Consider the following 55,042-nt stretch of genomic DNA (forward strand, 5'->3'; position numbering starts at 1 on the left):
CAGAGGTCGTGCAGCGCATTGCTGCTGGCGAAAGGCATCACGGTCATTAGCGACATGTTGGATTAGCCAAGCTGTCAGCGGAACAAGGATTGCTAAAATGAGAGAGGCATAACTGGGGCGGCGAAAAAGGCGGACTTGCAGCCATATTCCGATAGCGAGCAGGATCGCTTGCAGTCCATGCGCTGTCAGGGTGAAGCCGTCTCGATATTCGCAGGGAACCAAGCCTAGCGAGGGAGCATACTCAAGAGCGAGCTTCCCCATGACATACAAAATCAGCAGCGCGCCCAGCAGGCCAATCATGCGAATGGCGATTCCATGCCAACCCTGTTGTTGGCCTTCGCCTATCTTCATTGCGGTCCCACCATGCCTAGATTTCGTCGTCACAACATTGCGTAACCGACAAGCCACACGAAGGTATAGCGCCAACGAACTTTAGTGCTGCACAACAATCAGGTATTTTCCGTCAGCGTCAGCTTCCGAGCATCACGTATTCCCGGATAAATGACCAGCATTGGTCGTTACCTGCCCGATAGCCTACATCTGAGCGCTGCACTGCACTCCCATTCTTTGACCTTACTCCCAAAAGGAAAGGGTCGGGAACCGCTGTTCCCGACCCTCAATCCTGTCAGTTCTGTCGCCCGCATTCATCGGGCGATCCGGCGGGTCAGGCGCGGGCCATCAGACCTTCGACCAGTCCTTCGAACAGCCGGCGGCCGTCGGTCGCGCCATGGGCCGCTTCGATCACGCGTTCGGGATGCGGCATCATGCCCAGCACATTGCCAGCCTCATTGAGGATGCCCGCAATGTTTCGTGCCGAACCGTTGACGCTTTCCGCATAGCGCAGCGCCACCCGGCCTTCGCCTTCCAGCCGGTCTAGCGTTTCGGCGTCGGCGAAATAATTGCCGTCATGATGCGCCACGGGGAAGCTGATCGGCTCACCCGCATCATAGCGGCTGGTGAAGGCGCTCTGCGCGTTTTCGACCGTCAGCGCGACGTCGCGGCAGACGAAATGTCCGCCAGCATTGCGCAGCAGCGCGCCGGGCAGCAGGCCGCTTTCGGTCAGGACCTGGAAACCGTTGCAGATGCCGAGCACATAAGCGCCCCTGTCGGCTGCCTTCGCGACGGCCTGCATCACCGGCGAACGGGCGGCCATCGCGCCGGAACGCAGATAGTCGCCATAGGAAAAGCCGCCGGGGACGCCGATCAGGTCGATATCGTCGGGCAGTTCCGTGTCGCGGTGCCAGATCATGGCGGGCTTCGCGCCGGTCGCCGCCTCGAACGCCACGGCGAGGTCGCGGTCGCAATTGCTGCCGGGGAAGACGATGACGGCGCTCTTCATGGCTCAGGCGACCTTTTCGATGCGATAGTTTTCGATCACCGTGTTCGCCAGCAGCTTGCGGCACATGGCGTCAATATCCTCATCGCTGGTGCTGTCGGCCAGGTCCAGCTCAATGAGCTTGCCCGCGCGCACGTCGTTGACGCCGCCGAAGCCAAGGCCGTCGAGCGCGTGATGGATCGCCTTGCCCTGCGGGTCGAGGACACCACCCTTGAGGGTGACGAAGATGCGGGCTTTCATGGGGCAGGAAACTCCGTAAACTTGCCTTTGGCGCACCCCCTAGTCCCGTGCGCGCGCTCAGGCAAGGCATTATGCTTTTACCCGGCGCTGATCGCTCCCATCGCCGACCGGCAAAATTGCTCCCCTTTGCGTGACCCATGCTTTAGGCGGGCGTTATGAACCCTGAATATCTCTATTATTCCTGCGCCATTCTGGCCGTCATCCTGTCCGGTCTGGCCAAGGGAGGCTTTGCCGGCGTGGGCGCGCTCGCCATGCCGATCATGGCGCTGGGCGTTGATCCGGTGCGCGGCGCGGCGATCATGCTGCCGATCCTGATCCTGCAGGATGTGGTGAGCGTGTGGGCATTTCGGCATAGCTGGGACCGGCACGTCCTGACCGTGATGCTGCCGGGCATGGCGATGGGCGTCGCCATCGGTTATTTCTTCGCCGCTCAGGTGCCGGAAATCGCGGTGCTGGGCGTGCTTGGGCTGATTTCGGCGGTCTTTGGACTGCAACGCCTTTGGGTTGAGCGCGGTGGGCAGATCGTACTGCCGGCCAGTTCGCCCAATTGGGTTGGCGTGTTGTTCGGCGTGGCAAGCGGCTTCACCAGCCAGATCGCCCATGCGGGATCGCCGCCATTCCAGATGTGGGTGCTGCCCAAGCGTTTGCCGCGCGACGTTCTGGTGGGGACGACGGCGATTGCCTTTGCCGTGATGAACTGGATGAAAGTGCCGGCCTATGCCGCGTTGGGGCAGTTCACGCGCGCAAACCTGGTCGCGACGGCGATGCTGGTGCCGGTGGCGGTGGTCGCGACCTTTGCGGGGGTCGCGCTGGTGCGCCGGGTGGATGCAGCGCGTTTCTACACGCTGATCTATGTTCTGATGGTGTTGTTGGGGATTAAGCTGATGGCGGGTGCGCTGCTCGGTTGAGCAGCGCATCCCTTATATCAGTCCTTGCCGCGCTTCTTGCGGTGGGTGTCAAGGTCGAGGACGGTCGTGTCCGCGCCTTCGGGCAGCAGGCCCAGACGCCGCGCCACTTCCTGATAGGCTTCGACTTCGCCGCCCAGATCGCGGCGGAAGCGGTCCTTGTCCAGCTTTTCGCCGGTGGCCATGTCCCACAGACGGCAGCCGTCCGGGCTGATTTCGTCAGCCAGGATGATGCGGCTGTAATCGCCGTCCCACAGGCGGCCGAACTCCAGCTTGAAGTCGATCAGGCGGATGCCGATGCCCGCGAACAGGCCGCACATGAAGTCGTTGATGCGGATCGCCATGTCGGCGATGTCGTGCATCTCTTCCTGGCTGGCCCAGCCGAAGCAGGCGATATGCTCTTCGGACACCAGCGGGTCGCCCAGCGCGTCGTCCTTGTAGCAATATTCGATCAGCGTGCGGGGAAGCTGCGTGCCTTCCTCGATCCCCAGCATCTTGCTGAGCGAACCGGCGGCGACGTTGCGCACCACGACCTCGATCGGCACGATTTCGACCTGGCGGACCAGCTGCTCGCGCATGTTGAGGCGGCGGATGAAGTGCGTGGGAACGCCAATCTGGCCGAGCAGGGTGAAGATATGCTCGGAAATCCGGTTGTTCAGGACGCCCTTGCCCGAGATGGTGCCCTTTTTCTGGGCGTTGAAGGCGGTCGCGTCATCCTTGAAATATTGGATGATCGTGCCCGGTTCCGGGCCTTCGTAAAGGATCTTTGCCTTGCCTTCGTAGATCTGGCGGCGACGGGCCATGCGCGGTTCCTGTCTTCCCAATAATGAATGTGCCCCGGCAAACGCGAATCGGGAAGGATCAGCGGGTGCCGGGGCTGCTTGGGCTGGCCCTTAGACCAAAAGGCGCGGGGGTGCAAATGGATGGGTTTCGGGAAGCGACCCGTCAGGCGGTTTCGATTTGCGTTTTCTTTTCCCCGTTGCGTTCGATGGCCATCAGCCGGGCGGTGAAGCTTTGCCGCCACCAGCTGATATCCTGCGTCTCCACGCTGTCCATCATTGCGCGCCAGCGGCGCTTGCGTTCGTCGAGCGGCATGGACAGGGCGCGGTTGATGGCGTCGGACATTTCTTCCGGACTATAGGGGTTGATGAGCAGCGCGTCCTTGAGCTGCATCGCCGCGCCCGCGAAACGCGACAGGATGAGGACGCCGGGATTTTCCGGGTCCTGCGCGGCGACATATTCCTTCGCGACCAGGTTCATGCCATCGCGCAGCGGCGTCACCAGCCCGATCCGCGCGGCGCGGTAGATGCCCGCCAGCTTGTCGCGCGGATAGCCCTGGTTGACATAGCGGATCGGGGTCCAGTCGACATCGCTATATTCGCCGTTGATCCGTCCGGCGATGGCATCCAGCGTGGCGCGGATCTGCTGATAGCTTTCCACCTCCCCGCGGGAGGGCGGGGCGATCTGGGTCAGCACGACATTGCGATGCTGTCCGGGATGGTCCTTCAGGAAGCGGGCATAGCCGTTGAACCTCTCCTCCAGCCCCTTGCTGTAATCGAGCCGGTCGACGCCCACGATCATCGCGCGGTCCTGCAAGGATCGGCGGACCTTTTCGGTCATGTCCCTGGCGGGTTCGCTGACGGCGGCCTGGGCAAATTCCTGCGCGTTGATGCCGATCGGGCAAGCAATCGCCTGAATGGTCCGGTTGCCGAGCGTCACATAATCGCCGTTCACCGACCCGTTCATTTCGCGTTCGACATAATGGCGGAAGGATTCCAGCCATTCTTCGGTATGAAAACCGACCACGTCATAGGCGAACATCGTCTGCACCAGCTTGCTATGATGGGGCAGGGACACCAACAGGCGCGTGGGCGGCCAGGGAATGTGCAGGAAGAAGCCCATGCGGTTGTCATGTCCCCGGTCGCGCAGCATCTGGCCCAGCGGGATCATGTGATAATCCTGTACCCAGATCACGTCTTCCGGCTCGATCAGGGGGCTGGTGGTGTCCGCGAAACGCTGATTGACGCGATTGTAGCCGCCTTCGAAATCGCGCTCATATTCCGCCAGGTCGATGCGGAAGTGGAACAGCGGCCAGAGCGTCTTGTTGGCATAGCCGTTATAATATTCGTCGACATCCTGTTCTTCGAGGTCGATGGTCGCGGTCTTGACGCCTTCATCCTCCGCAAAACCGATCTGCCCGGTAAAATTCTCGGTGATTTCCCCCGACCAGCCGACCCAGATGCCACGGCTTTCGCGCAGGGCCTGGGACAGGGCAACCGCGAGGCCGCCCTGATTGCCGTTCTTGCCGGGGCGACTGACCCGGTTGGAAATGACGATCAGCCGGCTCATCGCATCACGCTCCACGGTTTGCTCAAGAGCACGGCGCAGTTGATGATGCCGACCAATGAGTAGGTTTGGGGATAATTCCCCCATAATTCCCCGCTGACGGGATCGATATCCTCCGACAGCAGGCCGGCCGCGGTGCGGCGGGAAAGCATCTCCTCGAACAGGGTGCGGGCTTCGTCGGTGCGGCCGGTGCGGTGCAGCGCCTCGACCAGCCAGAAAGTGCAGACGTTGAAGGCCGTGACCGGCTCTCCGAAATCATCGGGCGTGCTGTAGCGAAGCATGTCGTTGCCGCGCCGCAAATCCTTTTCCAGCGCCTTCAGCGTGCCGACGAACATGGGATTGTCGGCGGTCAGGAAGCGGAGGTCGAGCAATTGGAGCAGCGAGGCGTCGCGGGCATCATCCTCGAAAGTGGCGGAGATGGCGTTGCTGCCGGAACGCCAGGCGGATTGCAGGATGCGGGCCTTCATGACCTCCGCCCGCTCGCGCCAATGGGTTTCGCGTTCGGTGAGGCCCAGCGCGACGGCGGCATGGGAAAGGCGATCGCACGCCGCCCAGCACATGACCGCGCTATAGCTGTGCACATGGGCGCGGGTGCGCAGTTCCCAAAGGCCCGCGTCGGGCTGGTCATAGACTTGCCAGGCGCGTTCGCCGACGGCCTCCAGCGCTTCGAAATCGGACATGCCGGCCATGCGCAGCAGCCGCTGATCGATGAAGCCCTGAACGGAGGACAGCACGATCTGGCCATAGGCGTCATGCTGGATCTGCGAATAGGCGGCATTGCCCACGCGCACCGGCCCCATGCCGCGATAGCCCGGAAGGCAGGCGGCTTCGCGTTCCTCCAGCGTGGCATTGCCGCGCACGTCGTAGAGCGGCTGGATATGCCCGCCACGCGCGCTGTCCACGATGTTGCGCAGATAGACGAGATAGCTTTCCAGGACATCGAGCGCGCCGAGCCGGTTCAGCGCCTCGACCGTATAATAGGCGTCCCTGATCCAGCAGTAGCGATAGTCCCAGTTGCGTCCGCTGTCCGCATGTTCGGGAATGCTGGTGGTCAGCGCGGCGACGATCGCGCCGGTTTCCTCATGCTGGCAGAGCTTGAGCGTGATGGCGGAGCGGATGACCGCCTCCTGCCATTCGGCCGGGATGGCAAGGCCGCGCACCCACATCCGCCATTCCAGGATCGTGTCGTCCAGCATCCGCTCGACGGCGGGACGCAAGGCGTCGGAAAAGCTTTCATCCGGTCCCATGAAGAAATGCATGTCATGCTCCAGACGGAACCAGCTTTCCTGGGAAATCAGGCCGATGGGCGCATTGGTCGAGACGCGCATCGCCATATAGGACAGCACCAGCCGGATATGGTTGGAGCCATAGCTGATCGGCACTTTTTCCGAATGCCAACTGGTCGTCGGGCGCAGTCTTACGCGGATGCGCGGGCTGCCCGCCATGGGGCGCACGACGCGCGCGAAGGCGACGGGGCGGTACATGCGACCCTGATGCTTGTGGCGCGGGCAGAAATCATACAGTTCGATCGCATTGCCCTGCGCATCGATCTGGCGGGTGACAAGGATCGGCGTATTGCGGATATAATGCTGTTCGATCTTTACGCAGTTTTCCAGTTCGATCGCCCAGAAGCCGCGCGCCTCCGCCGTGTCCCATGCCTTGTCGTCCAGCAGGGCCGAAAAGACCGGATCTCCGTCCACGCGGGGCACGCAGGCCCATATCATCCGGCCGGCGCGGTCGATCAGCGCGGATGCCTGGCAATTGCCGATGGGCCAGAGGTCGAGCGTGCGCTCCGCCTTGCCTGAATTGTCGTTTTTTCGAGTGGCTATCGAACCGACCCCCTTGTTCATGCATGACAGGGGCGCCGGATCATCGGATCAGTCGATGCCAGCGAACCCTTGGGAAAGATAATGCCTGACGGCCGCAACCTGTTCCAAGGAGAATGCGGCGAGCGTCGGCCTGGGCGCGCCGACGAGAATGCCCGCCCCGCCCAGTTCGCGCGCCGCGGCAAAGCCTTCCTCGTCTGTCACATCGTCTCCGATGAAAAGCGGTTTTCCGCCCGCCATGGGGGGCTTTTGCATCAGGGTGCGAAGGGCGCTGCCCTTGTCGGCGCCGCCGGGCCGCAGTTCGTAGAGCATCTTGCCGGGCTGCAGGGCGAGGCCGAGACGATCCGCCAGCTGTTCAGCGAGAATGCCCGCATCCCGACCCCATTGCGGAGCGCCCCGGAAATGCAGCCCGACGCTGATCGTCTTGCGTTCGACCAGCAGGCCGGGCTTGCCGGACGCAAAGCTGTGGAATGCGGCCTCCGCCTCGTTGATGGCGGGCAGGCGGCGGGGGGCGTCGACCATGCCTCCGGGGGTGGCGAACTCCAGCCCATGGGTGCCGGCCAGCAGGAAGTCGCCGAAGCCGAAATCATGCAGGGTCGCCACCGAACGTCCGCTGACGATGGCGAGGCGGCCGTGCAGCCGATCCCGCAGGCGGGCAAGTAGGGTCAGCAGCGCATCATCGACCTCAACGCCATCGGGCGTATCGGCAATCGGGGCGAGCGTGCCGTCGAAGTCGAGGAATAATGCAGCCCCGTTCAGCAGCGCGGGCGGCGGAACGGGTAAATCGGGAACAGCGGAAAGACAGGACTCGGGCACGCGTGCAAGGTGGAGCCTGACGCGGAATGTGCAAGTCCCGTCGGATGGTCTGCTCGATTTTTGCGGGCTTTCATCGCCCTTTCTCGCTCCATGGCGCCGACCAGGCGATGCGGTGCAGCGTGCAGAAGGGCTGCATGATGGTCGCGAAAAGCTGCGCCAGCAAAGCGTGGTTCTCATGGCCGTGGGGGCACAGCCGGGCGTCGTCCGACAAGCGCATGATGTAATCCTTTTTCCCATGAATGAAATCGCGAAATGCTTTTGTTTCGCTGGACCTTTTATCGCGCATTTCCGTAACGGCCGCCAACAAAAGGGTGGACGGGATATATAAGGCTGACTTGTCAGAAATGGATGAGCCAGCTTCCGCCGCTTTCCGCCGTTCGTGTGTTTGAAGCCGCTGCCCGGCTGGAGAATTTTACCGCCGCCGCGCAGGAATTGGGAATGACCCAGGCGGCGGTCAGCTATCAGGTGAAGTTGCTGGAAGAGCGATTGGGCCTCAGCCTGTTCCAGCGGGCGGGGCGCAAGGTGGCGCTGACCGACAAGGGGCGGGAGATCGCCCCCATCCTCACCCGCGCCTTCGACCAGATGCGACAAGGGTTCGCCGCCCTGACGCAGGATCATTCGACGGTACTGACGATCAGTTGCTCCAACAGTTTCGCGCATCTCTGGCTGGCGCCGCGGATCGGGGCCTTTCAGATGTTGCAACCTGAATTGGCGGTACGGATCGACGCGACGGATCGGGTGGTGGACTTCGCTCGCGACGGCGTGGATGTCGCGATACGCGGAGGGCAGGGTGAATGGCCGGGGGTAGAGGCGAAGCTGCTGACCCATAACCGGCTGGCGCCTCTGTGCAGTCCCGGCTGGCTGGCGAAGAACGGGCCGATTGCCGATGCCTGCGCGCTGCACGCCATGCCGCGCCTCTCGCCGGACGATATGTGGTGGCATGAATGGTTCGCGGCGATGGCGGTGGAGGGCAAGGACGAAGCGCTGCCGCCGGGGATTGCGCTTGATTCCCAGGTGATGGAGGGGCGCGCGGCCATGGCCGGGCAGGGGGTCGCCATCGTCAACCTCTTCATGTGGAAGGCGGAGGTCGAGGCGGGGCTGCTGGTGGAGGCGGTGTCATCCTATGTGCAGGAGCGGGCGAGCTATTGGGTGGTCTATCCGCCCCACGCCCGCAACACGCCCAAGGTGAAGGCTTTTCGCGACTGGATCAGTGCGGAATTTGCCAGGGAGATTGCGGCTGATCCCGAAGCACGGTTTCTGCCGCGCTAAGCCTGCGATTTAGAGAACAAAAGGGAGTGAAACTTCGTTTCCGTTTTATCGCGGCGCTGCTATGCCCGTCTCGATGACCGATTTTCGCGACCCGTTCGACGCTATCAAGGATCACCCGTTCGACGATGCGCTGTCCCAGCGCTATCTCGTCTATGCCCTCTCCACCATTACCGCGCGGTCGCTGCCTGACCTGCGCGACGGATTGAAGCCGGTGCATCGGCGGCTGCTCTGGGCCATGCGGCTGCTCCGGATGGAGCCGGGCGGGGCTTCGCCTGATGTGCTGGTCGCCAATCCGGCGCGGAACACCACCGGCTACAAGAAATGTGCCCGCGTTGTGGGGGACGTCATCGGCAAATATCACCCGCATGGCGATACCTCTGTCTATGACGCGATGGTGCGCCTGGCGCAGGACTTCTCGCTGCGCACGCCGCTGGTCGATGGGCAGGGCAATTTCGGTAATATCGACGGCGATAATGCGGCGGCCATGCGCTATACCGAAGCGCGGCTGACGCAGGCGGCAGCCGACCTGATGGCGGGGCTGGACGAGGGCACTGTCGAGTTTCGCCCGACCTATAATGGCGAAGATCAGGAGCCGGAGGTTTTTCCCGGCCTCTTCCCGAACCTGCTGGCCAATGGCGCCAGCGGCATCGCGGTCGGCATGGCGACCAGCATTCCGCCGCATAATGTTTCCGAACTGATCGATGCGGCCAGCCTGCTGATCGACAATCCCGATGCCGAACATGCGGAACTGATGCAGATCGTGCGCGGGCCGGATTTCCCGACCGGTGGCGTACTGGTGGACAGTGCCTCCATTATTTCAGAGGCTTATGTGACGGGGCGCGGATCGTTTCGAACCCGCGCGCGCTGGCACAAGGAGGATGGCGGGCGTGGCACCTGGGTCGCAGTGGTCACGCAAATCCCCTTCCAGGTTCAGAAGTCCAAGTTGATCGAGCAGATCGCAGTCCTGATCAACGACAAGAAACTGCCGATCCTGGCCGATGTGCGGGACGAGAGCGACGAGCAAATTCGCATCGTCATCGAACCCCGCGCCCGGACCGTGGACCCGGATGTGCTGATGGACAGCCTGTTCCGGCTGACCGATCTGGAGAACCGTTTCCCGCTGAACCTCAACGTACTGGATGCCACGCGCACGCCGCGGGTGCTGGGCCTTAAGCCTGTGCTCATCGAATGGCTGAAGCATCAGATCGACGTGTTGGTGAAGCGCGCGCAGCACCGGCTGGACAAGATCGCTGCGCGGCTGGAACTGCTCGACGGCTATATCATCGCCTATCTCAACCTCGACCGGGTGATCGAGATCATCCGCACCGAGGATGAACCGAAAGAGGTGATGATGGCCGAGTTCGGCCTGACCGACCGGCAGGCCGAGGCGATCCTGAACATGCGGCTGCGCAGCTTGCGCAAGCTGGAGGAAATGGAACTGCGGCGCGAGCATTCGGAACTGCTGAAGGAACGCGACGAACTGACCAAGCTGGTCGAAAGCCCGGCGCGGCAGCGGACACGGCTGAAGAAAGACCTGGCTGACCTGCGCAAGCGCTATTCGCCCGACAGTGACTTCGGTAAGCGGCGCACCCTGGTCGAGGAAGCGGCGCCGGCCCGCGAAATCCCGCTGGAGGCGATGATCGAGAAGGAACCGATCACCGTGATCCTGTCCGAACGTGGCTGGATCAGGGCGATGAGCGGGCATCGCGATCTGGCCTCGGCCGACACGCTGAAGTTCAAGGAAGGCGACGGTCCGATGATCGCCTTCCACGCGCAGACGACCGACAAACTGCTGCTGGCGACCGAGACGGGCCGTATTTTCACGCTCGGCGCCGACAAGTTGCCGGGCGGTCGCGGTTTCGGCGATCCGGTGCGGTCGCTGGTCGATATGGACGGGACCGGCAATATCATCGCCCTGATGCCTGCGCGGACGGGTGGCGAGCTGTTGCTGGCCGCTTCGGATGGGCGTGGTTTCGTGGCGGCGGTGGCCGATGTGATCGCCGAAACGCGCAAGGGCAAGCAGGTGGTGAATGTGCGGACCGGCGCGAAGCTTTCCGTCGTGCATCCGATCGCGTCGGAGGCGGACAGCGTTGCAGTGGTTGGGGAAAACCGCAAATTGCTGGTCTTTTCGCTGACTGAAATGCCGCGCATGGCCCGTGGGCAGGGTGTACAGATGCAGCGCTATCGCGACGGCGGTTTGTCCGATGCGATCGCCTTCCGCCTGTCCGATGGGCTGAGTTGGGCCATGGGTGGCGATAGCGGGCGGACGCGGACGGAAACGGATATGACGCCATGGCGCGTGGCGCGCGGTGCGGCGGGCCGTATGCCGCCCACGGGTTTTCCGCGCGATAACCGTTTCTGATTGACGGTTTTTTCGCTATCATCGTATCGAAATCGGGAAAATTGTTTCCCGAAAATTTACCCATTGGCCCTATCGCCGGGGCTTATGGAATCCATGTCGATGCGCAATCGTTCAGACGATACGGAGAAAATCGGGCTCATTAACGGGGCTGACGATGCGCATCTGTCGCACGGTGTCGCGATACGTGACTGGTTGGTTGCATTGCCGCACGCGGCAGCGGTCTTTTCCTATAAAGACAATGTCTTCTCGATCATTGCTACCAATGCGTCGTTCGGCCGACATTTCGTTTCGAGCATCGAGGAGGGAAAGCAAAGCCCCCATGCGGCGGAATGGCGCAAGCGCATCCTCCATTGCGCGCAATCGGAAAATTTGCCCGAAAGCTTTGAGCTTCGGCGCGAAGGAAAATTGGGGCCGGAATTTTTCTTCTGCACCGTTGGGCGATTGCCCGAAGCGGAAGGGCAGCCCAATCTGTTCCTGTTCACAGCGCTGGACCGGACCAGCGACCGAGCCATCGAAAAGAATCTGCGGCGGGAATTGCTGTCAGACGGCCTGACCGCCTTGCCCAATCGCACCGGTTTTGGCGAGGAAATTGAAGACCGGCTGGCCAATATGCCCTGGCCGGAAAATGCCCAGTTCGGCATCATCGCCATTGATCTCAGCCGGTTCAGCCGGGTCAACGAGTCGCTGGGGCCGATGGCGGGTGATGAACTGCTGATCACTGTGGCCAAGCGGTTGAAGTCCAGCCTGCGTCAGGGCGATGTGCTGGCGCGTATCGGTGGCAATGATTTCGCAATTTTTGCGCGTTTGAACAATGGGTTATCTGATGTTCTTCAGATTGTTCAGCGGATCAAGGATGCGCTCAGCTATCCGATTCGGTTGAGCGATTTGCAGATTCGCGTCGATTGCGCGATCGGCTGTGCGCTGTCGATCAGCCTGTCCGATGACCCCGAGGATGTGGTGCGCAAGGCGCAGGCCGCAGTGAAGATTGCCAAGCGTAGCGGCAAGGTCGAAATCTATCGTAACGGCGTGCTCAAGGAAGCGCAGCGGCGATTTTCGGTGGAAAGCCGGTTACGCGATGCGCTGGCGCAGGGTGGATTGAACCTGGCCTTCCAGCCGCTGATCCACTTGCAGACGGGTGAGATCACCGGTTTCGAAGCACTGGCGCGCTGGGATGACGAGGAACTGGGTCATGTATCGCCCGTTGAGTTCATCGCGGTGGCGGAGGAAAGCGGACTCATCACGCAATTGGGGCGTTGGGCAGCCTATGAGGCGGCGCAGACGCTGAGCCGATGGGATACGAAATTCGGCCAGCCGCTGCCGGTGGGCGTCAACGTGAACCTGTCGCCCATTCAGATGGCGCGCGACGATGTCGCTTCTATGTTCGAGGAGGCGCTGCGTTATTCGGGTATTTCGGGCAACCGGCTGACCGCCGAACTGACGGAGAGCGCGATTGTCGCTGACCCCGAAAAGGCGCGGAAGCTGCTTTTCGCGCTCAAGGACCTGCACATGCCGATCGCCATGGACGATTTCGGTACGGGCTATTCGAATCTTGCCAGCCTGCACAGCCTGCCGATCGACATTTTGAAGATCGACCGCAGTTTCGTCAGTTCCATGCTGGAGGATCGCGACAAGGAAATCATGGTGCGGGCCATATTGTCATTGGCCGAATCGCTGGGCCTGCACGTTACCGCAGAAGGGATCGAGACCCAGCAACTGGCCCATGCGCTCCAGAATCTGGGCTGCTGGCAGGGGCAGGGCTATTATTTCGCCCGGCCCATGACGGAGGCCGAGGCCTTCGACTATTGGCGCGCCCGCTGGAATTTCGAGACGATCTGATCCGCGATCTCGGCGACGCGGGCTTCGTCGGGGAAACCCTCGGCGACCCAGATTTCCTGCACCTGCGCCAGCGCCTTTGCGACATCGGGGCCGGGTTGGAGGCCCTGTGCGATGATCGCACCGCCGCCCAGCGGCAGGCGGGGTGGGGTCCAATCTTCCAGCATGGCGATCCCGTCCAGTGGAGCGTCGGGATCGAGCAGGATGCGGTCGATTCCACCCTCCACGCCGATGGCGAAGGCGAGGGCGTGAGGGGAAATGCCGGTGGTCGGACCTCCGAGTCCGGTCATCAGCCGCTTGCGCGCCTTGTTGGATAGCTTGAGCCGGGCGCCGATCTGGTCGGCGGCGCGCGGGTCGGGTGGCAGCAATGCGGCAAGGCGGCGCAGGGCGGAGGGAGGCGTGGCGGATTCGGCTTCGCGGGAAATCAGCGTGGACAGGCGATCGAGGCCGCTCAGATCGATTTCGGGGATGACCGGCAGCAATATGCCGCCGTCGACCATGAGCCGAAGCGAGGCCAGCGGAGCCGCGACGGCCAGCAATTTCAGCAGTTCGTCAGCTATGCGCTCGCGCGACAGTGCCATCAGGCTGTTGGCGGCGACGCGGCAGGCATCATAGGCTTGCGGGTCCGGCTCATCATGGCCGAAGCGGGCCAGAAAGCGGAAATAGCGCAGGATGCGGAGATGATCTTCCGCGATGCGGGCGCCGGCATCGCCGATGAAGCGGACGCGACGGGCGTTCAGATCGGCCACACCGTCGAAGAAGTCCGTGATCTCATGGGTGATCGGGTCGGCATAGAGGGCGTTGATGGTGAAATCGCGTCGGGACGCGTCCTCCCGCCATTCGCCGGTATAGGCGATGGTGGCGCGGCGGCCGTCGGTGCTGACGTCGCGGCGCAGGGTGGTGATCTCGACCGGCCAGCCATGGATGACCGCCGTGATCGTGCCATGGTCGATGCCGGTGGGGATGGCCTTGATTCCTGCGGCTTTGAGGCGGTCGACAACCGTCTGGGGCGTCAAGTCGGTTGCGATGTCGAGGTCGCTGACGGGCAGGCCGAGCAGGCTGTCCCGCACGGCACCGCCGACGAAGCGGGCATGGCCTTCCGCTGCGCCCAGCGCTTCGAGCAGAGCGTCGAGCCCCGGACGATGGCGCCAGTCGGCGTCAGGCAGAAAAGTGGTCATGGCCCAGCCTTCGCGAAAGATTGGCGAGAATGGCGGCGGTAATGCCCCAGATTCGGCGACCTTCCCACATGATTTCGTAATATTGCCTCTCAATACCTTGAAATTCTATCTTTTTCCTGATTCGGTTGGCGGGGTTCAACGCAAAGGAGAGGGGCAGTTCGAACAACTCCGCCACCTCCGTTTCCTGGGGTACGAGCGGAAGGTCGGGCGGGATCACGCCCAGCACCGGGATCACGTCGAAGCCGGTGAAGGTATGGTAGCGGTCCGATGTGCCGATGATGTCGACCAGATTGGGGGCGAGGCCGATTTCCTCCTGCGCTTCGCGCAGTGCGCCGGCGATTTCGTCGGAGTCATCGTCATCGACGCGGCCGCCGGGGAAGGCGACCTGCCCGGCATGTTGGCGCAATTTCGCCGAGCGCTGGGTAAGGATGAGGCCGGGCTCGGTACGGTCTGTGATCGCGACCAGGACGGCGGCAGGCGCCAGCACGATATCGCTGTCGAGGCGCGGATCGCGGGTGTCGGACAGCTTCAGGCCGATCTCCCGTTCATGGCCTTCCCTCAAGGCGGCGCGCAGCCGTTCCGCCAGCGTCATGCCGACCCGTCCAGCGCGAAGAAGGCGCCGTCGCTCCATAGGCCGACGGCGTCGGCATTTTCGTCCAGCGCAAGGTTCATCAGTTCATAATAGACGCTGCGCGCGATGAGCGCGTCCAGACCGCCACGGACGTGGAGATAGGGGTGGGGACCGTCCGGCGTCTCGCGCAGGATAAGGGGGTTGTCGGGACCGGCGGCGACCAGATCGCCGGTGTTGAGTCGAAAGGCCATGCTGCGTGCCCGGCCTTCACCCTGGGTTTTGAGCTCGACGGCGATGAAGGGGGCATCCTCCACTTCGATGGAAAGCTTTTCGACCGGGGTGACGAGGACGTAGCTGCCATCGGATTCGCGGCGCAATATGGTGGAGAAGAGGCGCACCATGGCTTCGCGGCCTATGGGGGAACCCTGGTGGAACCAGGTGCCGTCGCGGGCAATGCGCATGTCGCTGTCGCCGCAATGGTCGGGATTCCATTGTTCCACCGGCGGTAGGCGCTTCTCGCTGAGCAGGCGCGCAATATCGGGCAGGGACAGGCTGGCGAGATCGGGGGGCGGCTCCATCGGCATGGGGCCGAGATAGGAGCGAGCGCGCGTGAAGGCAAAAGGGAAATTCAGGCCCGGACGGTGATCCGGGGGCTGAGCATTCCTTTGCCGCCGATGTTCCCCCCATCGACGGAGAGAGCCAGCAGTCGGCGCGGCTCGAACGGGCCGGGGCAGTCCCAGCCGCTGGTGCCTGCCGCCGAAAAACCCCAGAACCGGCCATAATATTCGGGATCGCCGATCATCATCAGCGGCGCGCAGCGCTGCGCGCGGGCGGCCGTGACGACAGCATCCATCATCGCGCGGCCATGGCCGGTGCCTTGCGCGGATGGAGCGACGGCAACGGGGCCGACCATGATGAGCGGCGTCTGGCTGCCGTCCTCATGGGTAAGGGCGACGGGCCAGCTTTGCAGCGATCCGATAAGCTGGCCACGCTCATCCTCGATCCCGAAGGACAGTTCCGGAAGCCAGGGCATGCCGTCGCGAATCAGATAGGCGGTACGGCCGTGCCGGTCGGGGCCGAAGGCGGCGTCGAGCAACCGCTCGATCGCATCCTGCGCCATGATGTTGAGGGGCACTATCACAGACACGTCTTGCCGATCCGTTCTCAATGGCGCATGGACGCGCCGAGAGCGGCGGGCTTTAGCGCCTGCTTCGCAAAATAAAAGTCTAAACTGGTCCCCACCTGCAGCAGGCCACGCCCGCAGCAGGAACCGGCCGAATGTGGCGAGCTATGAACAGCGGATTTGACGATTTTCTGACGTTGGAGGTGAATAATCTGGATGTGGATGTCCTGACGGGCATCTATTCGGAGGAGACGCACCTGCCTCAGCCGTTGCGCATCTCGATCCGCGCGAAGTTGAAGATCGCGGATCATTATGAGCCGGATACGCCCTTGTCGCGATCCAAAAACTATATGGACCTGAAGCATGCCGCGACCAGCGCCCTGCCCGAAGGGCAGCATTTCACGCTGATCGAGGCGGTAGCGGATCATATCATCGACACGATCTTCCTTCAGGATGACAAGGTCAGCCATGTCGAGGTGAAGATCGTCAAGCTCGCACTGAGCGAGAAGAGCGAAGAGATCGGTATTACCATGGGACGCGGGCGGAAATAGCAGCCCAGCCCGGCTTGGCCGGGCGTCTTTCGTGCGCTCCCCTATCCCTTGATCAGGCCGATTTCCCGCAACCTTTCCGTCAGATAGTCATGCGCGGTGATCGGTTCTTCGCGGCGAGGATGGTCTGCATCCACGCATTGCGGCAGCGCGTCGATCAGGAAATCAGGGCGCAGATGCAGGAAGAAGGGCATGGAATAGCGTGAATAGCCCCGGCGTTCCGGCGGTGGGTTGACGACGCGGTGGCTGGTTGAGGGGAGACGGTAATTGGTCAGCCGCTGGAGCATGTCGCCCACATTGATGGCGAGGGCGCCGGGCGGCGGGACCACGGGGAGCCAGTTGCCGTCGCGATCCTTGAGTTCCAGGCCGCCTTCCTCCGCGCCCAGCAGCAGGGTGATGAGGTTGATGTCCTCATGCGCGCCGGCACGGATGCCGGGGGCTTGCGCCGAGACTGGCGGGTAATGGAGCAGGCGCAGGATCGAATTGCCGTTTTCGATCGGCTTGTCGAACCAGCGGTCCGGAAGGCCCAGATAGAGTGCGATGGCGGAGAGGAGTTCGGCGCCGAGGCGGTCGAACTCCGCATAGAGGCGAGCGAAGGTTTCGTGAAATTCGGGCAGTTCGTTCGGCCAGACGTTGGGCGGCATGGTTTCCGCCAGAGGATCGCCTTCGGGAAGGTCGCGGCCGACATGCCAGAACTCCTTGAGGTCGTTTTCGCTGGCGCCCTTGGCGATTTCCACGCCGAAGGCGGTGTAGCCGCGCTGGCCGCCATTATATTTGGCGTCATAGCGGCGCTTTGCCTCCTCGGGCAGCGCGAAAAACTGACGGGCGAGTGTCCAGCCCTTGTCGATCAGCGCCTGGTCCATGCCATGGTCCTTCACCATGGCGAAGCCGAAACGCTGGAAGGAACCGCCGAAAGCGGCGGCGAAGTCGGCCTTGGCCATATCGCCCAAGGACAGGACAGGCACTTGGTCCAGCACCGATTGCGACACTTTTATTCTCCGAAATCAATATGATTGGCCTGATGCGCCATGGGGGCGTCGGTCAGCTATGCGCACATCCTTGATCGTCCTTGGCGGCTGATGCAAGGAGTAGCCATGAACTACTGGCTGATGAAATCCGAACCCGATGTCTTTTCCTATGACGATCTGGTCAAAAAGGGAAAGGCCGAATGGGACGGCGTGCGCAACTACGCCGCCCAGAATAATATGAAGGCGATGCGGAAGGGCGATCTGTCGATCTTCTACCACAGCAATATCGGGATCGAAGCGGTAGGGATCATGGAGATCGTCGCGGAAGCGGCGCCCGACAGCACCGATGACACGGGCAAGTGGATGGCCGTGCATGTGGGGCCCAAGGAAAAGTTCGCAAAGCCGGTGACGCTGAAGACCATGAAGGCGGATCCGGCGCTGGCCGACATGGCGATGATCCGCCAGTCGCGCCTGTCCGTTTCTCCGCTGACCGAAGCGGAATTCAAACATATCGTCAGTTTGTCAAAGGCTTGACGGACGGTTGCGGGAAACGCAATCGGTCGGCCTTTTTTTGCGATTGTCCTTTCGGGGGATCGGGCCATATCGGCACCAACAAAATAGAATATTCCAGAGGTGTTTGATCGGCATTCACAAGGAGTTTACCCATGCGAATGCTGTCCAAGTTTGTCCTTTCCGCCCTGTTCGCGGCCGCTGCCGTGAATGCTCCGGCCCATGCCGAAGACGCTGCCAAGCAGCAGTTCACGCACGAAGGTTATACCTATGTGTATGACGTCAAGGACACGAAGACCGGCCAGATGATTTCCGGCCGTCGTTACCCCGACGCCGTCGCCTTCAATCTTTCCGTCAAGAACGGCCATGTGTCGGGCATTTCGGGCGGCCAGCAGGTTTCGTTCAAGGTTGAGGACGCCCGCGGCGCCGCTGCCGAATAAGCTTTTTGAGCTTTGAAAATTAAAAAGGCCGGCTTCCCGATCGGAAGCCGCCCTTTTTTGTGTGCCAGACATGGCGTTGATGTTGGAGGTGAGAGTCCTCTGCGGGCCGGCTGAACGGAACCGCCAGCTAAAGGCAACTGCGTCGCCGCGAGGCGGGGTGGGGAGGAAGCCTTAGGCAAAGCTTGGAGCTGACGAACAGGAATCGGATATAAGGCCGGTGCGGTGGGGTAACTGGGCAATGGACCGGGACGCCCGATATTCAGACAGACACACGCGCAGGTAAATCCGGCAGCGACCGAGCGAAGGAGCAACGCCTTACTCTGGGAGATCTCTCTGCCTCTCTGGACAAACCGGAGTATGGCGGCGGCGACGGCGACAAATGGGCAGGGAGAAGTCAGCAGAGGCCATAGTAGCTCGGGCGACCGGGCGAAGGGCTGAATTCGGTTTTCAAGGAGCACGACTGGGGTCGTTCGATGGGTGTGGAGCGGCAGCAAGGCAGCGGGAAGCAGCAGGACTTCTTCGATGAAGCCCTGAGGGCATCGCTGCGCCACGGCGTAACTGGCAAAGGCGGAACCGGCGCTGGGACGTACGAGGAGCGGCAATCACCTGCGGCACGGTCCGAGAAACTCGCCTTGGCGTATGATGTGATGGAACAGGTGGCCAGTTCGGCTAACCTCAACCAGGCCTATAAACGGGTAAAAGCGAACAAGGGCGCGCCGGGGGTGGACGGGATGACCGTTGACGACCTGCGTGGCTGGATCGCTAACAACCGTGAAAGGCTGATCGTCTCGCTGCTTGACGGCAGCTACCGACCCCAACCGGTGCGCGGGGTGGAAATTCCCAAGCCTGGCGGCAAAGGGATGCGGCAAATCTGCATTCCAACGGTAATGGACCGGCTGGTCCAGCAGGCGATACTGCAAGTCCTGGAGCCCCTGCTTGATCCGACCTTCTCGGCATCGAGCTATGGGTTCCGCCCGGGACGTAGTGCACATGACGCGCTACGTCAGGCCCGGGAATATGTATCGGAGGGATACGGGATTGTCGCCGATCTCGATCTGGAGAAATTCTTCGACCGAGTGAACCACGACATCGCCCTGTCCCGTCTGGCCCGGCACGTCGGCGATAAGCGTCTCCTCGGGATCATCCGTCGCTTCCTACAAGCAGGAATGTTCTCGAACGGCGTGTTCGTCGAACGGCAGGAAGGAGCCGCGCAAGGCGGTCCTCTCTCGCCATTAATCGCGAATCTCATTCTGGATGACCTCGACAAGGAGCTCGAACGCCGGGGCCACCGGTTCTGCCGTTACGCTGACGACTGCAACATTTACGTGCGGTCACAGGTGGCGGGGGAGCGCGTCATGGCTTCGGTGTCTGCCTTTCTGGAAGGCAAGCTCCGCCTCCGCGTCAACCAGGACAAGAGCGCGGTCGCACCGATCCGGAAGCGCAAGTTCCTCGGGCACCGCCTTTTGCCAGGTGGGCGTCTGGGGGTAGCGCCTGAGAGCCTCGCCCGCATGAAGGGACGTCTTCGTCAGCTCACTCGCCGGAACCGAGGGATATCTCTCGCATCGATGGTGGCGCAGGTGAACGCATTCACCACGGGATGGGTTACATATTACCGGCACGCCCAAGCACGGACGCCACTGACCGAGCTCGATAGATGGCTCAGGCGGAAACTCCGCTGCGTAAGGCTCAAGCAGTGCAAACGCGTCATGACGGTCGCCACCTTCCTGCAGAAGGAGGGCGTCCCGGAATGGCGGGCGTGGCTTTTGGCGCGGTCGGGCAAAGGATGGTGGCGTATGGCGGGTAGCCCTCCAGCTGCGGAAGCTATGACCATCGCATGGTTTGAACGGCAGGGCCTCGTCAGTCTCGCTGCCCATCACAGCAGGTTAAACAAGACCGAAAACCGCCGTGGTACGTAGAACGTACGCCCGGTGGTGTGAGAGTTGCGCCTTGCAAGCGCGACAAATTTAGCCGTCTGGGATGGCGGCCGCGGCAAAGCCTAGCAAGCAGCCGTGTACTGAGTCTTGCGTGGTGTCCGGTAACGGCCACTGCGAAGCGTAGACAAGGAGGTTGTAGGCCGGAACATATGTGAACGGATAGATAGCCCCGAAATCGAACGTGATCGGAGTAGCCGACCCTATCTCTCTAAGGGGAAGGCGGAATCTGTAGGCTGCGCTATTGCGAGTGGCTTGAGATGCTCCCGGGGTTCGTACCGCCAGCATGCAACCAAGTGATTTGTCGTGAACAAGGGAGATCCATCCGGTTCAAGCGCGAGCTTGTAGGGTCTGACAAGCTGATGAGGCGAGAAGGATCTGACGGCCGGGTGGAAGTCAGACTGACTGATAGTACTCCGAGGACGGGAGAGCCGGCCACATGGGGAAGCGGTCAGCGGTAGTTGAAGTGTTCTTGGGCAACATGGGCTCCATCCAACGGGAGACAAAGCCTTTCATCCAAAGGAAAGATCAAGCTGGCCATGGAAACGGAACTGGAACGCATAGCAGTGAAAGCTCGGTGTGAGCCGAAGCTCCGCTTTACGTCGCTTGCCCATCACATCACGCGCGACCGGGTGCAGAGGAATCTCTCAAGGATTTCAAACCACTCGGCGGTCGGGGTGGATGGGCAGACGGCGGAGGCGGCGAAGGAAAGCTTTGGAGGGTGGATTGAGCCTATGCTTCAATCCATCCACCGTCAGGGATATCGCGCGCCGGCTGTCCGGCGTGTCTATATCCCCAAGCCCGGGAAGACGGAGAAGCGCCCATTAGGGGTGCCAACTGTCTCCGACCGGGCGCTCCAGCGCAGCACGGCCGAGGTCTTGTCCGCGATCTACGAGCAGGACTTCTTGCCCTGTTCGTTCGGGGGCAGGCCAAAGCTCAGCGCCCATCATGCCCTGTCGACCCTCAACGAGGCCATCGCCGGCGGCCGGACGAGCTGGGTGCTGGAGGCGGATCTGAAGAACTTCTTTGGGAGTTTGTCCCATGCGTGGATGCTCCAGTTTGTTGAACATCGAGTCGGGGATCCGCGCCTGATCAGCTTGATCAGGCGCTGGCTGAAGGCAGGCGTCCTTGAGGACGGGGCTGTTCACCCGAGTGACGAAGGAACTCCACAGGGTGGTTCGATTAGCGTCCTATTGAGCAACGTGTACCTGCACTATGTGCTCGACCTCTGGTTCGAGCGCATAGTGAAGCCCCGGTTAGGGGGCGAAGCTCGGCTGGTACGCTACATCGATGATTTTGTGATCTGCTTCCAGTACCGCTCGGACGCGCTCCAAGTCGAGAATGCCCTACGTCACAGGCTGGGGAAGTTCGGCCTCACTCTGGAGCCGACCAAGACCAAACTGGTCGAATTTGGTCGGTTCGCGCAAGGACACGCTAGCATGCGCGGCCGAAACCGCCCGGAGACGATCTACTTTCTGGGCATGACGCTGTACTGCACGCGGAACCTGAAGGGCAACTTCAAGGTTGGCATGCGCACGGAGAAGTCTCGGCTTCGCCGGAGCATGGTGTCGTTGCAGGAACTGATGCGACAAATACGGCATCACTCAATCAGTGACCAGGTCGGCGCCATAAACGCCGCCCTGCGTGGCCACTACGCCTACTACGGCATCGCCGGAAATTTCCGGTCGCTTATCAAGGTGTATCAGGTGGCGGAACGTTACTGGTACAAGATGCTGTGCAGTCGCAGCCGTAACGGCGGCCGCCTCACCTGGGATGCGTTTTACCAGATCAAAGAACGGACCCCGCTATTGCGACCAAAGCTGCGGCTCCCGCATCGGGCGTTGCAAGCACTCGCAGTGCTGTAAACCAACTGCCGAAGAGCGTAGTGCGGGAAATCCGCACGCTACGTTCTGTGGGAACCGGGGGCGGGTGACCGCCCTCCGGTGACCCGGTGGGGGACCCGAGAGGATCCCTCCTACTCGATTGCCGGTTAGCGGCAGTGACGCTTGCTGTCGATTTCCTTGCCCAGCAATGCACCGCCGGCCGCGCCCAGGATCGTGCCGGTGGCACGGTCGCCACGGGTGTCGATCGCACGACCGACCAGCGCACCGCCAACGCCGCCGACGATCAGCCCCGTCGTGCCGTTGGACTTGCGGCAATACATGCGGCCGTCGCGACCGCGCCATTCGCGATATTCATAGTGACGACGCGCGTTCGCGCCGTCGGTGGGGACGGCCATCGATACGGGAATGGCCAGTGAAACGGCGGCCAGCGCCAGAATAGCTTTACGCATTTTATCTCCTCCAAAAGGCGTGCTTTGCTGTTCAACCCGTGCATATTGATCGAGGTTGCATGAACCTGCGACAACGGCGGATCATGCTGTTTTTACTTGGATAAAATTTGAGATAAAGCGACGAAGGCGCGCGATGAAGCGGCGAAGGACCTTGGCTGATCCCCAGCCGTTCGCCTGAAAAAAATTATCCACAATTATCCACAGCTTTACAGCGAATCCGTCTTCGAAGTGCAAGATTCCGCTTTTAACGACTCGCTTTTGGTGAGACCATCCATCCTATCGGAAAGGACGGGAGACAGAGAAATCTGGATGCCAAAGTCAGTGAGAAATCAGTGACTTGAAGGACTTTTCGAGCGTTGGGAAAGAAGCATGGACCGCAAGGAAAATGCGGAAAAGCCGACGGTTCTCAATGGACGGTGCTGTGCACGCACGAAGGTGAACGTCGGGCATCGAATAAAGAGAACAGGCTGTGGGAGAACGGCCGCCCGGCCGAGCGAACGGAGCCGACACGATAGAGAAGCCTTTGAGGCAGACCTATCGCGCGCCGAGTCCGATGATCGCATCTTGAAAGAGAAGCGGATCGAGTGACGCGACGGAAGTGGGGACCGGCAGAAATGTCGGCCCCCATTTTGCGTTTTGGGTTTGTCGGGTGAAGCGGCCTGAGGCGAAAAATGCCCTTCACGCCAGATTTCGCGCTCGCTCTCTCCAGGCTTCCGCCAGCACCGGCATGTCGGCCAGCAATTGGACGGCATCGGGATCGTTCTTGTGACCGCCTCCGATCAATAAGCGGAACAGCCGCGAAATCGGCCAATCGGGCAAGGGACGCTCCAGCAATGTCATATGCAGGCCCGACTCTGCTTCTCCTTCCCGGATAACCCGGAAATAGATTCCGCAGCGCCCTGTCTTGACGACCGTTGCCATCACGTCCCGAGCCCCGAAACGGTGGTCCAGCTTCCAGCAAGGTTGCCGCCCATGGCTCACCTCGACCACCGCGCTGCCCAGGGAAAAGCGGTCGCCAAGGCAAATCTCCGCCTCCGTCATCCCGCGCGAGGCGATATTCTCGCCAAAGGCGCCCGGCGCATCGAGCAGAGGATGGCCCGGCTTGCGCTCGCGCCACCACTCATAATGGTCCTGCGGATAGAGATGGATCGCCTTGTCCCAGCCGCCATGGTGCACCGTGTCCGCGACGGCATCGCCCTCAAGCCCCAGCCAGCCGATGCGCACCGCGCCCTCGACGGGTTTCTTCGCGATGGCGCTATAGTCTCCGTCGCGAAAGGGCAGGGGCGTGCCCGTCAACAGGGCGTCGATGGTCATGAAAGCGTCGGTCATATCTCAAATTGCCACAGGAACCGGGCGGAGGCCAATGCCGGTCGCCAATGTCGTTTGAAAGCCGCGCAGTCTTCAGGCGGCGGATAATTCCGATCCCAGTTTCAGCACCTCACCGCCGCTGTCGGTTGTCACCAGATAGGCCGGGTTGCGGTTGGACCCGTTGCGGCGAATGACGGTGCCCTCGATCGTCCGTTCCACATGGCTTTCGAACCGCTCGGCGATTCTTCCGCAGCCGACGCCCTGTCCCCAGTTCCACCTGACCCGCTCTCCTTTGCGAAAGCTATCGGTCATTTTCAGCATCTCTCCTAACAGGGGGCAATCGCGCCAGCCGGTCATCATTGCCGCCGTCATGCAAAATTCTTGAGCGGCGTCGGGGTTCCCTTGGGTTTTGCCATCGTCTGGGTTAAGGGCGGCGGATGGATGTTAAGGGGCTTCGCGTCGCGCTTTTCAGCGGCAATTATAATTATGTCCGCGATGGCGCGAACCAGGCGCTCAATCGCTTCGTCGGCTATCTGTTGCGGCAGGGCGCGGCAGTGCGCGTCTATTCCGCCACCACCGATACTCCTGCTTTCGAGCCGACCGGCGATCTGGTCAGCGCGCCTTCCGTCTCGGTTCCTGGGCGTCGGGAATATCGGATTCCCTATCGTATGTCGGGGGCTGTGCGACGCGATCTGAAGGCTTTTCGACCGAATCTGGTCCATGTCTCCAGTCCCGATCCGCTCGGTCATCGTGCCGTCGCATGGGCGCGCAACCATGGGCTGCCGGCGGTTGCCTCCGTCCACACGCGGTTCGAAACCTATCCGCGCTATTACGGCCTCGCTTTTCTGGAGCCGGTCATCGAATCGCTGCTCCGCCGCTTTTACCGCCGTTGCGACGCCATTGTCGCGCCGTCCGAGTCGATGGCCCAACTCCTGCGCGAGCAGCGGATGAGTTATGATGTCGGCATCTGGACGCGGGGCATCGACCGGGAGATTTTCAACCCCGGCCGTCGCGACATGGCCTGGCGCCAGTCGTTCGGCATAGCGGATGACGAACCCGTGATCGGCTTCATTGGCCGGCTGGTGATGGAAAAGGGGCTGGATGTCTTTTCCGACACCATAGACCATCTGACGACCAAGAATGTTCGCCACAAGGTGCTGATCGTCGGGGAAGGCCCGGCGCGTGAATGGTTTGAGAATCGGTTGCCGAACGCGGTCTTCACGGGCTTCCAGAAAGGCGCTGAACTGGGCCGCGCAGTCGCCAGCATGGATATGCTGTTCAACCCCAGCGTCACGGAAACCTTCGGCAATGTGACGCTGGAGGCGATGGCCTGTGGCCTGCCGACCGTCGCTGCCCGCGCTACCGGCAGCGAAAGCCTTGTCACCGAAGGCGTGACTGGCCGGCTGATCCGGCCCGGTGCCATCACCGCCTTTGCCGATGCGCTGACCGCCTACTGCACCGATTCCGGCGCAAGGGTCGCCGCCGGGGCCGCCGCCATGTGTGAGGCGGAGCGTTATGGCTGGGATCAGGTGAACCAGGCGCTGGTCGATACCTATGTCCGCGTCATCCGCCAGCGGGAACATGGTGCGGTCGTTCGTTCCAGCCCCGTACCCTGACCAAACACATTTCCTGAAAGCAAAAGCCTTCCTATATCGAGGGCGATGGCTGACCTTTTCGCTCCCGACGATTTGCCCACCACCACTCCGGCGGATGCCCCGCTGGCGGACAAGCTGCGTCCGCGCACGCTGGCTGATGTGGTGGGACAGGATCATCTGACCGGCCCGGAAGGCGCCATTGGCCGCATGGTCGCCGCCGGGCGCCTTTCCTCGATCATCCTCTGGGGGCCGCCGGGCACGGGCAAGACCACCATCTCTCGTCTGCTGGCCGATGCGGTCGGCATGCGTTTCGAGCCGATCTCCGCCGTGTTCTCCGGTGTGGCCGATCTCAAGAAGGTTTTCGCCGCTGCCAGGGAATATGCCCGGCGTGGCGAAAAGACGCTGCTCTTCGTGGATGAAATCCACCGCTTCAATCGGGCGCAGCAGGACGGCTTTCTTCCTTTCGTGGAGGACGGCACCGTCACGCTTGTGGGCGCGACCACGGAGAATCCGAGCTTTGAGCTCAACGCCGCGCTCCTCTCGCGCGCGCAGGTGCTGATCCTGCGTCGCCTTGACGCGGGCGCCCTCGAACAGCTTCTCGACCGTGCCGAAGCGCTGACGGGCCGTCCCCTGCCGCTGGACCCGGCCGCGCGGGATGCCCTGCTGGCCAGCGCCGATGGTGACGGGCGTTTCCTGCTCAATCAGGTGGAAACCCTCTATTCCATCGATATTCCCGAACCGCTGGATTCCGCCGGGCTTTCGGCTTTGCTGCACCGCCGTGTCGCGGTTTACGACAAGGACCGGGAAGGGCATTACAACCTCATCTCGGCGCTTCACAAAAGCCTGCGCGGCTCCGACCCGCAGGCCGCGCTCTACTATCTCGCGCGCATGCTGACGGCGGGCGAGGAGCCGCTCTATGTCCTGCGCCGCCTTGTCCGCTTCGCCGTGGAGGATATTGGCCTTGCCGACCCGCAGGCCGTGGTCCAGTGCCTGGCCGCCAAGGACACATATGAATTTCTCGGCTCTCCCGAAGGCGAACTCGCCATCGTGCAGGCTTGCCTCTATTGCGCCACCGCGCCCAAATCGAACGCTGCCTACAGCGCCATGAAATCGGCGTGGAAGTCCGCCCGCGAAACCGGTTCGCTGATGCCGCCGCAAAACATTCTGAACGCCCCGACCAAGCTCATGAAGACCATCGGCTATGGCAAGGGTTATCACTATGACCATGACGCGGCGGACGGCTTTTCCGGCGACAATTATTGGCCGGAGGAGATGCAGCCCCAGACCTTCTATGCGCCAACAGAACGCGGTTTTGAGGCGCGCATTGCCGAACGCATCGCCTATTGGAACCGCCTGAGAACCGAACGCCGCGAGCAATGACGCCGCATTTTGCCCGCTATGCCGTGATCGACTGGTCGGGCGCAAAAGGGTCCCGCCACAAGGGCATTGCTGTCGCCCTTTGCGAAGCTGGTGACGGCGTTCCCACGCTCCAGCATCCTGAGGGCGGCGGCTTCTGGTCCCGGCAGGCCGTGGCTAGAGCGGTGAGCGATTAGTTGGACGCATATCCGGCGGCCTTGAAATATTCCCAACATTCTTCGGCAGAATAGAGGTCGCAGATATGTCCGAGAGCCTTCCATAGCTCATCGATGGTCCGCGCCCCGATCCGTCGCAGGTGCGATTTCAATTTAGCGAAGGCCATTTCTATTGGGTTCAAATCGGGTGAATAAGCGGGGAGGAAAAGGATCCACGCACCTCGCTCTTTAAGGCAGGCTTTGACCTTTTCGCTTTTGTGGCTCGACAGATTGTCGGCGATCACAACATCGCCGGGGCTGAGCGTTGGCGCCAACTGGGTTTCGATATAGGTTTCGAACAGGCGCCGGTTCATCGGTTGGTCGATCACCCACGGGGCAACCAAGCAATCGCAGCGCAGCCCCGCGATGAAGGTTTGCGTTTTCCAATGACCGAACGGAGCGCGGGCCTTGAGACGCTCTCCTTTTGGCGCCCGGCCACGAAGCTTGGTCATCTTCGTGGTGGTCGCCGTCTCATCCAGAAAGACGAGGTGATGAGGCTTTGCGCGCATCTGCGGCTGCCGGTCGAGGCGCCATCGCAGTCGCGCATGAGCGACATCATCGCGTCCGCACTCGCTGGCCAGCAGCGTTTTTTTTTACCCGATAGCCAGCCTGGATCAGCACCCGCGAGAGGGATGCCGGATGGGCAACTACGCCCGTCTCCGCTGCAAGCTTGTTGGACAGCTCCGACATGCCGATGTCTGGTTCCCTATCCACCCAGCCCGTCAACCGGGCCATATACGGCGCCAACTTACCAGCGCCGCGTGGCCGCCCTATTCGTGAAGAAGCAGCCGAACCTGTTCGTTCCACTCGCTGCAACAACTTCACTGCGCAACTCGCGCTCACACCGAAATGGCGGGCCGCCGCCCGGCGCGAGTGTCCCGCCCTTACGTGCGCCGATATCCGTTCCCGCAAATCAGCCGAATATGCTCTGCCCATGGTTCACCTCCACAGGCACATGAATCACAAATCCGCGCAAAAAGGAATCGTCCGCGATTCCTACTTTGCGCTCACTGCTCTAATTGGTTGATCCGGGCGGCTCATGAGGCACCAACCCTATTTGGCTTCGATTTCAGTTTTGCGCCGCCCTATGTCGCGCGCCAAAGCTATCTTCCCGGCGATGACGTGCCGATCAACGGTCCGGCTTTCTGGGCCTATGTCGATGGCATCTGTCAGGATGAGGATCTGGGCGCGGCCAGCCTGCTCGAACGCACCCATCGCCGTCATTTCTATTTCGGCAAGGCGGACGGCGCGAAGGCGGACTATATGCACAATCGCCAGTGCGAAGCCCATTATAACGCGCAGGGCGGCGGCAAGCCCTCCACCGTTTATGACGTCATTGGCGCGGCGCAGGTGGCCAAGGCGAGCTTTGCGGGGATGCGCCTGCTCCACCATGTCCATGCTCATGTTCCGGTCTGGCCCTTCGACCCGCCGCGCCCGGTCGGCTCGCTGGTCGTGGAAATCTACACAAGCATTGCTGCCCGCGCTGCCGGGCGTCCTAAAGGGCGGGCCAAGATGCGCGACCTTGCGGCATTGAACGATGCACTGCTTGCCATCGAATCGCAGCCGCATGAAGGGCTGCCCCCGGACGATCATGGGGCCGATGCGATTCTCACCGCAGCCTGGCTCCGCCGTGCAGCGCCGCGCCCAAGCCTGTGGACGCCGCCATTGTTGACGGAAAAAATAGCAGCAACGGAGGGCTGGACGTTCGGCATCATCTGATAGTAAGGCGCGTCCGTCCGAAACGGACGCGCCGGATTAGCACAGCGGTAGTGCAGCGGTTTTGTAAACCGAAGGTCGGGGGTTCGATCCCCTCATCCGGCACCATTCACTTTCACTTGGCGAGTTCGGCCTTGATGGTGGCGATGAGCGCCGCGTCATCGGGCGCGGTCGTGGGGGCAAAGCGGGCGGCGACCGTGCCGTCCTTGGCGATCACGAATTTCTCGAAATTCCAGAGGACTTCCGGTTCCGGATTGGGCGTGAGGCCATAGCCCTGAAGCTTTTCGCGGAAGGCGCCCCCCTCGCCCTGCGCTTCGGGCTGGGCGCTGGTGAGCGCGGCGTAGAGCGGGTGCTTTTCCGGGCCAGAGACGACGATCTTTTCGAACATCGGGAAATCGACGCCGAAATTGGTGGTGCAGAAGGTCGCGATCTCGTCATTGCCGCCCGGTTCCTGGCCCGCGAAATCATTGGCGGGGAAGCCGGCGACGACCAGACCCTGATCCCTATAGTCGCTGTAGAGCTTTTCGAGGCCCTCATATTGCGGGGTCAGGCCGCATTTGGAGGCGACATTGACTGCCAGAACGACCTTGCCCGCATAGTCGGCAAGGCTGGCGTCGGCGCCCTTGATGGTCTTGAGGGGGATTTGCTGAATATCGGTCATGTAGCTCTCCTTGGAAATTGAAACTGCCCTGTCATCATATGGCGGCGCCGAACAGCCTTCCTGCGCCAGCGGTTATGGCCATCGCCAGCACGCCCCAGAAAGTGACCCGCGCCACGGATCGCACCCAATGGCCGCCGCCCAGCCACGCGCCGATAAGCCCAAGCAGGGCCAGGCAGAGAAGCGAAGTGACGACGACGGTGGCGATGGCGGTGGAGCCGGGTCCAATGACCGCGGCAAGCACCGGGAAGATGGCGCCGGCGGCGAAAGTTGCGGCGGAAGTGAGCGCAGCCTGGATGGGGCGCGCGGTGCTGACTTCGGAAATGCCCAGTTCATCGCGGGCATGGGCTGCCAGCGCGTCGGCCTCCATCAACTGGGTCGCCACCTGCCCGGCAAGATCGGGCTTGAGGCCGCGCGCGATATAGATGTCGCGCAGTTCTTCCCATTCCACATGGGGTTGCTGGGCTAGAGCTTTCTTTTCCTTGGCCAGATCGGCGCGTTCCGTATCGGACTGGGCGCTGACGGAGACATATTCGCCCGCCGCCATGGACATCGCCCCGGCGAAGAGCGCGGCTATGCCTGACAGGAGGATCGCGTCGCGCGATGCGCCCGATGCCGCGATGCCCGTCAGCAGGCTGGCGGTCGAGACGATGCCGTCATTGGCGCCCAGCACGGCGGCGCGCAGCCAGCCGACGCGATTGACATAATGGACGGCATGATGGCCATCGATCATGTCCCTATCCTGTATCGCGGTGGTCTGTTCCATGCGCCTGTCCCTTGATCGTGCCTATGGCTATCAAATGACGGGATCGACGCAAGGGCTTCTAGGCGGTTAACCCTTCGGCCTTTTCCGCCAGTTCCAGCCAGCGCTCCTCGGCGGCGTCCTTTTCGGCGCGGGCCTTTTCGATGGCCTTGGTGAGAACATCGAATTTTCCTGGGTCGCGGCTGTAGAGATTGGGGTCCGCCAGAGCCTCCTCATCACGGGCAATGGCGGCCTCGATCTCCTCGATGCGCTTGGGGAGCAGGTCGAAGTCGCGCTGGTCCTTATAGCTGAGCTTGGTCGCCGCAGTCTTGGGCGGCGGGGGAGGGGCGGTCTTCTTCTCGGCTCTGGGCGCGTTCTTCGGCTGACGCTTGGCGACCCAGTCGGCATAGCCGCCCACGATCACGTCAATCGTGCCCGAGCCGTCGAGGCCCAGCGTCACCGTCACCGTGCGGTCGAGAAAGTCGCGGTCGTGGCTGACGATCAGCACCGTGCCGTCATAGTCGGCAATGACTTCCTGAAGCAGATCGAGCGTTTCGAGGTCAAGGTCGTTGGTCGGTTCGTCAAGGACCAGCAGGTTCGATTCGCGGGCGAATTCGCGGGCGAAGAGGAGGCGGGATCGTTCGCCGCCGGACAGGGTGCCGACGCGCGCTTCGGCCAGCGATGGGTCGAAGAGAAACTCCTTGAGATAACCATGGACATGCTTGCGCACCCCGCGCACGTCGATCCAGTCGCCGCCTTCCGCCAGCACGTCGCGGACACGCTTGTCCGGCTGCATCAGGCTGCGCTGTTGGTCGATGAAGATCATGTCGAGCGACTTGGCCTGTTTGACCTGCCCCGAGTCGGGCGCGAGTTCGCCGGTCAGCAGCTTCAGCAGCGTGGTCTTGCCCGCGCCATTGCCGCCGACGATGCCGATGCGGTCGCCGCGCTGGATGCGAAGGGAGAAATCCTTGATGACCGTCCTGTCGCCGAAATTCTTGGTGACATGCTCGGCGGTGATGACGCTCTTCGTCTTGCTGTCGTCGGCGGCGACGGCGATCTTCGCGACGCCCTGCGGCCCGACCATGGCGGCGCGCTGGGCGCGCATTTCCCAGAGTTTCGCGAGGCGCCCCTGATTGCGCTTGCGGCGGGCGGTGACGCCGCGTTCCAGCCAATGGGCTTCGATCTTGAGCTTGGCGTCGAGTTTCTCGGCGGCGCGGGCTTCCTCGGCATAGACGGCTTCCATCCATTCCTCGAAGCCGCCGAAGCCGATTTCGTTGCGGCGGATGCCGCCCCGGTCCAGCCACAGCGTCTGGCGCGTCAGACGGGTCAGGAAAGCGCGGTCGTGGCTGATGACGACAAAGGCGCCATTATAGCGGCTGAGCCAGCCCTCCAGACAGTCGATCGCGTCGATGTCGAGATGGTTGGTCGGCTCGTCCAGCAGCAGCAGGTCGGGTTCGCTCGCCAGCGCGCGGGCGATGGCGGCGCGTCGGCGTTCGCCCCCGGAGGCGGTGGAGGCGTCGCGGTTGAGGTCGGTGCCGAGTTGGCTGGCAATGGCCTCAACCTCATGGGCGGGCGGGGCGAACTGGCCGGCCAGTGCGAAGTCGCGCAGTGTCGCATAGCCGCTGACGTCGGGGTCCTGCTCCAGCATGATGACGCGGGCGCCGGGCCGGGCCGAACGAGTGCCTTCGTCCGGCTCGATCTGGCCGGCGATGAGCTTCAGCAGAGTCGTCTTGCCCGCGCCATTGCGGCCGATCAGCGCCAGCCGGTCGCGTTCCCCGACAAAAATGTCGAGGTTGCGGAAAAGCCAATGGGTGCCTTGTGAAAGGCCAAGATTTTCGAAGGAGAGAATGGGAGCCGCCATGGGCGTGCAGCTAGAGCATTTTCAAGCCAGGTGGAACCACCTGACGGCCCGGAAACGAAGTTCATCGAAGATAAAATGCGGAAAACAGAAAGTCGCGTTGCGGGCTTCGGGGCAAGAGGGGGAACCGGAAGCTTTCTGACGGCTTTCAACGCATGTCAGCGTCCGTTCATCGCAATCGTTACAAATGACATGCATCGCTTTTTGAGGAGAAAGCCCTGTGAAATCAACATTCGCCCTGATAGCCCTTGGCGCCGCGCTGCCTACCGCAGCCATCGCGCAAACCAGTGTCACCATCGCTGAAACCGCGCCGGTCGTGACGCTGAACGTTACGGAAAACGTCGAAGCCGCGCCCGACATGGCCACGGTCGGCACCGGCGTTCAGACCCGTGCGCAGACCGCCGCGCAGGCGATGCGCGACAATGCCGTGCAGATGGACAAGCTGATCGCCGCGCTGGTGAAGGCGGGCATCCCGAAGAAGGATATCCAGACCAGCGGCATCAACCTGTCGGCGCAATATGATTACAGCAATCGCGATGGCCAGCCGTCCGGGCCGCGCTTCATCGGCTATGAGGCGTCGAACCAGCTTTCGGTGAAACTGCGCGACATCAAGAAAGTCGGCACGCTGCTCGACACCATGGTGGAGGCTGGGGCGACCAATGTGAACGGGCCAAGCTTCTCGATCAGCGATCCTGCCCCGATGCTGGCGCAGGCACGGGCGGCGGCTCTGAAAAGTGCCAAGACGCAGGCCGATTTCTATGCGCAGGCGGCGGGCTATCGTTCCGCGCGGCTGGTGTCGATTGCGGAGAGCAACAGCGGCGGCAATCCGCCCATGCCGATGATGGTGTCGGCGCGGTTCAAGGCCGATGCCGCGCCCGCCACGCCGGTCGAGCCGGGGCAGGTCGGGTCGTCGGTGACGCTGACCGTGCAGTACGCGCTGGACAAATGAGCAGGGCTTGACTGCCGGGAGGGGGCGTTTCGGGCTGGAACCTCCCTCCCGGCGGCTCTTGCCATGGACCACTGGCGCTGAGGGGCGGCTCTCCCTATAGCTGGTCCATGGCATCGACCGAAAAGAACAAGAAATCCGCCGCTTCGCGCACCAAGGTGCGGCCTGCCGGTTTCCCCACGCGCGATCAGGTGATGGATTTCATCACCTCCTCCGACCAGCCGGCAGGGAAAAGGGAAATCGCGAAGGCCTTCGGCCTCAAGGGGCAGGAAAAGATCGCGCTCAAGGCGTTGCTCAAGGACATGGCGGATGAGGGGCTGGTTGACATCGGTCCGGCGCGGGCCTTTCACAAGATGGGCGGCGTGCCCAAGGTCACGGTGTTGCGGATCGTCGATGTCGACGACACCACACTGATTGCGACGCCGGAGCGCTGGGAGGCGGAGGGGCAGCCCGCGCCCCGGCTGAGGGTCGTGGAGCGTGGGAAACGCGGTGCGCTGACCATCGGCGACCGGATTTTGGCGCGGACGGAAGAGGCCGGGCGCGGCTGGGTCGCGCATCCGATGAAGAAGCTCGCCAAGGCCAGCGAGGAATTGCTGGGCGTGGTCGAGGAGGGCGAGGGCGGCAAGCTGTGGCTGCGGCCCGTCGACAAGCGGATCAGGCGGGATACGCCGATTTCGGATGTCGGGACCGCGAAGAAGGGCGATCTGGTGCTGGCCGAGCCGGTGGGGCGGCCGCCCCGCATCAGCGCGCGGGTGACGGATATTCTCGGCGATCCCTTTGCGCCGCGCAGTTTCAGTCTGATCGCCATTCACAAACATGGCATTCCGCATGTCTTTTCGGAGCGGGTCGAGGAGGAGGCGGTAACGGCTTCCGGCCTGGCTCTGCATGAGGAGAAGCGGGAAGATCTGCGCCATCTGCCCATCGTCGCTATCGATCCGGTGGACGCGCGGGACCATGACGATGCGGTCTGGGCGGCGCCGGATGACGATCCGGCGAATGAGGGCGGATACAAGGCCATCGTCGCGATTGCGGATGTCAGCTACTATGTGCGGCCGGGGAGCGCGCTGGATCGCGAGGCGAGGAAGCGCGGTAACAGCGTCTATTTCCCCGATCTGGTCGTGCCGATGCTGCCGCATCAGCTTTCCTCTGACATGTGTTCGCTGCGGGCCGGGCAGGATCGGGCGGCCATGGCCTGTCATCTGGTTGTCGATGCTTCGGGCAAGGTGAAGAGCTGGCGCTTTTCCCGCGCGGTGATCCGAGTGGCGGCGGTGCTGGCCTATGAGGATGCGCAGGCGGCCATCAATGGCGAAAAGCCGCTTGATCTGCTGGAGACGGCGCTGAAGCCGCTCTGGGCCTGCTGGGCGCTGCTGCGCAAGGCGCGGGAGAAACGGGAGCCTTTGGCGCTGGACCTGCCGGAGCGGCGGGTGGTGCTGGATGAATATGGCAAGATCGTCAGCGTGGCGGTGCGGGAGCGGCTCGACGCGCATATGCTGATCGAGGATTATATGATCGCCGCCAATGTCGCGGCGGCCAAGGCGCTGGAACAGAAGAAGGCGCCGGTCATGTATCGCGTCCATGAACCGCCGAGCCGCGACAAGCTGGTGGCGCTGAAGGACTATCTGGCGACCTTCGACATCGAATTCGCGCTGGGGCAGGTGGTGAAGCCGGCAACCTTCAACCGGCTGATCGAACGGGTGGGAGAAGCCGAGGAAAAGCCGCAGATCATGGAGCAGATCCTGCGCAGCCAGACCCAGGCCTATTATACGCCGCAAAATGAGGGGCATTTCGGGCTGGCGCTTGGCTCCTATGCCCATTTCACCTCACCGATCCGGCGCTATGCGGACCTGCTGGTGCATCGGGCGCTGGTGGGTGCCTATGGGCTGGAACTGCCCGCGCCCAAGGGGAGCGTCATTCCTGAGCGGTCTTCGCTGAGCGGCGAGGATATGGAGAATATGGGCCGCGTCGGTGAGATGATCAGCGGCCATGAGCGGCGCGCCATGGAGGCGGAGCGCGAGACGATCGATCGCTATGTCGCGGCCTTTCTGGCGGCGCATGTGGGCGATCTGGTCGAGGCGCGGATTACCGGGGTGCAGAGCTTTGGTTTCTTCGCGACGGTCGAGGGTCTGGGCGGCGACGGGCTGGTGCCGGTGTCGACCCTGGGCGACGAGCGCTTCTTCTATGACGAGGCTGGGCGCGCGCTGGAGGGCGTCGAAAGCGGGGACCGCTATACGGTGGGACAGCGTTTGCAGTTGCGGTTGGCGGAGGCCGATCCGATCAACGGGGCGTTGCGCTTCGAATTGCCCGATGCCCTGCCGCAGCGGCCGAGCTTCCGGAAGGACCGGGCGCGGCCGGGGATCAAGCGCGGGCGGCCCGCCAATATCCGCCATATCGGGTCGAAGCGGGGGAAGCATCGGCGGTGACGTGATGGCCCGTCATCCCCGCTTCTGTTGGGGGGCGGGATCAGCTCAACCGGTCGATGGCTTCGGCATCCAGACCACCGGGGATGATCATGATCGGGCAGGGCAGCTTGCCCGCATCGGCGCCCGCGAAATGCGAGACAAGGACGCCCGGAGGGCCGCTGGCGGCGGCGCCCAGCACCAGCGCGGCGACATCGTCCATTTCCTCCAGCGTGCGGCGCACGACCGTCACCGGATCGCCCTGCCGCACGGTGATGCTGGGGCGGATGCCGGATTCGTCGGTGAGCGTGCCGGCGGCGCTTGTCACCAGCGCTTCGGCCCGTTGCAGGGCTTCATCTTCCATGGTCGCCTGCACGCCGCCCCATTGGACGAATTCGGCGGGCGGTATCAGCGCCAGGATACGGACCGTGCCCGCAGTCTTGGCGGCGCGGCGGGCGGCGAAACGGAGCGCTGTCTCCGCCTCGGGCGATTCGTCGACGACAACCAGATATGTCCGCATTGCTTGCCCAATCAGAAGTACAAAAGTCCCATTTGCCGGGACGTTGTCGTGGCTCTCTGAACCCATTTGGTTAATAGCGAACCAGTCTGGTGAAATGTGACCTAATATCGGGCCGGACGCAAGCCATGGCCTTGACCGCCCCGGATAAAGGGCCGAAACGGCTGTCATCGCTATAGGCTCTACTAGATGAGAGGCCCCCAGTTCATGAGCAAAACGATCCAGATGCCCGCACTGTCCCCGACCATGGAAGAAGGGACGCTCGCGAAGTGGCTGGTGAAGGAGGGCGACACGGTTTCGTCCGGTGATCTGTTGGCCGAGATCGAGACCGACAAGGCGACGATGGAGTTCGAAGCGGTCGATGAGGGCGTCGTTGCCAAGATCCTGGTGGCCGAAGGCTCCGAAGGGGTGAAGGTCGGCACCGTCATCGCCATCATCGCCGAGGAGGGGGAGGATGTTTCGGCGGCCGCCGCCGGCGGCGCTTCGGCACCCAAGGCGGAAGCGCCCAAGGTCGATCCGGTTCCGGCCAAGGCGGCGGCTGCCCCCGCGGTTACGGCTGCTTCCACGCCGGCGCCGGTAAAGGCTGCGTCGGATGATCGGGTGAAGGCCAGCCCTCTCGCGCGCCGTCTGGCTGAAGCGAAGGGCATCGATCTGGCTGCCGTGTCGGGGACTGGCCCCAATGGCCGCGTGGTGAAGGCCGATCTGGAAGGCGCCGCGCCCGCGCCCAAGGCTGTGGCTCCGGCCGCTGCCCCGGCCACCGCGCTGGCGGTTGCGCCCGCCGCCGCACAGGATTTCGGCATTCCGCATGAAGCCATCAAGCTCAGCGGCATGCGCAAGACCATCGCGCGCCGCCTGACCGAGTCCAAGCAGCAGGTGCCGCATATTTACCTGACCGTCGATGTGCAGCTCGACAGGCTGCTCAAGCTGCGGACTGAGCTGAATGCGGGTCTGGCGTCGCGCGACGTCAAGCTGTCCGTCAACGACCTGCTGATCAAGGCGCTGGGCGTGGCGCTGGTCCAGGTGCCCGAGTGCAACGTGCAGTTCGCCGGCGACCAGATGCTCCAGTTCAAGCGCGCCGACATCAGCGTCGCGGTGTCGATCCCCGGCGGCCTGATCACGCCCATCGTGACCGGGGTCGACAGCAAGGGCGTCGCCGCGATTTCGACCGAGATGAAGGACCTTGCGTCCCGCGCCAAGGACGGCAAGCTGAAGCCGGAGGAATATCAGGGCGGCACCGCCTCGCTCTCCAACATGGGGATGTTCGGCATCAAGCAGTTCGAAGCCGTCATCAACCCGCCGCAGGCCATGATCATGGCCATTGGCGCAGGTGAGAAGCGTCCGTTCGTCGTCGATGATTCGCTTCAGATCGCGACGGTCATGTCGGCCACGGGCAGCTTCGACCATCGCGCCATCGATGGCGCTGACGGCGCCCGTCTGATGAAGGCCTTCCGCGAACTGGTTGAAAATCCGCTGGGGATGCTGGCCTGATGGCTGGCGTGGAGGAGCAGCCGCCGGAAGATAGCCCGGCCGTGCGGGTCATCGCCATGCCCGCCGACACCAATCCTTATGGGGATATTTTCGGCGGCTGGCTGATGAGCCTTATGGACTCGGCCGCGGGATCGGTCGCAGCGCGGCATAGCCATGGGCGCGCTGTCACCATTGCCGTTGAGGGTATGACTTTTCTGCGGCCCGTCGTCGTGGGCGACGAAGTGTCGGTCTTCGCCAAGCTGGTGTCGGTCGGGCGGACGTCCATGAAGATCGCCGTCGAAGCGTGGCGCCGGACGCGCCTTGACGACCGATCCTATCGGGTGACGAAGGCGACCTTTACCTTCGTCGCGATCGGTGAGGATCGCCAGCCCCGTTCCGTGCCGCCCTTTACCCCTTCGGCGGACTGACCTTCATCTTCCTGTACAGAAGAAAGAGTAGTAATGGCTGAGAATTACGATGTCATCGTTCTGGGTTCCGGCCCCGGCGGCTATGTTGCCGCGATCCGTTCGGCCCAGCTGGGCCTGAAGACCGCCATCGTCGAGCGCGAAAATCTGGGGGGCATCTGCCTCAACTGGGGCTGCATCCCGACCAAGGCGCTGCTGCGTTCGGCGGAAATCTATCATTATATGCAGCATGCCAAGGATTATGGCCTGGCCGCTGAACAGATCAGTGCGGACATTGAAGCCGTCGTGAAGCGCTCGCGCGGGGTTGCAAAGCAGCTCAATCAGGGCGTTACGCACCTGATGAAGAAGAACAAGATCGCCGTCCATATGGGCGACGGCAAGTTGGTCGCGAAAGGCAAGCTCAGCGTCACCAAGGACGGCAAGACCGAGGAACTGACGGCGAAGCACATCATCGTCGCCACCGGCGCCCGCGCGCGTGATCTGCCCTTTGCCCCGGCGGATGGCAAGCGGGTGTGGACCTATCGCCATGCCATGACCCCGCCGGAAATGCCTGGCAAGCTGCTGGTCATCGGTTCGGGCGCCATCGGGATCGAGTTCGCCAGCTTCTATAATGACATGGGCGCGGATGTGACCGTGGTGGAGATGCTGGACCGCGTGGTGCCGGTTGAGGATGCAGATGTCTCCGTATTCCTCGAAAAGGCGCTCAAGAAGCAGGGCATGACCATCATGACCGGCGCGGGCGTCGAGAAGCTGGAAGTCGGGGCCAATGGCGTCAAGGCCGCGATCAAGGGCAAGGACGGCAAGATCGTCAATGGCGAATACAGCCATGTCATCGTCGCCATCGGCATCGTTCCCAATACCGAGAATATCGGCCTGGAAACGCTGGGCGTGAAGACCGAGCGCGGCCATATCGTCACCGACCCGAGCTGCAAGACCAATGTGGACGGCATCTGGGCGATCGGTGACGTGACCGCTCCACCATGGCTGGCGCACAAGGCGAGCCATGAGGGTGTGATCGCGGCCGAGGCGATTGCCGGCAAGCATCCGCACGCCATGGACGTGCGCAATATTCCGGGCTGCACCTATTGCCATCCGCAGATCGCCAGCGTCGGCCTGACCGAAGCCAAGGCGAAGGAAGCCGGATATGAAGTGAAGGTCGGCATGTTCCCCTTCATCGGCAATGGCAGGGCGATCGCTCTGGGCGAGGCGGAAGGCTTCACCAAGACGGTGTTCGACGCCAAGACGGGCGAGTTGCTGGGCGCCCATATGATCGGCGCGGAAGTGACTGAAATGATCCAGGGCTTCACCATCGGCAAGACGCTGGAGACGACCGAGGCGGAACTGATGCACACGGTCTTCCCGCATCCGACCATCTCGGAATCCATGCATGAAAGCGTGCTCGCCGCTTATGGGCGCGCGCTTCATATCTGATCGGCGTCAAATCCGGCCACAACAAGGGCACGTCGCGAAAGGCGCGGGGGCTTTGGCTCTCGCGCTTTTTTGCGTGCTGGCGATAGCGCTGGCCCAGCGGAACGGGCTGTTCGACATGTTGAATGTCGGGGCGATGGAGATGATGGGGCGGATGCGGGACAGCGCCGTGGGCATGTCCGTGACCGGGATCATGCAAATGGCGTCGGCCGTGGGTGGGACGGCAGGACGTTTCGCCTTATTGGTTTTTTGCATCATCGGCCTCTGGCGGCGTGCGCGGGGCCGTGCGTTCTGGCTGCTATGGGTGGTGCTGGGCGGGACGCTGCTCAATCTCGCGCTTAAACAGGGCTTTGCAGCGCCCCGGCCCGATCTGCTGCCGCATCTCGATAATGTGGACAGCTATAGTTTTCCCAGCGGTCATGCGGCGGGGAACATGATCTTTTTCGGGGCGCTGGCGATGCTGGCGGGACAGCGTTCCGCCTATGTCGGGGCGGGGCTGGCGATTGCGCTGATCGGAATCAGCCGGGTCTGGCTGGGCGTGCATTGGCCGAGCGACGTGCTGGCCGGATGGATCGAGGGGCTGGGCTGGCTGGCGCTTTGCGGCGTCTGGCTACCAGCGCGGCGAGGGCTGGGCGATGGCGCGGGCGAGGCTGTGATAGGGGGGCATGCCATCGGCGGTGACGAAGCCATGGACCCAGAAGCTGTCGAACGCGGTCGCGGCGGCGACTGACAGCAGCAGCAAAGCCGACCCGGCGAACAGCGCGCGGGCGCCCCGGATCGGATCGGCGGGCATGAGGGCGAGCAGGGCGAGCGGCAGGATCGGCAGGAAATAGCGGCCCTGCGTCCCCTGAATATAGTCCGCGCCAAGCGCTGTCCCGGTCAGATACATGGCGGTTTCGATCAGCAGACCCGCACCCGCCGCGATGGCGAGCCACCAGAGCCGCTGGCCGAGGGAAAAGCGCATGGTCGATCCGCTGCCAATGGCGGCGCCCAGCATCAACAGCGCCAGCGGATAGGCGAACAGTGGCAGCAGGATCGCGTTCCAGCCGAAGCGGCCGGCGATCTGCAGCGCATAGACGGGCGCGCGCTCCGCGATGCTCGTGGCAAGGATATGGAGATAGGCCAGGGGATCGCGCAGGATCACCGCCATTTGCGCGGCTAGCGGCGCGGTCGTGACGGTTTCGCCGGTTTTGCGCGACACGATATGGTAGAGCGCCTGGCTGCCTCCGGAGAATTTCATCCAGAGGATGAAGGCAAGCGCGCCCAGCGCCATGGCGGCGAGCAGCAGCACCGGGCGAACGTCCCGCCGGTCGTCGGGCCAGCGCAACCCTGCGGCCATCAACGGCAGATAGACTCCCTTGGCCAGGGCAAGAAGCGGCGCGGTGAGGAACAGAGCCACGTTCCTGATCGGGGTAGAGGGGGTAAAACCGATGCGGAGCGCAAGGGCGAGGCCGAGAAAGCCGACGCCGTTGATGACAGCATCGGGTGAGAGCGATCCGTTCTGATAGCAGAAGGTCGGCAACAGCGCCGTGGCGAGCATGGCGTTGCGACCGAAGGGCAGCAGGGCAAGCGCCGCACCGAGCGCGGCCAGCGCAAACAGGGCATTGGCGATCCGTCCGCTGTAAAAGGCGCCGAGCCGGGGCAGGCCGAGACGGTCGCCCGCCGCTAGTCCCACGGCGCCGGGCGCATAGAGGGTAGGGGCGTAGTTGGCGACATTGGGGAAATCGGCGAAACGGCGGTCCTTCGCGCCCGCTTCCTCGGCGGCCCACGCTCTGGACAGCATGCTCTTGTCGAACAGGCGGGCTGTGGTGGAAGCGCCGGTCGGGAAATGGATATCGTGAAGGTCGATGGCGGAGCGCGGCAGTTCGGCGCCGATCATCACGCCGCGCTGCTGTGTCAGGAGATGCCCTTCGGAGAGCAGTAGCGCCTTCATATAATGCTGGTTTTCGTCAGGTGCCTGAAAAGGGGGCGTGACGCAGACGAAAAAGAGGGTGAAGAGGCAGACTAGGGTGAAAAGCCGCTTTTCGAGGGTGCTCCATGGTGCGCTCTCCATCGATACGCGCCTTGCCGCCGCCAATGTCCGTCTTTCCTGTCGCATGATCGCCCATCATCCCGCCAATCGGCGGGGATTTAGCGCCAAGCGGTTAATATTTCCGGGGCGTGGCTCATCTGCATCCATAATAATTGCAGGTTGGATGTAAGCCTTCGGTAATTTTTCGGGAGCATGGCCGAGGTTGGAGAAATGGCATGTATGTGATTGATTTCCGGCATGATCTCAACCTGCTGGACATTCGGTGGAAGGGCATATTCACTGATGAGATCATTGCCGATTATGCGCGGCTGCTGAAACGGCAATTTATCGAGCAAGGTTTTCAGCCGGGCTATTTGCTGCGGATGGACATGACCGATAGCGCTGTCCAGACGCAGGATGCTGTGGGCGCCTTCGGTCGCAATCTCGGGGATTTTCCTAAGGCGCGGCGGATCGCCATTGTGACGCCCAGCGTCATTGCCCGGATGCAGGTGCGGCGGGTCATGACCCAGCCTTATTTGCGGATATTCTCGCTGGCCGAACCCGCACTTGAATGGTTGCTGGCCGAGGCGGTCGAGCCGGCCGGCGGGCGTTGACCCGCCGGCGTTTCCGGATCAGCTGTCTTCCTCGATCTTCCGTGCCGCTGGCGGGTGGAGGCGCAGGCGGCTGACGCGGCGTCCGTCGCTGGCCAATATTTCGAGTTTCCAACCGCTTTCCTGATGTTCGATGATTTCGCCCGGTTCGGGAACGCGACCGGCAATCACGAAGGCAAGCCCGCCCAGCGTATCGACATCCTCCTCGATATCGGCCAGCTTTTCGTCGATTTCCTTGGCGACATCCTCCAGTTCGGCGCGGGCATCGGCTTCCCAGAGCCCGCCTTCCAGCGGGACGAGCATCGCTTCGGGCTCCTCGTCATGCTCGTCTTCGACTTCGCCGACGATTTCCTCGACCAGATCCTCGAAGGTGAGCAGGCCTTCGGTGCCCGAATATTCGTCCAGCACGATGGCGAGATGGGTGCGCTTGGCGCGCATTTCCGCGAGAAGATCGAGTGCTCCCATGCTTTCGGGCACGTAGAGCGGCTGGCGGATCAGCGGTTCCAGCGTGTCGGGAACCGGCGCCTTGCCGGCCAGGATGGCGAAGGCGTCGCGGATGTGGACCATGCCGACAATGGTGTCGAGCGTTTCGCGATAGACCGGAATGCGGCTGTGCCCGGCTTCCGCGAACAGCGCCGCGAGGTCGGCGAAGCTTGCCTTTTCCTCAATGGCGATGATGTCCGCGCGGGGAACGGCGACGTCGTCGACCGTATGTTCGGAAAAATGAAGGAGGTTGCGGACCATCTGGCGCTCGATCGCCGATAGGTCGCCCTTGGCGGCATGGGACGCGTCCTCGTCCTGCCGTTCCTCATCATATTCGTCGAGTGTATCCTCCAGCTCCTGACGGAGGCTGTGGCTTTCTTCCTCTCCGAAGAGCAGCGACTTCAGGCCGCTCCATAAACCGCCTTCGTGGCTACTACTGTCCGGTTCCTTCGAACCGTTGCCGTCCTTAGGACTGCCTTCCGCCATTTTATTTCCTATTTTCCTCTTTTAGCGATCCCCATAGGGATCGGAAATGCCAAGGCTGAGCAACGATTGCGTCTCAAGAGCCTCCATCGCTTCGGCCTCGGCGTCCTCCATATGATCATATCCCAGCAAATGAAAAGTGCCATGAATGATCAGATGGGTTGCATGGTCGATAATGGAGATGCCTTTTTCGGCGGCTTCGGCCGCGCAGACGCCCTCCGCCAGCACGATATCGCCCAGGATGACTTCGCCATCGTCGGTGTTCGCGGTGGCTTCCAGCAGGTCGGACTGCACCATCGGGAAGGACAGGACATTGGTCGGCTTGTCCTTGTCCCGATAGGCGCGGTTAAGCTGATGGACTTCTTCGTCGGTGGTGAGTTTGACCGCGACTTCGTACAGCGCCTCGTCGGCTGCGAAGGCCGCATAGGGGCTGTGCGTGATCGCGGCGACGACGGCACGCTGGGCGAGCAGTTCCCAATCGGTATCGGGCCAGCCCTGATCGTGGAGGACGGCGACTTCAATCATTTTCTGGGAACTCCACGAAAGGGCAATGTTCAGGCATCCGGCCCCTCATAGGCCTGGACGATGCGGCCGACGACCGGGTGACGGACGACGTCGCCAATGCCGAAGGGCACGACCGAAATGCCGTCCACGCCCTCAAGACGGGTCACGGCGTCGGCCAGACCCGAAATGCCCGGCTGCGGCAGGTCGACCTGCCGCGGATCGCCGCAGATCACCATGCGGCTGCCTTCACCGAAGCGGGTGAGGAACATCTTCATCTGGGCGATGGTGGTGTTCTGCGCTTCGTCCAGCACGATGAAGGCGTTGGACAGCGTGCGGCCGCGCATGAAGGCGAGGGGCGCGATCTCGATCTCGCCGGACGCGATGCGGCGTTCGACCTGCTCGGCGGGGAGCGTGTCGTAAAGCGCGTCGTAGATCGGGCGGAGATAGGGGTCGACCTTCTCCTTCATGTCGCCGGGCAGGAAGCCCAGGCGCTCGCCCGCTTCGACGGCGGGGCGGGACAGGATCAGGCGGTCGACGCTGCCGGTGATGAGCTGGCTCACCGCCTGCGCGACGGCGAGATAGGTCTTGCCGGTGCCCGCCGGGCCAAGGGCGAAGATGATGTCGTTGCGGGTGAGCGCTTCCATGTACGTCACCTGCGTCGCGGAGCGCGGGACGATGGTCTTCTTGCGCGTACGGATCATCACCTTGGGCGGTTCGGCCACGTCATGGCGGATGATGCCGTCCAGCGTCGGTTCGGCGGACATGGCGATCACCGCTTCGACCGCGCCGGCGTCGATTTCCTGACCGGCGACGATGCGGTTGTAGAGGCCCGTCATCACGTCACGGGCGCGGGCGGCGGCTTCGGCCTCACCCTCGATCTGGAGCTTGTTGCCGCGCGCCGCGATATAGACGCCGAGGCGGTTCTCGATGGCGACGAGGTTCTGGTCATATTGGCCAAAGAGGGTGCCCAGCAAATGCGGACGGTCGAAAGTCACCTCCAGCCGGGCGCGTTCGGCGACTTCACCGCGATGGTTCTGGTTCGGTTTCTTGGACATTCAGCAGCCTCCCTGTTCACCCGTCACACTCGCATGGGCGAGTATCCATCTCCTTCTGGTTGAGCCTGGCGGACAGGTTTGGAGATGGGTTCCCGTTGCCACGGGAACGACTGGTTTTGGGTTCAAGCGGCCTTCCTCCTGCTGGGTTCGCCGGCCAGACTGTTCGGGCCGGCGCTGATGATATCGACTTCGACCATGTCACCGATGCTGAACTCGGGCGCGGTGACATGGACGGACTGGAGCCACGGGGTCTTGCCGATGAGCTGACCGGGATGGCGGCCCTTGCGCTCCAGCAAAATGTCGGTGGTGCGGCCGACGGTGGCGGCGTTGAATTCGACCTGATGCCGGTTGATCAGGGCCTGGAGGCGGGCGAGGCGTTCATCCATCACCTCGGCCGGAATCTGGCCGTCCATGTCGGCGGCGGGGGTGCCGGGACGCGGGCTATATTTGAAGCTGTAGCATTGGGCGTAGCGGACCTGCTCGACGATCCTGAGCGTGTCCTCGAACTCGGCGTCAGTTTCGCCGGGGAAGCCGACGATGAAGTCGCCGGAAAGGGCTATGTCCGGGCGAGCTTCACGGACGCGCTCGATGATGCGGAGATAGCTGTCGGCGCTGTGGCTGCGGTTCATGGCCTTCAGCACGCGATCATTGCCCGACTGCACCGGGAGATGAAGGAAGGGCATCAGCTTGGGTTCATCCCCATGGGCGGCGATCAGGCCGTCGCTCATGTCATTGGGATGGCTGGTGGTGTAGCGGATGCGCTTCAGGGCATCGATCTTCGCCAGTTCATGGACGAGGCCGTCCATCCCCTGAACACGGCCCTTGTCGTCCTCGCCCGTCCAGGCATTGACGTTCTGGCCAAGCAGGGTGATTTCCCGCACGCCGCCATCGACCAGCGCTTTCGCTTCGTCGAGGATCGCGGACCATGTGCGGCTGATTTCCGCGCCGCGCGTATAGGGCACGACGCAATAGGTGCAGAATTTGTCGCAGCCTTCCATGATCGTCAGGAAGGCCGTGGGGCGCGCCTGTTTGGTACGGGCGGGCAGGGCGCCGAATTTGGACGCCAGCGGCATGTCGGTGTCGACGGCCTGCTCGCCACGTCCCGCCTTGTCGATGAGATCGGGCAGGCGATGATAGGCCTGCGGACCGACGACGATGTCGACATTGCGGGCGCGGCGTTGGATTTCCCCGCCCTCCGCCTGCGCGACGCAACCCGCGACGGCGATCATCGGGCGCGTGCCGTCCTCGCGGGTCATGCGGCCGATGTCGGAATAAACCTTGTCCACCGCCTTTTCACGGATGTGACAGGTGTTGAGGATGACCAGATCCGCCTCTGCGCCCTCGGCTGCGGGGGTCATGCCGCGCTCGCCCAGCATCTCGGCCATGCGCTCGCCATCATAGACGTTCATCTGGCAGCCGAAGGATTTGACGTGGAATGTCGCTGGAGTCTTTTGGGCGTCGTACCGATTCATGCGATCCAGCTATACAGGGGGCGCGTGGCGAGGGGAAGGCGGCAGGTGCTTTGACAGGCTGGCCGCGATCCTTTCCTGCGTTGCCGCTGCCAGTGCCTTGCGATCCGGGCAGATTGCGGGGTCGAACGGTTCCAGGAAGCGCAGGGTGACGTCAAGGCGGCCCTTGCGTTCGAGCAGTTTTTTCGCATTGGCGCCTGCCGGTTCGTTGCTGTGCCAGGCGATTTCGGACGTGGCCGCGCCATAATCGATATGGACCGGCTGGATTCGCACCGACCGGGGCGGCGGGAGAAGGACTGAGAGCAGCGAGGGTTTGAAGGGCAGCAGGCCCGTGCCGTCGCTGGTTGTGCCTTCGGGGAACAGCGCCACCGGCTGATGCCCGGCCAGCGCAGTGCGCAGCGCATCGATCTGTGAGGAAAGCGCGCCACGCCGGTTGCGGGCGACGAACAGCGTGTTGTTCTGCGCCGCGAGCCAGCCGATGACCGGCCAGCCCGCTATGCCGTCATGCGCGACGAACGCGGTGCCGGTCGCGCCGCCCAGCGCCAATATGTCGACCCAGCTCACATGATTGGCGATGATGAAGCTGTCGCCGCGAAAGGGGTGGCCCTCTATCCGCACGCGGGCGCCGACGGAGCGCGCCGCGAGTCCCAAAAAACGCTGCGGCCAGGGTGAACGCCGCCGTGCGGCGCGCCAAAGCAGATGCGGGACCAGGCACAGCAGCAGGCTGCCGGCCAGCGCTCCGGTGCGCCCGATACGTCGAAGTCTGGCCAAGCTGCCTCAGTTCTTGCGGTCGAGTGCGACGCCGTACAGTTCCATGCGATGGTCGACCAGGCGGAAGCCGAGCTTTTCAGCGATCTGCCGCTGGAGTTGTTCCAGTTCCGGATCGACGAATTCGATGACGTTGCCGGTTTCCACATCGATCAGATGGTCATGATGGGATTCGGGCGCCGCTTCGTAGCGGGCGCGGCCGTCGCCGAAATCATGGCGGTCCAGAATGCCGGCCTCTTCGAACAGACGGACGGTGCGATAGACGGTGGCAATGGAAATGCCGGGGTCGATGGCGGAAGAACGCTTGTGCAATTCCTCCACATCGGGATGGTCGGTGGCGTCGCTCAGCACCTGGGCGATGACGCGGCGCTGTTCGGTAATGCGCAGGCCCTTTTCATGGCAAAGGGCTTCAACGTCGATCTTGCGGTTCATGCAGGCTCACTTAAACTGGAATTTGGGTAAATCGGCAGGAGCCTAGCGGCTTTTGCCATAGCGTAAAAGGGGGCGTGCCATCAGCACGCCCCCTTTTTGCATGAGTTTTGCCCGCAGGGGGGCTATATTATTTGGCGGCGCGGGTACGGCGGCGCTTGGTCCCCAGACCGATTTTCTTCGCCAGGCTCCGACGCTGTTCGGCATAGTTGGGCGCGACCATCGGATAGTCGGCCGGCAGGCCCCACTTTGCGCGATAATCTTCCGGCGTCATCTGATAATGCGTCATCAGGTGACGCTTCAGCATCTTCAGCTTTTTGCCGTCTTCCAGGCAGATGATGTAGTCAGGCTTGATCGACGAGCGCACCGACACGGCGGGTTCCGGCTTCACTTCCGGCGCGGCGGTCGGCGTGGCGAGACCCGAAAGCGCGGCGTGAACATTTTGAATCAGCGTAGATACGTCAGAGACAGCAACGCTGTTGTTCGAGACATGAGCCGCCACGATGTCCGAGGTCAAAGTAATGAGCAGTTCGCTCTGTGCGGATTCGTTTTCCATTTATTTTTCCTGCGAAGGCTATTTGATAATGCGACCCGCCCGAGGAAAATCATTTCAGGAGCGGTACAGGCGGGCTATACCCATGGTTTCTTTTTGGCAAGAGGCTATTCTGGTTATCTAAGCATATCGATACGAAAGCTTAGTGCATCGTGAAGTTGTCCGTCGTTACCGCGATAGTAACCGGGGCGACGGTGTACATATTCAAATCCGATTTTTTCATACAGTCTGATGGCTGTATTGGATGCCCTAACTTCCAGATTCATCGACGTAATGCCCCGTCGGCGCGCTATCTTGAGGCTTTCGACCAGCAGCGTTTCGCCAACGCCTCGCCCGCGCCAGAGCGGGCTGACCGCCAGCAACAGCAATTCGCATTCGTCCAGTACGGAACGGACCAGCGCGAAGCCCAGCGGCGCGGCATCGATCCGGGCGATGGTGAGCCACGTTCCGGGCATGGTCATCACACCGGCAAGCTGCGGCAGAGTCCACGCCTCGCCATAGGCCGGGTCGAAGGCGCGGGCCATGATGTCCATGGCGTCGCTCATCGCATTGCGCTCGCCTTCGTCATAGCTGTCGAGGGTGAGGCCGGAGATCATGACGCCGTCCGCTCCGCCATGGGACGCGCATCGGCGTCGCGGCAATAAATGGGGGAGGGCGGCAGGGCAGGTTGGGCCGCGATCAACGGATAGGCGGCAGCATCGGGATAGAGGCTGATCGCCGTGCCATGGCCGCGCGCCGTGACCAGTGCTTCGGCGCCGGTGCCGTAGAGCAGAGGCTGGTCGAGTTGTCCCGCCAGAGTCGCGATCGGCGTGGAGGCGGGAGCGGTGAGTGGGGTCAGCCCGTCCGGAGAGAAGCTTTGCCAGAATAATTCGCCATGGCCGCCGGTGATGGTGACGGCCAGAGGACCATCCTCATGACCAGCCGCTGCCATGGCCGCGATCAGCGATAATGCGCCATAGCCATGGAGGGGGATGCTCCAGGCCAGCGCCAGGGCACGGGCGGCGGCGATGCCGATGCGCACGCCGGTGAAACTGCCCGGTCCCACGTCGATGGCAATGGCGTCCGCCTTGCCCCCGTCAGGCATGGCGGCGATGGCGGGGAGCAGGGCCTCTGCATGGCCGCGCCCCACTATCTCATGAAAATGGCCGATCGTTGCGCCGTCATCGAGCAGCGCCACGGACAGCGCCTGTGTCGCGGTATCGATGACCAAAATGCGCAAAGAAAACCCCTGTAATCCGTTCGTCCGATGGGACGCGTAAATCAGCGGTTAGTCGATCAGGGCCGGTTTGCCAATTGGCGCCTGCTCTCAGACCGCAAGAACCTCGGTCACTTCGGGGACATAATGTTTAAGCAGTTGTTCGATGCCGTTTTTGAGCGTTGCGGTGGAGGAAGGGCAGCCCGAGCAGGCGCCATGCATCCTCAAATAGACTTTGCCCTTGTCGAAGCCGCGATAGACGATGTCACCGCCGTCATTGGCCACGGCCGGGCGGACGCGGGTGTCGATGAGTTCGCGAATCTGTGCGACGATTTCCGCGTCTTCGGGGTCGTCGGCAAATTCCTCCTCTTCCGGCACGAAGATTTCGGCGGCCGAACCTGCCGTGAAAAGCGGCATATTGGCCGAGAAATGATCGAGCAGGACAGAAAGGATATCGGGCTTCACATCGCTCCACTGCGCGCCGGGCGCGATGGTCACGGAAATGAAGTCGCCGCCGAAGAACACGCCGGTCACATCGCCCAGATCGAAGAGCGCCGCCGCCAGGGGCGAAGCTTCCGCCTCCTCCGGCGTAGCGAAATCGCGGGTGCCCATGCCCATGACCACACGGCCGGGGATGAATTTGACGGTGGCCGGATTGGGCGTCGCTTCAGTCTCGATCAACATGCGCGCTATGTGGAGAGAAGAGTGCTCAAGATCAAGCTTTCGTGGTAAATTGCGTGGCGGAACTTCGATGGCCGCCGCCGATTGAGTCTTTGATGAAGATGCGATGGAGGGAGGATATGAGCAACGAGACCGACATCCGCCGCCGTTTCTGGACCGAACTGTCCCAAAGTCCATTTCTGATGGTAGGGCTTCAGGGGTCACATGAGCATAGCATGCCCATGACGGCGCAGCTCGATCCCGGCGCGAGCCATTGTTTCTGGTTTTATACCACCCGGGAAAACCGTCTTGCGGGCGGCGGTCCGGCGATGGCCCAGTTTGTCGGCAAGGGCCATTTCCTGTTCGCCTGCATCGACGGGACGCTGGCGGAAGAGACGGACCCGGCGGTGATCGACCGTTATTGGACGCATGACGTGGCGAGCTGGTATCCGGGCGGGCGGCAGGACCCGCATCTGATGATGCTGCGCTTCAATCTGGGGCGGGCGGAAATCTGGCGTGCCGACATGTCTCTGGGTGGGATGTTCAAGCAGATGTTCGGCGGCGACGTGCGTGACGAGATGCGCGGCAAGCATGTCGAGGTGACGCTCTGATATCGGGTGGCCTCTGACAATGCGCAGGGGCCGCTTGCTTTTTTCTGTCTTTCCTATCATATGCGCTGCAACGCAGCAGTTTGGGCTTTATGGCCCCCTTTAGCGATTGGCAGCGTGATCGCCCCGGCCGGAACAGGCATTGGGGCCGGCCAATGAAAGTCTGCGCCAAGCTTTGAGGCTTCCCATTTCACGCGGGTCGTTTCGTAACCCGCCTTGCGTCCCGGCGATGCCGGATGGCGCCGGGGCTGACTTCGTGAGTTTTTCTATGCAATTTACTGACCTTGGCCTTGCCGAGCCGATCCTGAAAGCGCTCGCCGCCAAGAAATATGGCTCGCCGACGCCGATCCAGAGCCAGGCCATTCCCGTGTTGCTCAAGGGCAAGGATCTGTGCGGCATCGCGCAGACCGGCACGGGCAAGACGGCGGCCTTCGCTCTGCCGAGCCTTGACCATTTTGCCCGCAATCCCAAGCCAACGCCGTTGCAGGGCTGCCGCATGCTGGTGCTGTCGCCCACGCGTGAGCTGGCCGCGCAGATCGCGCAGAGCTTCCGCGACTATGGCCGTTTTCTGAAACTGTCGGTGGAGGTCGTCTTCGGCGGCGTGCCGATCAACCGGCAGATCCGGGCGCTGGGCCGGGGTGTCGACATCGTCGTGGCGACGCCGGGGCGTCTGCTCGACCTGATCGATCAGCGGGCCTTCACCATCAAGGATACCGAGATTTTCGTCCTCGATGAAGCCGACCAGATGATGGACATGGGTTTCATCCATCCGCTCAAGCGGATCGCCAAGCTGCTGCCGAAGGAGCGGCAGAACCTGTTCTTCTCCGCGACCATGCCTTCGGAGATCGAGGCGCTGGCCGCGCAGTTCCTGAACGATCCGGTGAAGGTCAGCGTCGCGCCGCAGTCTACGACGGCGGAGCGGGTGCGCCAGCAGGCGACCTTCGTCAATCAAATGGAGAAGCAGGCGCTGCTCAACCTGACGATCAGGAGCGAGGATATCGACCGCGCGCTGATCTTCACCCGGACCAAGCATGGCGCGGATCGCGTCGTGCGCTTTCTGGAAGGGGCAGGCATTCAGGCGGTCGCGATCCATGGCAATAAGAGCCAGGCGCAGCGGACCACCGCATTGCAGGCTTTCCGTCATGGGCATGTGAAGCTGCTGGTCGCGACCGACATCGCGGCGCGCGGGATCGACGTTTCGGGCGTGTCCCACGTCATCAATTTCGAACTGCCCAATGTGCCTGAGCAATATGTCCACCGCATCGGCCGCACGGCGCGCGCCGGGGCCGAGGGCATTGCGATCAGCTTCGTGGCGGATGATGAGCGGCCTTATCTGAAGGCGATCGAGCGGACGACCAAGATCAAGCTCGATATCGTGCCGCTGCCGGAGAATTTCGTGGAGGCGGTGCGCAATCTTCCCAAGGCCGCGCCGCAGCGCAAGGGCCGCGAGCAGACGTCGGAGCAGAAGGCGAAGCGTGCCGAGGGGCAGCGCCGCTATCAGGACCAGCAGAAGCAGCAGCCGCGTGGTAATGCCGAGCGGGCGCATCGGCCTGAAGGCGATGCCAAGCCGGCGAAGAAGAACTTCCGGCGGCGGCGCGGCGGCGGCGGGGCTGTCGGTGCACACAAGGGCGCCGTCCAGAAGACTGGCGGCCGGTAAGGTCCATTCAGGAAAAATGGAGAGAAGGGCGGGACGGTTTGTTTCCGTCCTTCTCTTTGTCAGTGGTCATTCAGGAAAATCTCTTTAGGCTCCGGCCGCATGAGCTTTTCCTTCCGGCGCTCCGCCGCTTCGCTGTCCGTCCTTGCCCTGCTGCTTTCGGGAGTTTCCGCGCCTCTGGCCGCGAAAACGGACCCGACCGCCAATCCCGCGGCGCCGGGTTCCACCAAGGCGCAGGTCAGGCCCTGGCTCTATGAGAATAGCGATGTGCCGATCGATCCGGCATGGCGCTTTGGCGAGCTGTCCAACGGGCTGCGCTATGCGATCCGGCGCAACGGCGTGCCGCCGGGGCAGGTTTCGGTGCGTTTGCGGATCGACGCCGGGTCGCTGATGGAGCGGCCCGATGAGCTGGGCTATGCCCATTTCATGGAGCATCTCAGCATGCGCGGCTCGCGCCATGTGCCCGATGGTGAATCCAAGCGCATCTGGCAGCGGCTGGGCGTGACCTTCGGTAGCGACAGCAATGCGCAGACGACGCCGACCGGCACAACCTATGCGCTTGATCTGCCGCAGGCGACCCAGGCGAGCCTGGGCGAGAGCATGAAAATCCTCGCGGGCATGATGGTCGATCCCAATATCGTGGACAGTGCCGTCAATGCCGAGCGTGCGGTGGTGCTGGCGGAAAGGCGCGAGGGCGAGGGGCCGCAGATGCGGATTTCCGACGCCACGCGACAGCATTTTTTCGCGGGGCAACCGCTGGCCGATCATAGTCCCATTGGCACGGTGGCGACGCTGAACGCTGTCACGGCAGCGAAGATGGAGGATTTCCATCAGCGCTGGTATCGGCCCGAAAATGCGGTGATCTCCATCGCTGGCGATATCGATCCTGCGATGGCCGAGCAGCTTATCAAGGATAATTTCGCGTCCTGGACGGCGCCGGGCAAGGGTACGCCGCTGCCCGATTTCGGCGAGCCCGATCCCAAGGCGCCCGCGACCAGGGTGACGGTGGAGCCGGGCGCGCCGACCGGCCTCACCATGGCGTGGCTGCGGCCGTGGAAGCCGCATGCCGATACCATCGTCTATAATCAGGACAAGCTGACCGACATGCTGGCCCTGCAGATCATCAACCGCCGTCTGGAGCAGGCAGCGCGGGCTGGCGGCAGCTTCCTTCAGGCGAGCGCTGACCAGCAGGATGTCAGCCGTTCGGCCGACGGCACCTTCATCACCCTGGTTCCTTCGGGCGATAATTGGGAAAAGGCGCTGGCCGACGTCCGCGCCATCATAGAGGACGCCAAGGACGCACCACCCAGCCAGATAGAGATCGACCGCGAATATGCCCAGATGGACACGGCGCTCGCGATTCAGGTCGAAAATGCCGATACTGAGGCCGGGGCCAAGCAGGCGAGCGATCTGGTAAGCGCGGTCGATATTCGCGAAACCACGGTCAGCCCGCAGGCAGCGCTCGATATTTTCCGTTCGGGCAAGCCCGCCATGACGCCGCAGAAGATACTGGATTCGACGCAGCGGCTGTTTTCGGCGGGCGTGTTCCGCGCGATGCTGGTGACTGGCAAGGTGATGCCGGGTGTCGACGCAAAGCTCGCGGCGGCGGTTGCTGCGCCGGTCAAGGCGGCGACCAATGCGCGTTTGGGCGACAAGGTCGTGACCATGGCTGACCTGCCCAAGCTGGGCGCGCCGGGCAAGGTCGTGTCGCGCACGCCGGTTGGCCTGCCGGGGATGGAGAGCGTCGCCTTCTCCAATGGTGTCAAGCTGACCCTCTTCGCCAATGATGCGGAGACGGAGAAGGTGCGCATCAATGTCCGCTTCGGCCACGGGCAGCAGGCCTTTTCACCGACCAGACCGGTGCCGGGCTGGGCGGCGGATTATGCGCTGGTGGCCAGCGGGATCGGGAAGCTGGGCCAGCGGGAACTGGACGAGCTGACCAATGGGCGGCGCATGGGGATGGATTTCTCCATCGACGACGATGCCTTTGAGTTGCAGGCCGTGACGCGCCCGGCGGATTACAAGGATCAGTTGCAGCTCTTTGCGACCAAGCTGTTCGCGCCGGGCTGGGACCCGGCACCGATTGCGCGGGTCAAGACCGGCGCGGGGGTTGCCTATGACGCGATGGCGCGGGCGCCGGATTCCGTGCTGGCGCGCGATCTCAACTGGTTGCTGCATGACAAGGATGTGCGGTTCCGCACGCCGTCGCGGGCGGAGATTGACGGGCTGACGCCGCAGGCTTTCCGCGCGACATGGGAACCGTTGCTGGCGTCCGGACCGATCGAGATCCAGATTTTCGGGCAGGTGAAGGCGGATGACGCGATTGCGGCGGTCGCGGCGACTTTCGGTGCGCTGCCGCCGCGGCCCGATGTGCCGGTTCCGGCGGCGAACAAGGCCATGCGTTTCCCGGCGCATGTCGAAACGCCTGTCATCCTGCGGCACAAGGGCGATAAGGAGCAGGCGGCGGCGGTCATGGCTTGGCCGACGGCGGGCGGTTTTGCACTGACGAAGGAAGCGCGGCAGCTGGAAATCTTGACCCAGATATTCAATGATCGGCTGTTCGACAAATTGCGGTCGACCGAGGGGGCGGTCTATTCGCCCAGCGTCCAGAATAGCTGGCCTTTCTCCTATGACAGTGGGGGCTATATCCTCGTGACCAGTCAGGTGCGCCCGGATCGCATCAATTATTTCTACGGCGTGGTGAAGGATACGGCTGCGGACCTCGCGAAGAATCCGGTGAGCGAGGATGAGTTGCAGCGCGCTGTCGCGCCAATGCGGCAATTGCTGATGCGCGCCAGCACGGGCAACGCCTTTTGGATGAACCAGATGGAAGGCGCCACCCATGATGCGCGCTATGTGCAGGCGATGCAGACGATGTCGCAGGACATGTTGACGGTGACGGCGGCCGATATTCAGAAACTGGCCGCCAAATATCTGGTGCCGGGCAAAAGCTGGTCAGCGGTCGTCCTGCCTGAAGGGGTTGCAGCGAAATAGGCGGATATGTTCCGGCGTCAGGCTGGAACGCCGTCATTCCGTTCCAGAATCTGGCTGTAAAGACGGACATATTCCAAGTGGATCGCCCGGATTTCCGGATTGCGCGAACGGGCCGCCAATCGTTGGTTGCGGTCCAGCCGTTCCTTGAAATAGCTGCGGTCGAAAGATGTCCCGGAAATCATGATCTTGCCCTCCCGAAAATGATGTGAGGGAGATAATACGCCGAGAGCTTCCACGGTTGCGGCAGTGTACGCAACTTCATGCTGCAATGCGATGGGGTGATGGGAAGGCGCGCTGGACCGATCAGGCCATGGCGCGCAGCGCGGCGACAAGCATATGGGCGGCCTGTTTTGCCGTGCGCTCAGCGCTGAGAGCAGGTTTCGACATGCTGCGATGGCCCAGGCCGAACAGGCAGGCGAGGATGACTTCCTGAGCGCCTTTCA

Annotated in this window: 56 protein-coding genes, 1 tRNA gene and 1 pseudogene (2 of these 58 running past the window's edge); 24 read left to right on the plus strand and 34 right to left on the minus strand. The window is 62.6% G+C overall.

The window, feature by feature from the left end; translation table 11 throughout:
* The 3 genes from HUK73_RS04850 to purS all read right to left on the minus strand — a co-directional run.
* On the minus strand, positions 1 to 351 hold the 5' portion of the coding sequence (locus tag HUK73_RS04850; RefSeq protein ID WP_176590892.1) for a hypothetical protein. Its footprint begins 207 nt before the window's first position; only the first 351 of its 558 coding nucleotides appear in the window; its start codon is at positions 349 to 351; the stop codon falls past the left edge of the window.
* A gap of 313 nt (positions 352 to 664) precedes the next feature.
* On the minus strand, positions 665 to 1,339 hold the full coding sequence (purQ, locus tag HUK73_RS04855; RefSeq protein WP_176590893.1) for a phosphoribosylformylglycinamidine synthase subunit PurQ: 675 nt from the start codon (positions 1,337 to 1,339) through the stop codon (positions 665 to 667).
* A 3-nt stretch (positions 1,340 to 1,342) separates the two neighbouring features.
* Positions 1,343 to 1,576, minus strand: a complete 234-nt coding sequence (gene purS / locus HUK73_RS04860) for a phosphoribosylformylglycinamidine synthase subunit PurS (protein ID WP_176590894.1) — start codon at positions 1,574 to 1,576, stop codon at positions 1,343 to 1,345.
* Between the two features lie 155 nt (positions 1,577 to 1,731).
* Between purS and HUK73_RS04865 the strand changes: the two genes are divergently transcribed.
* Positions 1,732 to 2,484, plus strand: coding sequence for a sulfite exporter TauE/SafE family protein (locus tag HUK73_RS04865; protein ID WP_176590895.1), 753 nt, complete (start codon positions 1,732 to 1,734; stop codon positions 2,482 to 2,484).
* A gap of 17 nt (positions 2,485 to 2,501) precedes the next feature.
* Here the strand turns inward: HUK73_RS04865 and purC are convergent, their stop codons facing one another.
* The 5 genes from purC to HUK73_RS04890 form a co-directional block, all read right to left on the minus strand.
* Positions 2,502 to 3,284 carry a phosphoribosylaminoimidazolesuccinocarboxamide synthase gene (gene purC, locus HUK73_RS04870; protein WP_176590896.1) on the minus strand — a complete coding sequence of 261 codons (783 nt, stop codon included), beginning with the start codon at positions 3,282 to 3,284 and terminating at the stop codon, positions 2,502 to 2,504.
* A 142-nt stretch (positions 3,285 to 3,426) separates the two neighbouring features.
* Entirely contained in the window at positions 3,427 to 4,830 is a 1,404-nt protein-coding gene (gene otsA / locus HUK73_RS04875) for an alpha,alpha-trehalose-phosphate synthase (UDP-forming) (RefSeq protein ID WP_176590897.1), read from the minus strand.
* On the minus strand, positions 4,827 to 6,677 hold the full coding sequence (locus HUK73_RS04880; RefSeq protein WP_255326197.1) for a glycoside hydrolase family 15 protein: 1,851 nt from the start codon (positions 6,675 to 6,677) through the stop codon (positions 4,827 to 4,829). The genes otsA and HUK73_RS04880 overlap by 4 nt, the downstream gene beginning before the upstream one ends.
* A gap of 27 nt (positions 6,678 to 6,704) precedes the next feature.
* Positions 6,705 to 7,469, minus strand: coding sequence for a trehalose-phosphatase (gene otsB, locus HUK73_RS04885; protein ID WP_176590898.1), 765 nt, complete (start codon positions 7,467 to 7,469; stop codon positions 6,705 to 6,707).
* A gap of 70 nt (positions 7,470 to 7,539) precedes the next feature.
* Entirely contained in the window at positions 7,540 to 7,686 is a 147-nt protein-coding gene (locus HUK73_RS04890; protein WP_176590899.1) for a hypothetical protein, read from the minus strand.
* A 131-nt stretch (positions 7,687 to 7,817) separates the two neighbouring features.
* Between HUK73_RS04890 and gcvA the strand changes: the two genes are divergently transcribed.
* The 3 genes from gcvA (at position 7,818) to HUK73_RS04905 (ending at position 12,936) form a co-directional block, all read left to right on the plus strand.
* Entirely contained in the window at positions 7,818 to 8,738 is a 921-nt protein-coding gene (gcvA, locus tag HUK73_RS04895) for a transcriptional regulator GcvA (RefSeq protein WP_176590900.1), read from the plus strand.
* Positions 8,739 to 8,811: 73 nt separating this feature from the next.
* Positions 8,812 to 11,100: a DNA topoisomerase IV subunit A gene (gene parC / locus HUK73_RS04900; protein ID WP_176590901.1), complete on the plus strand. Its 2,289-nt coding sequence runs from the start codon at positions 8,812 to 8,814 to the stop codon at positions 11,098 to 11,100.
* A 99-nt stretch (positions 11,101 to 11,199) separates the two neighbouring features.
* Entirely contained in the window at positions 11,200 to 12,936 is a 1,737-nt protein-coding gene (locus HUK73_RS04905; RefSeq protein ID WP_369805439.1) for a putative bifunctional diguanylate cyclase/phosphodiesterase, read from the plus strand.
* On the opposite strand, the gene HUK73_RS04910 is transcribed toward HUK73_RS04905, so the two are convergent.
* The 4 genes from HUK73_RS04910 to HUK73_RS04925 are packed head-to-tail and all read right to left on the minus strand — an operon-like array spanning position 12,900 to position 15,829.
* Positions 12,900 to 14,111 carry a CCA tRNA nucleotidyltransferase gene (locus HUK73_RS04910; protein ID WP_176590903.1) on the minus strand — a complete coding sequence of 404 codons (1,212 nt, stop codon included), beginning with the start codon at positions 14,109 to 14,111 and terminating at the stop codon, positions 12,900 to 12,902. The two genes, HUK73_RS04905 and HUK73_RS04910, sit on opposite strands and share 37 nt — an antisense overlap.
* On the minus strand, positions 14,092 to 14,703 hold the full coding sequence (locus tag HUK73_RS04915) for a CoA pyrophosphatase (RefSeq protein WP_176590904.1): 612 nt from the start codon (positions 14,701 to 14,703) through the stop codon (positions 14,092 to 14,094). Before HUK73_RS04915 ends, HUK73_RS04910 begins: the two co-directional genes overlap by 20 nt.
* Positions 14,700 to 15,266, minus strand: a complete 567-nt coding sequence (locus tag HUK73_RS04920; protein WP_176590905.1) for a DUF1285 domain-containing protein — start codon at positions 15,264 to 15,266, stop codon at positions 14,700 to 14,702. Before HUK73_RS04920 ends, HUK73_RS04915 begins: the two co-directional genes overlap by 4 nt.
* Positions 15,267 to 15,310: 44 nt before the next feature.
* Positions 15,311 to 15,829 (minus strand): GNAT family N-acetyltransferase, encoded by a 519-nt coding sequence (locus HUK73_RS04925; RefSeq protein WP_369805440.1) that lies wholly within the window; start codon positions 15,827 to 15,829, stop codon positions 15,311 to 15,313.
* A 143-nt stretch (positions 15,830 to 15,972) separates the two neighbouring features.
* On the opposite strand from HUK73_RS04925, the gene HUK73_RS04930 reads away from it, so the two are divergent.
* The gene (locus HUK73_RS04930) at positions 15,973 to 16,356 is read left to right on the plus strand and encodes a dihydroneopterin aldolase (RefSeq protein WP_176590906.1); all 384 of its coding nucleotides are present in this window, start codon (positions 15,973 to 15,975) and stop codon (positions 16,354 to 16,356) included.
* A 41-nt stretch (positions 16,357 to 16,397) separates the two neighbouring features.
* Here the strand turns inward: HUK73_RS04930 and HUK73_RS04935 are convergent, their stop codons facing one another.
* Complete coding sequence (locus HUK73_RS04935; protein ID WP_176590907.1) at positions 16,398 to 17,342, minus strand: isopenicillin N synthase family oxygenase; 945 nt, start codon at positions 17,340 to 17,342, stop codon at positions 16,398 to 16,400.
* A 105-nt stretch (positions 17,343 to 17,447) separates the two neighbouring features.
* On the opposite strand from HUK73_RS04935, the gene HUK73_RS04940 reads away from it, so the two are divergent.
* The 4 genes from HUK73_RS04940 to ltrA (HUK73_RS04955) all read left to right on the plus strand — a co-directional run bounded on the left by HUK73_RS04940 (position 17,448) and on the right by ltrA (HUK73_RS04955) (position 22,067).
* The gene (locus HUK73_RS04940) at positions 17,448 to 17,855 is read left to right on the plus strand and encodes an EVE domain-containing protein (RefSeq protein ID WP_176590908.1); all 408 of its coding nucleotides are present in this window, start codon (positions 17,448 to 17,450) and stop codon (positions 17,853 to 17,855) included.
* 137 nt (positions 17,856 to 17,992) lie between these two features.
* A complete protein-coding gene (locus HUK73_RS04945; protein WP_176592821.1) occupies positions 17,993 to 18,271 on the plus strand; it encodes a hypothetical protein in 279 nt (92 codons plus the stop codon).
* 473 nt (positions 18,272 to 18,744) lie between these two features.
* A complete protein-coding gene (gene ltrA, locus HUK73_RS04950) occupies positions 18,745 to 20,187 on the plus strand; it encodes a group II intron reverse transcriptase/maturase (protein WP_176590909.1) in 1,443 nt (480 codons plus the stop codon).
* A gap of 554 nt (positions 20,188 to 20,741) precedes the next feature.
* Entirely contained in the window at positions 20,742 to 22,067 is a 1,326-nt protein-coding gene (ltrA, locus tag HUK73_RS04955) for a group II intron reverse transcriptase/maturase (protein ID WP_218036421.1), read from the plus strand.
* Positions 22,068 to 22,192: 125 nt separating this feature from the next.
* On the opposite strand, the gene HUK73_RS04960 is transcribed toward ltrA (HUK73_RS04955), so the two are convergent.
* From HUK73_RS04960 to HUK73_RS04970, 3 genes are all read right to left on the minus strand, one after another.
* Positions 22,193 to 22,495 carry a glycine zipper 2TM domain-containing protein gene (locus HUK73_RS04960; protein WP_176590911.1) on the minus strand — a complete coding sequence of 101 codons (303 nt, stop codon included), beginning with the start codon at positions 22,493 to 22,495 and terminating at the stop codon, positions 22,193 to 22,195.
* A gap of 678 nt (positions 22,496 to 23,173) precedes the next feature.
* Entirely contained in the window at positions 23,174 to 23,824 is a 651-nt protein-coding gene (locus HUK73_RS04965) for an MOSC domain-containing protein (protein WP_176590912.1), read from the minus strand.
* A gap of 72 nt (positions 23,825 to 23,896) precedes the next feature.
* Entirely contained in the window at positions 23,897 to 24,115 is a 219-nt protein-coding gene (locus HUK73_RS04970) for a DUF2945 domain-containing protein (protein ID WP_176590913.1), read from the minus strand.
* A 125-nt stretch (positions 24,116 to 24,240) separates the two neighbouring features.
* On the opposite strand from HUK73_RS04970, the gene HUK73_RS04975 reads away from it, so the two are divergent.
* Genes HUK73_RS04975 through HUK73_RS04985 form a run of 3 tightly spaced genes read left to right on the plus strand, consistent with a single transcriptional unit; the run spans position 24,241 to position 26,951 of the window.
* Positions 24,241 to 25,419, plus strand: a complete 1,179-nt coding sequence (locus tag HUK73_RS04975; RefSeq protein ID WP_176590914.1) for a glycosyltransferase family 1 protein — start codon at positions 24,241 to 24,243, stop codon at positions 25,417 to 25,419.
* Positions 25,420 to 25,464: 45 nt separating this feature from the next.
* A complete protein-coding gene (locus HUK73_RS04980; RefSeq protein WP_176590915.1) occupies positions 25,465 to 26,778 on the plus strand; it encodes a replication-associated recombination protein A in 1,314 nt (437 codons plus the stop codon).
* Positions 26,775 to 26,951, plus strand: a complete 177-nt coding sequence (locus HUK73_RS04985; RefSeq protein ID WP_176590056.1) for a hypothetical protein — start codon at positions 26,775 to 26,777, stop codon at positions 26,949 to 26,951. The genes HUK73_RS04980 and HUK73_RS04985 overlap by 4 nt, the downstream gene beginning before the upstream one ends.
* On the opposite strand, the gene HUK73_RS04990 is transcribed toward HUK73_RS04985, so the two are convergent.
* Positions 26,948 to 27,905, minus strand: a protein-coding gene (locus HUK73_RS04990; RefSeq protein ID WP_176591283.1) for an IS630 family transposase whose coding sequence is annotated in 2 segments (ribosomal slippage) — positions 26,948 to 27,562 and positions 27,564 to 27,905 — 957 coding nt in all. Because the reading frame shifts where the segments join, the coding sequence is not laid out codon by codon here. The two genes, HUK73_RS04985 and HUK73_RS04990, sit on opposite strands and share 4 nt — an antisense overlap.
* Positions 27,906 to 27,983: 78 nt before the next feature.
* Here HUK73_RS04990 and HUK73_RS04995 point away from each other — a divergent pair.
* Positions 27,984 to 28,688: pseudogene (locus tag HUK73_RS04995) on the plus strand (hypothetical protein); the annotation flags it as partial.
* A gap of 30 nt (positions 28,689 to 28,718) precedes the next feature.
* Positions 28,719 to 28,793: transfer RNA gene (locus tag HUK73_RS05000), tRNA-Thr, on the plus strand.
* Positions 28,794 to 28,800: 7 nt separating this feature from the next.
* On the opposite strand, the gene HUK73_RS05005 is transcribed toward HUK73_RS05000, so the two are convergent.
* From HUK73_RS05005 to HUK73_RS05015, 3 genes are read right to left on the minus strand one after another with little or no spacing between them, the layout of a single operon-like run.
* Positions 28,801 to 29,346 carry a glutathione peroxidase gene (locus HUK73_RS05005; RefSeq protein ID WP_176590916.1) on the minus strand — a complete coding sequence of 182 codons (546 nt, stop codon included), beginning with the start codon at positions 29,344 to 29,346 and terminating at the stop codon, positions 28,801 to 28,803.
* Between the two features lie 34 nt (positions 29,347 to 29,380).
* Entirely contained in the window at positions 29,381 to 30,109 is a 729-nt protein-coding gene (locus tag HUK73_RS05010; RefSeq protein WP_176590917.1) for a VIT family protein, read from the minus strand.
* 58 nt (positions 30,110 to 30,167) lie between these two features.
* Positions 30,168 to 31,946: an ABC-F family ATP-binding cassette domain-containing protein gene (locus HUK73_RS05015; protein WP_176590918.1), complete on the minus strand. Its 1,779-nt coding sequence runs from the start codon at positions 31,944 to 31,946 to the stop codon at positions 30,168 to 30,170.
* 217 nt (positions 31,947 to 32,163) lie between these two features.
* On the opposite strand from HUK73_RS05015, the gene HUK73_RS05020 reads away from it, so the two are divergent.
* Positions 32,164 to 32,892, plus strand: a complete 729-nt coding sequence (locus HUK73_RS05020) for an SIMPL domain-containing protein (protein WP_176590919.1) — start codon at positions 32,164 to 32,166, stop codon at positions 32,890 to 32,892.
* Between the two features lie 107 nt (positions 32,893 to 32,999).
* A complete protein-coding gene (rnr, locus tag HUK73_RS05025; protein ID WP_176590920.1) occupies positions 33,000 to 35,309 on the plus strand; it encodes a ribonuclease R in 2,310 nt (769 codons plus the stop codon).
* A gap of 40 nt (positions 35,310 to 35,349) precedes the next feature.
* Here rnr and HUK73_RS05030 read toward each other — a convergent pair whose 3' ends face one another.
* Entirely contained in the window at positions 35,350 to 35,805 is a 456-nt protein-coding gene (locus tag HUK73_RS05030) for a universal stress protein (RefSeq protein ID WP_176590921.1), read from the minus strand.
* Positions 35,806 to 36,009: 204 nt separating this feature from the next.
* Here HUK73_RS05030 and HUK73_RS05035 point away from each other — a divergent pair, with 204 nt between their 5' ends.
* From HUK73_RS05035 to HUK73_RS05050, 4 genes are read left to right on the plus strand one after another with little or no spacing between them, the layout of a single operon-like run.
* A complete protein-coding gene (locus HUK73_RS05035) occupies positions 36,010 to 37,290 on the plus strand; it encodes a pyruvate dehydrogenase complex dihydrolipoamide acetyltransferase (protein WP_176590922.1) in 1,281 nt (426 codons plus the stop codon).
* Complete coding sequence (locus tag HUK73_RS05040; protein ID WP_176590923.1) at positions 37,290 to 37,697, plus strand: acyl-CoA thioesterase; 408 nt, start codon at positions 37,290 to 37,292, stop codon at positions 37,695 to 37,697. The genes HUK73_RS05035 and HUK73_RS05040 overlap by 1 nt, the downstream gene beginning before the upstream one ends.
* 33 nt (positions 37,698 to 37,730) lie before the next feature.
* Positions 37,731 to 39,125 (plus strand): dihydrolipoyl dehydrogenase, encoded by a 1,395-nt coding sequence (lpdA, locus tag HUK73_RS05045; protein ID WP_176590924.1) that lies wholly within the window; start codon positions 37,731 to 37,733, stop codon positions 39,123 to 39,125.
* Complete coding sequence (locus HUK73_RS05050) at positions 39,103 to 39,852, plus strand: phosphatase PAP2 family protein (RefSeq protein ID WP_176590925.1); 750 nt, start codon at positions 39,103 to 39,105, stop codon at positions 39,850 to 39,852. Before lpdA ends, HUK73_RS05050 begins: the two co-directional genes overlap by 23 nt.
* On the opposite strand, the gene HUK73_RS05055 is transcribed toward HUK73_RS05050, so the two are convergent.
* Positions 39,733 to 41,220 (minus strand): DUF2142 domain-containing protein, encoded by a 1,488-nt coding sequence (locus tag HUK73_RS05055; RefSeq protein ID WP_176590926.1) that lies wholly within the window; start codon positions 41,218 to 41,220, stop codon positions 39,733 to 39,735. The two genes, HUK73_RS05050 and HUK73_RS05055, sit on opposite strands and share 120 nt — an antisense overlap.
* Positions 41,221 to 41,369: 149 nt before the next feature.
* Here HUK73_RS05055 and HUK73_RS05060 point away from each other — a divergent pair, with 149 nt between their 5' ends.
* Complete coding sequence (locus tag HUK73_RS05060) at positions 41,370 to 41,747, plus strand: STAS/SEC14 domain-containing protein (RefSeq protein ID WP_176590927.1); 378 nt, start codon at positions 41,370 to 41,372, stop codon at positions 41,745 to 41,747.
* 18 nt (positions 41,748 to 41,765) lie between these two features.
* Here HUK73_RS05060 and HUK73_RS05065 read toward each other — a convergent pair whose 3' ends face one another.
* From HUK73_RS05065 to HUK73_RS05110, 10 genes are all read right to left on the minus strand, one after another.
* Positions 41,766 to 42,713 carry a hemolysin family protein gene (locus HUK73_RS05065; RefSeq protein ID WP_176590928.1) on the minus strand — a complete coding sequence of 316 codons (948 nt, stop codon included), beginning with the start codon at positions 42,711 to 42,713 and terminating at the stop codon, positions 41,766 to 41,768.
* 21 nt (positions 42,714 to 42,734) lie between these two features.
* The gene (gene ybeY, locus HUK73_RS05070; RefSeq protein ID WP_176590929.1) at positions 42,735 to 43,235 is read right to left on the minus strand and encodes an rRNA maturation RNase YbeY; all 501 of its coding nucleotides are present in this window, start codon (positions 43,233 to 43,235) and stop codon (positions 42,735 to 42,737) included.
* Between the two features lie 29 nt (positions 43,236 to 43,264).
* A complete protein-coding gene (locus HUK73_RS05075; RefSeq protein WP_176590930.1) occupies positions 43,265 to 44,269 on the minus strand; it encodes a PhoH family protein in 1,005 nt (334 codons plus the stop codon).
* A gap of 122 nt (positions 44,270 to 44,391) precedes the next feature.
* Positions 44,392 to 45,741 (minus strand): tRNA (N6-isopentenyl adenosine(37)-C2)-methylthiotransferase MiaB, encoded by a 1,350-nt coding sequence (gene miaB / locus HUK73_RS05080; RefSeq protein ID WP_176590931.1) that lies wholly within the window; start codon positions 45,739 to 45,741, stop codon positions 44,392 to 44,394.
* 9 nt (positions 45,742 to 45,750) lie between these two features.
* Positions 45,751 to 46,509, minus strand: a complete 759-nt coding sequence (locus HUK73_RS05085) for a 1-acyl-sn-glycerol-3-phosphate acyltransferase (protein ID WP_176590932.1) — start codon at positions 46,507 to 46,509, stop codon at positions 45,751 to 45,753.
* A 6-nt stretch (positions 46,510 to 46,515) separates the two neighbouring features.
* Positions 46,516 to 46,938, minus strand: a complete 423-nt coding sequence (locus HUK73_RS05090; RefSeq protein WP_176590933.1) for a Fur family transcriptional regulator — start codon at positions 46,936 to 46,938, stop codon at positions 46,516 to 46,518.
* 127 nt (positions 46,939 to 47,065) lie between these two features.
* Complete coding sequence (locus HUK73_RS05095) at positions 47,066 to 47,491, minus strand: MucR family transcriptional regulator (protein ID WP_176590934.1); 426 nt, start codon at positions 47,489 to 47,491, stop codon at positions 47,066 to 47,068.
* Between the two features lie 113 nt (positions 47,492 to 47,604).
* Positions 47,605 to 48,084 (minus strand): GNAT family N-acetyltransferase, encoded by a 480-nt coding sequence (locus HUK73_RS05100; protein WP_176590935.1) that lies wholly within the window; start codon positions 48,082 to 48,084, stop codon positions 47,605 to 47,607.
* A complete protein-coding gene (gene tsaB / locus HUK73_RS05105) occupies positions 48,081 to 48,707 on the minus strand; it encodes a tRNA (adenosine(37)-N6)-threonylcarbamoyltransferase complex dimerization subunit type 1 TsaB (RefSeq protein WP_176590936.1) in 627 nt (208 codons plus the stop codon). The genes HUK73_RS05100 and tsaB overlap by 4 nt, the downstream gene beginning before the upstream one ends.
* 87 nt (positions 48,708 to 48,794) lie before the next feature.
* Positions 48,795 to 49,367 (minus strand): NifU family protein, encoded by a 573-nt coding sequence (locus HUK73_RS05110; RefSeq protein ID WP_176590937.1) that lies wholly within the window; start codon positions 49,365 to 49,367, stop codon positions 48,795 to 48,797.
* Positions 49,368 to 49,483: 116 nt separating this feature from the next.
* Between HUK73_RS05110 and HUK73_RS05115 the strand changes: the two genes are divergently transcribed.
* The 3 genes from HUK73_RS05115 (at position 49,484) to HUK73_RS05125 (ending at position 54,599) form a co-directional block, all read left to right on the plus strand.
* Positions 49,484 to 49,954 carry a pyridoxamine 5'-phosphate oxidase family protein gene (locus HUK73_RS05115; RefSeq protein WP_176590938.1) on the plus strand — a complete coding sequence of 157 codons (471 nt, stop codon included), beginning with the start codon at positions 49,484 to 49,486 and terminating at the stop codon, positions 49,952 to 49,954.
* Between the two features lie 265 nt (positions 49,955 to 50,219).
* Positions 50,220 to 51,608, plus strand: coding sequence for a DEAD/DEAH box helicase (locus HUK73_RS05120; RefSeq protein WP_176590939.1), 1,389 nt, complete (start codon positions 50,220 to 50,222; stop codon positions 51,606 to 51,608).
* Positions 51,609 to 51,707: 99 nt separating this feature from the next.
* Complete coding sequence (locus tag HUK73_RS05125; RefSeq protein WP_176590940.1) at positions 51,708 to 54,599, plus strand: pitrilysin family protein; 2,892 nt, start codon at positions 51,708 to 51,710, stop codon at positions 54,597 to 54,599.
* Positions 54,600 to 54,616: 17 nt separating this feature from the next.
* On the opposite strand, the gene HUK73_RS05130 is transcribed toward HUK73_RS05125, so the two are convergent.
* Together HUK73_RS05130 and HUK73_RS05135 are read right to left on the minus strand one after the other, a co-directional pair.
* Positions 54,617 to 54,781 carry a hypothetical protein gene (locus HUK73_RS05130; protein ID WP_176590941.1) on the minus strand — a complete coding sequence of 55 codons (165 nt, stop codon included), beginning with the start codon at positions 54,779 to 54,781 and terminating at the stop codon, positions 54,617 to 54,619.
* A gap of 121 nt (positions 54,782 to 54,902) precedes the next feature.
* Positions 54,903 to 55,042: the end of a TetR/AcrR family transcriptional regulator gene (locus tag HUK73_RS05135; protein WP_176590942.1), read on the minus strand. 448 nt of this gene lie beyond the right edge of the window; only the last 140 of its 588 coding nucleotides appear in the window; its start codon lies off the right edge, out of view; its stop codon occupies positions 54,903 to 54,905.

Source organism: Sphingobium sp. EM0848 (assembly GCF_013375555.1).
Lineage (GTDB): Bacteria > Pseudomonadota > Alphaproteobacteria > Sphingomonadales > Sphingomonadaceae > Sphingobium.

Bases quoted from the DNA above. Each gene is read 5' to 3' on its own strand.
- purQ (WP_176590893.1), bottom strand. From the start codon at position 1,339: ATGAAGAGCGCCGTCATCGTCTTCCCCGGCAGCAATTGCGACCGCGAC.
- purS (WP_176590894.1), bottom strand. From the start codon at position 1,576: ATGAAAGCCCGCATCTTCGTCACCCTCAAGGGTGGTGTCCTCGACCCG.
- HUK73_RS04865 (WP_176590895.1), top strand. From the start codon at position 1,732: ATGAACCCTGAATATCTCTATTATTCCTGCGCCATTCTGGCCGTCATC.
- purC (WP_176590896.1), bottom strand. From the start codon at position 3,284: ATGGCCCGTCGCCGCCAGATCTACGAAGGCAAGGCAAAGATCCTTTAC.
- otsA (WP_176590897.1), bottom strand. From the start codon at position 4,830: ATGAGCCGGCTGATCGTCATTTCCAACCGGGTCAGTCGCCCCGGCAAG.
- HUK73_RS04880 (WP_255326197.1), bottom strand. From the start codon at position 6,677: ATGAACAAGGGGGTCGGTTCGATAGCCACTCGAAAAAACGACAATTCA.
- HUK73_RS04890 (WP_176590899.1), bottom strand. From the start codon at position 7,686: ATGCGCTTGTCGGACGACGCCCGGCTGTGCCCCCACGGCCATGAGAAC.
- gcvA (WP_176590900.1), top strand. From the start codon at position 7,818: ATGAGCCAGCTTCCGCCGCTTTCCGCCGTTCGTGTGTTTGAAGCCGCT.
- parC (WP_176590901.1), top strand. From the start codon at position 8,812: ATGACCGATTTTCGCGACCCGTTCGACGCTATCAAGGATCACCCGTTC.
- HUK73_RS04905 (WP_369805439.1), top strand. From the start codon at position 11,200: ATGCGCAATCGTTCAGACGATACGGAGAAAATCGGGCTCATTAACGGG.
- HUK73_RS04910 (WP_176590903.1), bottom strand. From the start codon at position 14,111: ATGACCACTTTTCTGCCTGACGCCGACTGGCGCCATCGTCCGGGGCTC.
- HUK73_RS04915 (WP_176590904.1), bottom strand. From the start codon at position 14,703: ATGACGCTGGCGGAACGGCTGCGCGCCGCCTTGAGGGAAGGCCATGAA.
- HUK73_RS04920 (WP_176590905.1), bottom strand. From the start codon at position 15,266: ATGCCGATGGAGCCGCCCCCCGATCTCGCCAGCCTGTCCCTGCCCGAT.
- HUK73_RS04930 (WP_176590906.1), top strand. From the start codon at position 15,973: ATGAACAGCGGATTTGACGATTTTCTGACGTTGGAGGTGAATAATCTG.
- HUK73_RS04940 (WP_176590908.1), top strand. From the start codon at position 17,448: ATGAACTACTGGCTGATGAAATCCGAACCCGATGTCTTTTCCTATGAC.
- HUK73_RS04945 (WP_176592821.1), top strand. From the start codon at position 17,993: ATGCTGTCCAAGTTTGTCCTTTCCGCCCTGTTCGCGGCCGCTGCCGTG.
- ltrA (WP_176590909.1), top strand. From the start codon at position 18,745: ATGGGTGTGGAGCGGCAGCAAGGCAGCGGGAAGCAGCAGGACTTCTTC.
- ltrA (WP_218036421.1), top strand. From the start codon at position 20,742: ATGGAAACGGAACTGGAACGCATAGCAGTGAAAGCTCGGTGTGAGCCG.
- HUK73_RS04960 (WP_176590911.1), bottom strand. From the start codon at position 22,495: ATGCGTAAAGCTATTCTGGCGCTGGCCGCCGTTTCACTGGCCATTCCC.
- HUK73_RS04965 (WP_176590912.1), bottom strand. From the start codon at position 23,824: ATGACCGACGCTTTCATGACCATCGACGCCCTGTTGACGGGCACGCCC.
- HUK73_RS04970 (WP_176590913.1), bottom strand. From the start codon at position 24,115: ATGACCGATAGCTTTCGCAAAGGAGAGCGGGTCAGGTGGAACTGGGGA.
- HUK73_RS04975 (WP_176590914.1), top strand. From the start codon at position 24,241: ATGGATGTTAAGGGGCTTCGCGTCGCGCTTTTCAGCGGCAATTATAAT.
- HUK73_RS04980 (WP_176590915.1), top strand. From the start codon at position 25,465: ATGGCTGACCTTTTCGCTCCCGACGATTTGCCCACCACCACTCCGGCG.
- HUK73_RS04985 (WP_176590056.1), top strand. From the start codon at position 26,775: ATGACGCCGCATTTTGCCCGCTATGCCGTGATCGACTGGTCGGGCGCA.
- HUK73_RS05005 (WP_176590916.1), bottom strand. From the start codon at position 29,346: ATGACCGATATTCAGCAAATCCCCCTCAAGACCATCAAGGGCGCCGAC.
- HUK73_RS05010 (WP_176590917.1), bottom strand. From the start codon at position 30,109: ATGGAACAGACCACCGCGATACAGGATAGGGACATGATCGATGGCCAT.
- HUK73_RS05015 (WP_176590918.1), bottom strand. From the start codon at position 31,946: ATGGCGGCTCCCATTCTCTCCTTCGAAAATCTTGGCCTTTCACAAGGC.
- rnr (WP_176590920.1), top strand. From the start codon at position 33,000: ATGGCATCGACCGAAAAGAACAAGAAATCCGCCGCTTCGCGCACCAAG.
- HUK73_RS05030 (WP_176590921.1), bottom strand. From the start codon at position 35,805: ATGCGGACATATCTGGTTGTCGTCGACGAATCGCCCGAGGCGGAGACA.
- HUK73_RS05035 (WP_176590922.1), top strand. From the start codon at position 36,010: ATGAGCAAAACGATCCAGATGCCCGCACTGTCCCCGACCATGGAAGAA.
- HUK73_RS05040 (WP_176590923.1), top strand. From the start codon at position 37,290: ATGGCTGGCGTGGAGGAGCAGCCGCCGGAAGATAGCCCGGCCGTGCGG.
- lpdA (WP_176590924.1), top strand. From the start codon at position 37,731: ATGGCTGAGAATTACGATGTCATCGTTCTGGGTTCCGGCCCCGGCGGC.
- HUK73_RS05050 (WP_176590925.1), top strand. From the start codon at position 39,103: ATGGGCGCGCGCTTCATATCTGATCGGCGTCAAATCCGGCCACAACAA.
- HUK73_RS05055 (WP_176590926.1), bottom strand. From the start codon at position 41,220: ATGCGACAGGAAAGACGGACATTGGCGGCGGCAAGGCGCGTATCGATG.
- HUK73_RS05060 (WP_176590927.1), top strand. From the start codon at position 41,370: ATGTATGTGATTGATTTCCGGCATGATCTCAACCTGCTGGACATTCGG.
- HUK73_RS05065 (WP_176590928.1), bottom strand. From the start codon at position 42,713: ATGGCGGAAGGCAGTCCTAAGGACGGCAACGGTTCGAAGGAACCGGAC.
- ybeY (WP_176590929.1), bottom strand. From the start codon at position 43,235: ATGATTGAAGTCGCCGTCCTCCACGATCAGGGCTGGCCCGATACCGAT.
- HUK73_RS05075 (WP_176590930.1), bottom strand. From the start codon at position 44,269: ATGTCCAAGAAACCGAACCAGAACCATCGCGGTGAAGTCGCCGAACGC.
- miaB (WP_176590931.1), bottom strand. From the start codon at position 45,741: ATGAATCGGTACGACGCCCAAAAGACTCCAGCGACATTCCACGTCAAA.
- HUK73_RS05090 (WP_176590933.1), bottom strand. From the start codon at position 46,938: ATGAACCGCAAGATCGACGTTGAAGCCCTTTGCCATGAAAAGGGCCTG.
- HUK73_RS05095 (WP_176590934.1), bottom strand. From the start codon at position 47,491: ATGGAAAACGAATCCGCACAGAGCGAACTGCTCATTACTTTGACCTCG.
- HUK73_RS05100 (WP_176590935.1), bottom strand. From the start codon at position 48,084: ATGATCTCCGGCCTCACCCTCGACAGCTATGACGAAGGCGAGCGCAAT.
- HUK73_RS05110 (WP_176590937.1), bottom strand. From the start codon at position 49,367: ATGTTGATCGAGACTGAAGCGACGCCCAATCCGGCCACCGTCAAATTC.
- HUK73_RS05115 (WP_176590938.1), top strand. From the start codon at position 49,484: ATGAGCAACGAGACCGACATCCGCCGCCGTTTCTGGACCGAACTGTCC.
- HUK73_RS05120 (WP_176590939.1), top strand. From the start codon at position 50,220: ATGCAATTTACTGACCTTGGCCTTGCCGAGCCGATCCTGAAAGCGCTC.
- HUK73_RS05125 (WP_176590940.1), top strand. From the start codon at position 51,708: ATGAGCTTTTCCTTCCGGCGCTCCGCCGCTTCGCTGTCCGTCCTTGCC.
- HUK73_RS05130 (WP_176590941.1), bottom strand. From the start codon at position 54,781: ATGATTTCCGGGACATCTTTCGACCGCAGCTATTTCAAGGAACGGCTG.